Annotated in this window: 49 protein-coding genes (1 of these 49 cut by a window edge); 37 read left to right on the top strand and 12 right to left on the bottom strand. The window is 40.0% G+C overall.

The window, feature by feature from the left end; translation table 11 throughout:
• Nucleotides 1-89, bottom strand: partial view of a bifunctional 2-polyprenyl-6-hydroxyphenol methylase/3-demethylubiquinol 3-O-methyltransferase UbiG gene (gene ubiG / locus ACERCF_RS06525; protein WP_373625042.1) — the 5' portion only. 625 nt of this gene lie to the left of the window's left edge; only the first 89 of its 714 coding nucleotides appear in the window; its start codon is at nucleotides 87-89; the stop codon falls past the left edge of the window.
• A gap of 64 nt (nucleotides 90-153) precedes the next feature.
• On the opposite strand from ubiG, the gene ACERCF_RS06520 reads away from it, so the two are divergent.
• From ACERCF_RS06520 to ACERCF_RS06475, 10 genes are all read left to right on the top strand, one after another.
• Nucleotides 154-534, top strand: coding sequence for a pyrimidine dimer DNA glycosylase/endonuclease V (locus ACERCF_RS06520; protein ID WP_373625041.1), 381 nt, complete (start codon nucleotides 154-156; stop codon nucleotides 532-534).
• Nucleotides 535-631: 97 nt separating this feature from the next.
• Complete coding sequence (gyrA, locus tag ACERCF_RS06515; RefSeq protein WP_373625040.1) at nucleotides 632-3,328, top strand: DNA topoisomerase (ATP-hydrolyzing) subunit A; 2,697 nt, start codon at nucleotides 632-634, stop codon at nucleotides 3,326-3,328.
• A gap of 189 nt (nucleotides 3,329-3,517) precedes the next feature.
• A complete protein-coding gene (locus tag ACERCF_RS06510; protein ID WP_373611132.1) occupies nucleotides 3,518-3,793 on the top strand; it encodes a type II toxin-antitoxin system HicA family toxin in 276 nt (91 codons plus the stop codon).
• On the top strand, nucleotides 3,786-4,115 hold the full coding sequence (locus tag ACERCF_RS06505; protein ID WP_373625039.1) for a type II toxin-antitoxin system HicB family antitoxin: 330 nt from the start codon (nucleotides 3,786-3,788) through the stop codon (nucleotides 4,113-4,115). Before ACERCF_RS06510 ends, ACERCF_RS06505 begins: the two co-directional genes overlap by 8 nt.
• Before the next feature lie 153 nt (nucleotides 4,116-4,268).
• A complete protein-coding gene (locus ACERCF_RS06500) occupies nucleotides 4,269-6,197 on the top strand; it encodes an ABC transporter ATP-binding protein (protein ID WP_373625038.1) in 1,929 nt (642 codons plus the stop codon).
• A gap of 27 nt (nucleotides 6,198-6,224) precedes the next feature.
• On the top strand, nucleotides 6,225-6,590 hold the full coding sequence (locus ACERCF_RS06495; RefSeq protein ID WP_373625044.1) for a nucleotidyltransferase domain-containing protein: 366 nt from the start codon (nucleotides 6,225-6,227) through the stop codon (nucleotides 6,588-6,590).
• A 23-nt stretch (nucleotides 6,591-6,613) separates the two neighbouring features.
• On the top strand, nucleotides 6,614-7,684 hold the full coding sequence (locus tag ACERCF_RS06490) for a DNA polymerase beta superfamily protein (protein WP_373625037.1): 1,071 nt from the start codon (nucleotides 6,614-6,616) through the stop codon (nucleotides 7,682-7,684).
• Nucleotides 7,685-7,701: 17 nt separating this feature from the next.
• A complete protein-coding gene (gene tcdA / locus ACERCF_RS06485) occupies nucleotides 7,702-8,463 on the top strand; it encodes a tRNA cyclic N6-threonylcarbamoyladenosine(37) synthase TcdA (RefSeq protein WP_373625036.1) in 762 nt (253 codons plus the stop codon).
• A 366-nt stretch (nucleotides 8,464-8,829) separates the two neighbouring features.
• Entirely contained in the window at nucleotides 8,830-10,197 is a 1,368-nt protein-coding gene (gene ppnN / locus ACERCF_RS06480; protein WP_373625035.1) for a nucleotide 5'-monophosphate nucleosidase PpnN, read from the top strand.
• 18 nt (nucleotides 10,198-10,215) lie between these two features.
• Entirely contained in the window at nucleotides 10,216-11,763 is a 1,548-nt protein-coding gene (locus tag ACERCF_RS06475; protein ID WP_373625034.1) for a DUF2813 domain-containing protein, read from the top strand.
• A 73-nt stretch (nucleotides 11,764-11,836) separates the two neighbouring features.
• On the opposite strand, the gene pepA is transcribed toward ACERCF_RS06475, so the two are convergent.
• On the bottom strand, nucleotides 11,837-13,333 hold the full coding sequence (gene pepA, locus ACERCF_RS06470) for a leucyl aminopeptidase (protein ID WP_373625033.1): 1,497 nt from the start codon (nucleotides 13,331-13,333) through the stop codon (nucleotides 11,837-11,839).
• A gap of 209 nt (nucleotides 13,334-13,542) precedes the next feature.
• Between pepA and ACERCF_RS06465 the strand changes: the two genes are divergently transcribed.
• The 4 genes from ACERCF_RS06465 (at nucleotide 13,543) to dnaE (ending at nucleotide 20,295) form a co-directional block, all read left to right on the top strand.
• Nucleotides 13,543-14,340, top strand: a complete 798-nt coding sequence (locus tag ACERCF_RS06465) for a hypothetical protein (protein WP_373625032.1) — start codon at nucleotides 13,543-13,545, stop codon at nucleotides 14,338-14,340.
• A 172-nt stretch (nucleotides 14,341-14,512) separates the two neighbouring features.
• Nucleotides 14,513-15,622 carry an LPS export ABC transporter permease LptF gene (lptF, locus tag ACERCF_RS06460; protein WP_373625031.1) on the top strand — a complete coding sequence of 370 codons (1,110 nt, stop codon included), beginning with the start codon at nucleotides 14,513-14,515 and terminating at the stop codon, nucleotides 15,620-15,622.
• Complete coding sequence (lptG, locus tag ACERCF_RS06455; protein ID WP_373611125.1) at nucleotides 15,622-16,719, top strand: LPS export ABC transporter permease LptG; 1,098 nt, start codon at nucleotides 15,622-15,624, stop codon at nucleotides 16,717-16,719. The genes lptF and lptG overlap by 1 nt, the downstream gene beginning before the upstream one ends.
• A gap of 99 nt (nucleotides 16,720-16,818) precedes the next feature.
• Nucleotides 16,819-20,295: a DNA polymerase III subunit alpha gene (gene dnaE / locus ACERCF_RS06450; RefSeq protein ID WP_373625030.1), complete on the top strand. Its 3,477-nt coding sequence runs from the start codon at nucleotides 16,819-16,821 to the stop codon at nucleotides 20,293-20,295.
• A gap of 75 nt (nucleotides 20,296-20,370) precedes the next feature.
• Here dnaE and ACERCF_RS06445 read toward each other — a convergent pair whose 3' ends face one another.
• Nucleotides 20,371-20,742, bottom strand: coding sequence for a cytochrome b562 (locus ACERCF_RS06445; RefSeq protein ID WP_373611123.1), 372 nt, complete (start codon nucleotides 20,740-20,742; stop codon nucleotides 20,371-20,373).
• 133 nt (nucleotides 20,743-20,875) lie between these two features.
• Here ACERCF_RS06445 and trhP point away from each other — a divergent pair, with 133 nt between their 5' ends.
• The 6 genes from trhP to ACERCF_RS06415 all read left to right on the top strand — a co-directional run bounded on the left by trhP (nucleotide 20,876) and on the right by ACERCF_RS06415 (nucleotide 26,333).
• A complete protein-coding gene (gene trhP, locus ACERCF_RS06440; RefSeq protein ID WP_373625029.1) occupies nucleotides 20,876-22,255 on the top strand; it encodes a prephenate-dependent tRNA uridine(34) hydroxylase TrhP in 1,380 nt (459 codons plus the stop codon).
• Between the two features lie 115 nt (nucleotides 22,256-22,370).
• Nucleotides 22,371-23,651, top strand: coding sequence for a lipid IV(A) 3-deoxy-D-manno-octulosonic acid transferase (gene waaA, locus ACERCF_RS06435; RefSeq protein WP_373625028.1), 1,281 nt, complete (start codon nucleotides 22,371-22,373; stop codon nucleotides 23,649-23,651).
• Nucleotide 23,652: 1 nt separating this feature from the next.
• Nucleotides 23,653-24,129 (top strand): pantetheine-phosphate adenylyltransferase, encoded by a 477-nt coding sequence (gene coaD, locus ACERCF_RS06430; RefSeq protein ID WP_373625027.1) that lies wholly within the window; start codon nucleotides 23,653-23,655, stop codon nucleotides 24,127-24,129.
• Nucleotides 24,130-24,152: 23 nt separating this feature from the next.
• On the top strand, nucleotides 24,153-24,707 hold the full coding sequence (gene orn / locus ACERCF_RS06425; RefSeq protein ID WP_373611119.1) for an oligoribonuclease: 555 nt from the start codon (nucleotides 24,153-24,155) through the stop codon (nucleotides 24,705-24,707).
• Nucleotides 24,707-25,198: a tRNA (adenosine(37)-N6)-threonylcarbamoyltransferase complex ATPase subunit type 1 TsaE gene (gene tsaE / locus ACERCF_RS06420; RefSeq protein ID WP_373611118.1), complete on the top strand. Its 492-nt coding sequence runs from the start codon at nucleotides 24,707-24,709 to the stop codon at nucleotides 25,196-25,198. Before orn ends, tsaE begins: the two co-directional genes overlap by 1 nt.
• 19 nt (nucleotides 25,199-25,217) lie before the next feature.
• Entirely contained in the window at nucleotides 25,218-26,333 is a 1,116-nt protein-coding gene (locus tag ACERCF_RS06415) for an N-acetylmuramoyl-L-alanine amidase (RefSeq protein WP_373611117.1), read from the top strand.
• A gap of 42 nt (nucleotides 26,334-26,375) precedes the next feature.
• Here ACERCF_RS06415 and ACERCF_RS06410 read toward each other — a convergent pair whose 3' ends face one another.
• From ACERCF_RS06410 to ACERCF_RS06400, 3 genes are all read right to left on the bottom strand, one after another.
• Nucleotides 26,376-27,599, bottom strand: coding sequence for a DUF711 family protein (locus tag ACERCF_RS06410; protein WP_373611116.1), 1,224 nt, complete (start codon nucleotides 27,597-27,599; stop codon nucleotides 26,376-26,378).
• Between the two features lie 101 nt (nucleotides 27,600-27,700).
• Nucleotides 27,701-29,113 carry a basic amino acid/polyamine antiporter gene (locus tag ACERCF_RS06405; protein ID WP_373611115.1) on the bottom strand — a complete coding sequence of 471 codons (1,413 nt, stop codon included), beginning with the start codon at nucleotides 29,111-29,113 and terminating at the stop codon, nucleotides 27,701-27,703.
• A gap of 9 nt (nucleotides 29,114-29,122) precedes the next feature.
• Entirely contained in the window at nucleotides 29,123-30,019 is an 897-nt protein-coding gene (locus ACERCF_RS06400; RefSeq protein ID WP_373611114.1) for a homocysteine S-methyltransferase family protein, read from the bottom strand.
• Between the two features lie 243 nt (nucleotides 30,020-30,262).
• Here ACERCF_RS06400 and ACERCF_RS06395 point away from each other — a divergent pair, with 243 nt between their 5' ends.
• The 4 genes from ACERCF_RS06395 to ACERCF_RS06380 are packed head-to-tail and all read left to right on the top strand — an operon-like array spanning nucleotide 30,263 to nucleotide 36,586.
• Nucleotides 30,263-31,324, top strand: coding sequence for an HlyD family secretion protein (locus tag ACERCF_RS06395; protein ID WP_373625026.1), 1,062 nt, complete (start codon nucleotides 30,263-30,265; stop codon nucleotides 31,322-31,324).
• Nucleotides 31,325-31,327: 3 nt separating this feature from the next.
• Nucleotides 31,328-34,063, top strand: a complete 2,736-nt coding sequence (rbbA, locus tag ACERCF_RS06390; protein WP_373625043.1) for a ribosome-associated ATPase/putative transporter RbbA — start codon at nucleotides 31,328-31,330, stop codon at nucleotides 34,061-34,063.
• Nucleotides 34,064-35,188: an ABC transporter permease gene (locus tag ACERCF_RS06385; RefSeq protein ID WP_373625025.1), complete on the top strand. Its 1,125-nt coding sequence runs from the start codon at nucleotides 34,064-34,066 to the stop codon at nucleotides 35,186-35,188. It begins immediately after the preceding gene.
• 3 nt (nucleotides 35,189-35,191) lie between these two features.
• The gene (locus tag ACERCF_RS06380) at nucleotides 35,192-36,586 is read left to right on the top strand and encodes an efflux transporter outer membrane subunit (RefSeq protein ID WP_373625024.1); all 1,395 of its coding nucleotides are present in this window, start codon (nucleotides 35,192-35,194) and stop codon (nucleotides 36,584-36,586) included.
• 112 nt (nucleotides 36,587-36,698) lie between these two features.
• Here the strand turns inward: ACERCF_RS06380 and adhE are convergent, their stop codons facing one another.
• Nucleotides 36,699-39,311 carry a bifunctional acetaldehyde-CoA/alcohol dehydrogenase gene (gene adhE / locus ACERCF_RS06375; RefSeq protein ID WP_373625023.1) on the bottom strand — a complete coding sequence of 871 codons (2,613 nt, stop codon included), beginning with the start codon at nucleotides 39,309-39,311 and terminating at the stop codon, nucleotides 36,699-36,701.
• A 296-nt stretch (nucleotides 39,312-39,607) separates the two neighbouring features.
• Here adhE and hemC point away from each other — a divergent pair, with 296 nt between their 5' ends.
• From hemC to grxB, 5 genes are read left to right on the top strand one after another with little or no spacing between them, the layout of a single operon-like run.
• Nucleotides 39,608-40,546 (top strand): hydroxymethylbilane synthase, encoded by a 939-nt coding sequence (hemC, locus tag ACERCF_RS06370; RefSeq protein ID WP_373625022.1) that lies wholly within the window; start codon nucleotides 39,608-39,610, stop codon nucleotides 40,544-40,546.
• Between the two features lies 1 nt (nucleotide 40,547).
• Nucleotides 40,548-41,312, top strand: coding sequence for a uroporphyrinogen-III synthase (locus tag ACERCF_RS06365; protein WP_373625021.1), 765 nt, complete (start codon nucleotides 40,548-40,550; stop codon nucleotides 41,310-41,312).
• 11 nt (nucleotides 41,313-41,323) lie between these two features.
• Nucleotides 41,324-42,754: a uroporphyrinogen-III C-methyltransferase gene (locus tag ACERCF_RS06360; protein WP_373625020.1), complete on the top strand. Its 1,431-nt coding sequence runs from the start codon at nucleotides 41,324-41,326 to the stop codon at nucleotides 42,752-42,754.
• 22 nt (nucleotides 42,755-42,776) lie between these two features.
• Entirely contained in the window at nucleotides 42,777-44,042 is a 1,266-nt protein-coding gene (locus ACERCF_RS06355) for a heme biosynthesis protein HemY (protein ID WP_373625019.1), read from the top strand.
• A gap of 59 nt (nucleotides 44,043-44,101) precedes the next feature.
• Nucleotides 44,102-44,749 (top strand): glutaredoxin 2, encoded by a 648-nt coding sequence (grxB, locus tag ACERCF_RS06350; protein ID WP_373625018.1) that lies wholly within the window; start codon nucleotides 44,102-44,104, stop codon nucleotides 44,747-44,749.
• A gap of 40 nt (nucleotides 44,750-44,789) precedes the next feature.
• Here grxB and ACERCF_RS06345 read toward each other — a convergent pair whose 3' ends face one another.
• Together ACERCF_RS06345 and rpsO are read right to left on the bottom strand one after the other, a co-directional pair.
• Nucleotides 44,790-45,653: a DUF808 domain-containing protein gene (locus ACERCF_RS06345; RefSeq protein ID WP_373625017.1), complete on the bottom strand. Its 864-nt coding sequence runs from the start codon at nucleotides 45,651-45,653 to the stop codon at nucleotides 44,790-44,792.
• 71 nt (nucleotides 45,654-45,724) lie between these two features.
• Nucleotides 45,725-45,994, bottom strand: a complete 270-nt coding sequence (gene rpsO, locus ACERCF_RS06340; RefSeq protein WP_005597777.1) for a 30S ribosomal protein S15 — start codon at nucleotides 45,992-45,994, stop codon at nucleotides 45,725-45,727.
• 226 nt (nucleotides 45,995-46,220) lie between these two features.
• Between rpsO and ACERCF_RS06335 the strand changes: the two genes are divergently transcribed.
• The 4 genes from ACERCF_RS06335 to apbC all read left to right on the top strand — a co-directional run bounded on the left by ACERCF_RS06335 (nucleotide 46,221) and on the right by apbC (nucleotide 51,520).
• A complete protein-coding gene (locus ACERCF_RS06335) occupies nucleotides 46,221-48,092 on the top strand; it encodes a SurA N-terminal domain-containing protein (protein WP_373625016.1) in 1,872 nt (623 codons plus the stop codon).
• Between the two features lie 108 nt (nucleotides 48,093-48,200).
• The gene (locus ACERCF_RS06330) at nucleotides 48,201-48,851 is read left to right on the top strand and encodes a YchE family NAAT transporter (RefSeq protein ID WP_373625015.1); all 651 of its coding nucleotides are present in this window, start codon (nucleotides 48,201-48,203) and stop codon (nucleotides 48,849-48,851) included.
• A gap of 20 nt (nucleotides 48,852-48,871) precedes the next feature.
• Entirely contained in the window at nucleotides 48,872-50,419 is a 1,548-nt protein-coding gene (locus ACERCF_RS06325; protein WP_373625014.1) for a peptide ABC transporter substrate-binding protein, read from the top strand.
• 3 nt (nucleotides 50,420-50,422) lie between these two features.
• Complete coding sequence (apbC, locus tag ACERCF_RS06320) at nucleotides 50,423-51,520, top strand: iron-sulfur cluster carrier protein ApbC (protein ID WP_159629427.1); 1,098 nt, start codon at nucleotides 50,423-50,425, stop codon at nucleotides 51,518-51,520.
• 107 nt (nucleotides 51,521-51,627) lie between these two features.
• Here the strand turns inward: apbC and ACERCF_RS06315 are convergent, their stop codons facing one another.
• Nucleotides 51,628-52,335 carry a 3-deoxy-D-manno-octulosonic acid kinase gene (locus ACERCF_RS06315; RefSeq protein ID WP_373625013.1) on the bottom strand — a complete coding sequence of 236 codons (708 nt, stop codon included), beginning with the start codon at nucleotides 52,333-52,335 and terminating at the stop codon, nucleotides 51,628-51,630.
• 99 nt (nucleotides 52,336-52,434) lie between these two features.
• Here ACERCF_RS06315 and folE point away from each other — a divergent pair, with 99 nt between their 5' ends.
• Both folE and truA read left to right on the top strand, forming a co-directional pair.
• On the top strand, nucleotides 52,435-53,124 hold the full coding sequence (folE, locus tag ACERCF_RS06310) for a GTP cyclohydrolase I FolE (protein WP_373625012.1): 690 nt from the start codon (nucleotides 52,435-52,437) through the stop codon (nucleotides 53,122-53,124).
• A 44-nt stretch (nucleotides 53,125-53,168) separates the two neighbouring features.
• Nucleotides 53,169-53,954 (top strand): tRNA pseudouridine(38-40) synthase TruA, encoded by a 786-nt coding sequence (gene truA, locus ACERCF_RS06305; protein WP_373611054.1) that lies wholly within the window; start codon nucleotides 53,169-53,171, stop codon nucleotides 53,952-53,954.
• A 52-nt stretch (nucleotides 53,955-54,006) separates the two neighbouring features.
• On the opposite strand, the gene ACERCF_RS06300 is transcribed toward truA, so the two are convergent.
• Together ACERCF_RS06300 and ACERCF_RS06295 are read right to left on the bottom strand one after the other, a co-directional pair.
• Nucleotides 54,007-56,151 carry a heavy metal translocating P-type ATPase gene (locus ACERCF_RS06300; protein WP_373625011.1) on the bottom strand — a complete coding sequence of 715 codons (2,145 nt, stop codon included), beginning with the start codon at nucleotides 56,149-56,151 and terminating at the stop codon, nucleotides 54,007-54,009.
• Entirely contained in the window at nucleotides 56,151-56,351 is a 201-nt protein-coding gene (locus ACERCF_RS06295) for a heavy-metal-associated domain-containing protein (protein WP_373625010.1), read from the bottom strand. Before ACERCF_RS06295 ends, ACERCF_RS06300 begins: the two co-directional genes overlap by 1 nt.
• Before the next feature lie 73 nt (nucleotides 56,352-56,424).
• Here ACERCF_RS06295 and ACERCF_RS06290 point away from each other — a divergent pair, with 73 nt between their 5' ends.
• Together ACERCF_RS06290 and ACERCF_RS06285 are read left to right on the top strand one after the other, a co-directional pair.
• Nucleotides 56,425-56,814, top strand: coding sequence for a Cu(I)-responsive transcriptional regulator (locus ACERCF_RS06290; RefSeq protein WP_373611052.1), 390 nt, complete (start codon nucleotides 56,425-56,427; stop codon nucleotides 56,812-56,814).
• Between the two features lie 48 nt (nucleotides 56,815-56,862).
• Nucleotides 56,863-57,525 (top strand): Fic family protein, encoded by a 663-nt coding sequence (locus ACERCF_RS06285; protein WP_373625009.1) that lies wholly within the window; start codon nucleotides 56,863-56,865, stop codon nucleotides 57,523-57,525.
• Nucleotides 57,526-57,671 lie beyond the last annotated feature (146 nt).

Genomic DNA, 57,671 nt, shown 5'->3' with positions numbered 1-57,671 from the left:
TGAATTGGTTTGAAACTGCCGTTTGGATCCCACCAAGTTTGAGCCATTTTTTCAAATTTTGTGATTTCTTGCTGATCGACATTTTGCATAAGTTATTCCTATGGTAAATTTAAGGCGTTACTATAACGTATTTAACCTAAAAGGAAAATTAAAATGACAAGAATCAATCTTGTTCCGCCTACGGAATTGTGTGATCAACATTTACTTGCCGAACACCGTGAATTAACCCGTATTCCTAATGCAGTGGCTAAGGGTAAATTTAGCTTAAAAGGTCAGCCAGAAGATTATAAATTGGGCGAAGGGCACGTGCGTTTTTTCTTCAATAAACTCAGTTTTTTGAAAAAGCGTTACGATGCTTTGCACGAGGAGTGCTTGGCAAGAGGCTTTAATGTACAATATTTTTGGTCTGAAAATTTACCTCAAGATCCAAGTTTGTGGCTTGATTATCAACCAACAGACGTTGCTCTGGCAGTTAATCGAGAGAGAATTGCATTAAGAATGCCAGCAAATCCACGATTTACTGCAAGAAAATAACCGCTTGTACGCCCTTTTTATCACTTTTTATGCTATAATCTCGCTAATTTTTCGCCTGCATTTAGGCAATTCTTTACTATCAAATTAGGAAATTTCAATGAGCGAATTAGCCAAAGATATTATTCCCGTAAGTATTGAGGACGAGTTAAAAACCTCTTACCTTGATTATGCGATGTCGGTTATCGTAGGGCGTGCATTACCTGATGTGCGTGACGGTTTAAAGCCAGTACACCGCCGTGTACTTTTTTCAATGGAGCAAAACAGCAACACCTATAACAAACCGCACGTTAAATCAGCCCGTGTGGTGGGGGATGTAATCGGTAAATACCACCCGCACGGCGACTCTGCGGTGTATGACACCATTGTGCGTATGGCTCAGCCGTTCTCGCTTCGTTATATGTTAGTGAACGGTCAAGGTAACTTCGGTTCTATTGATGGCGATGCTCCAGCGGCAATGCGTTATACCGAAGTGCGTATGCAGAAAATCACGCAGGAATTATTAACCGATTTAGATAAAGAAACAGTAGATTTCTCGCCAAACTATGATGGCAAGGAGATGATTCCTGATGTGTTGCCAACCAAAATTCCAGCCTTGTTAGTAAACGGCTCATCGGGGATTGCAGTCGGTATGGCAACCAATATTCCGCCACATAACTTAGGCGAAGTGTTAGACGGCTGCTTGGCGTATATTGAAAATGAAGAGATTAGCGTTGAAGAGCTAATGCGTTATATTCCCGGCCCAGATTTCCCAACAGGGGCGATTATCAACGGCCATAAGGGGATTGATGATGCTTACCGCACAGGGCGTGGTAAGGTTTATGTGCGTGCAAAAGCGAGCGTTGAAACCACAGACAAAGGGCGTGAGCAAATTGTCGTTACCGAGCTGCCTTACCAAGTCAATAAAGCAAAATTAATCGAAAAAATTGCGGAATTGGTTAAAGAGAAGAAAATTGAGGGCATTAGCAAAATTGATGACTATTCCGACAAAAAAGGGATTTCGATTGTTATTGAAGTAAAACGTGATGCAGTGGGCGAGGTGGTACTAAATCACTTATATTCACTCACTCAAATGCAGGTTACTTTCGGTATCAATATGGTGGCGTTAGATAACGGTCAGCCAAAAGTGTTGAACCTCCGCCAAATCATCGAAGCCTTCGTGAAACACCGCCGTGAAGTGGTAACACGTCGTACCATTTTTGAATTACGCAAAGCCCGTGAGCGAGCCCATATTTTAGAAGGCTTGGCGATTGCATTAGCAAATATCGACCCTGTTATCGAATTAATCCGTGCCTCAAAAACGGCAGAAGAAGCTCGTGAAGGCTTACTCGCTCGCCCGTGGGCATTAGGCAATGTTGCCCCAATGCTAGAAGCAGCAGGTGTGGGAGCCTCTCGCCCAGAAGATTTACCTGAACACTTAGGCGTGCGTGATGGCGAATACTACCTATCTGAAGCACAGGCTCGTGCAATCTTAGAATTACGCTTACACCGTTTAACAGGCTTAGAGCACGAGAAAATTGTTGAAGAGTATAAAGAACTCCTAACGGAGATTGGCGAATTAATCCACATTTTAACCAGCCCAGAACGCTTGATGGAAGTGATTCGTGAAGAGTTAGAACGTGTGAAAGCTGATTTCAACGATGAACGCCGTACTGAAATTACTGCAGCCTCTGGCGACATCAACATTGAAGATTTAATTGCACAAGAAGATGTTGTGGTAACCCTTTCACACGCAGGCTATGTGAAATATCAACCGCTTTCAGACTACGAAGCACAGCGTCGTGGCGGTAAAGGTAAGTCTGCTACTAAGATGAAAGAAGATGACTTCATTGAAAAACTGTTAGTGGCGAACACGCACGATACGATCCTTTGTTTCTCAAGTCGTGGGCGTTTATATCAATTAAAAGTGTACCAATTACCACAAGCCAGCCGAGGAGCAAGAGGCACGCCGATTGTCAATATTCTACCGCTTGTGAAAGAAGAAAACGAGCGTATTACTGCAATTCTCCCAATTCCAAATGGCGAATTTAGTGCCGATAAATTTATCTTTATGGCAACTGCAAGCGGTGTGGTGAAAAAAGTCTCTCTTGATGCCTTTAGCAACGTGCGTGCAAGCGGTCGGATTGCGTTAAAACTTCGCGAAGGCGATGAGTTAATCGGTGTAGATATTACCGATGGCGAGAGCGAAATTATGCTCTTCTCGGCACAAGGAAGAGTGGTTCGCTTTGCTGAAACAGCGGTTCGTGCGATGGGACGTACCGCCACCGGCGTACGAGGCATTAAACTTTCTACCACCGAAATTTCAAGCGAAGAAATTGAAGAAGCCGAAATTATTGAGATTGAAAACGAAGATGCGGAAGAGACCTCAAGCGTTAGCCTTGATACCGATCGCGTGGTTTCACTTGTGATTCCTCATACCGCAGGTGACATTCTTACTGTAACCCAAAACGGCTATGGTAAACGAACGGTGATTAGCGAATATCCGGTGAAATCCCGTGCAACCAAAGGGGTGGTTTCAATCAAAGTGAACGAGCGAAACGGTAAAGTAGTAGCGGCTGTTCAAGTTGAGGAAACCGACCAAATTATGTTGATTACCGATGCCGGCACGCTTGTTCGGACAAGGGTTGCAGAAGTCAGCCTAGTCGGACGAAACACGCAAGGCGTTCGCATTATCCGCACCGCAGAAGACGAACACGTCGTCAGCCTAGAGCGAGTGTGCGAACCTGAAGAAGATGAAAACGAAAACATTGAGGCAATAGAAAATGCCGAAAATGTAGAAACATCAACCGAAGAATAATCTTAACAACACAAGCGGTCGAATTTTCAGAGAATTTTGCAATTATGCAAAAAATTAGGGAAATTCGACCGCTTGCTATTTTCAACACCTATTTTTGCGATCTGTGTCGAAAAATCCAGTTTTACTTTCCCCGCTTTCTTTCAAATTTAGTACAGTATCAGAGGTTTTACTTTTAAATGGTACTAAATTATGGTATTAATTCATCTAAAACGAAAATCTCAGAAAACGTTACGTCAAATTTATATACAGCCCATTTCAGCCAATATTAAGTGGAGAGATATTGAAGCTCTATTTCTTGAATTAGGAGCTGAGATTGAAGAACGAGAAGGCAGCCGAATTGCAGTTGTATTATTTGAACAAATCAGAGTTTTTCACAGACCGCACCCAAACCCCGATACCAATAAAGGTGCGATAGCAAGTATCAAAAAATGGTTATCTGAAAACGGAGTCATTCCTTATGCGTAATATTATGGAAATTAATGGCTATAAAGCTGTGATTGCATACGATCCTGAAACCGAATTATTTAGAGGCGAATTTATTGGCTTAAATGGTGGAGTAGATTTCTATGCAGATAATGTTGCCCAACTTAAGAAAGAAGGCGAAATCAGCCTAAACGTTTTTCTCGAAATGTGTGAAAAGAAAAATATTGAGCCATTTAAACAGTATTCTGGCAAGTTTAACATTCGCCTATCGCCAGAACTACATAAAGCAGCCGTTATGGCAGCAACGGCAGAAAATTTAAGTTTGAACGAATGGATTAGCCAAACATTAGCAAAAAGCGTGTGAAGCTATTGAAAATACAAGCGGTTGTTTTTTCATAATATTTTGCAAGTTGCAAAAGAACGGAGAAAAATGACCGCTTGTTTTACTATTTTTTTATATCAAATTTTTGCTTGGAATCTGTTAGAATCAACTTCATTTTTTCTAGCTGAGAAGATTATGGCATTACTCAACTTATCCAACGCCTATTTAGGCTTTGGCGATCACCCTTTATTAGATCATACTGAATTACACATTGAGCCAAACGAGCGAGTTTGTTTGGTGGGGAGAAATGGGGCAGGCAAATCAACCTTGATGAAGGTGCTTGCGGGCGAAATTCAGCTTGATGATGGCAAGCTAATTTTTGAAAAAGATATTGTCGTTACTCGTTTAGAGCAAGATCCACCTCGTCATATTCAAGAAACGGTGTTTGATTATGTAGCGGAAGGGATCGCGAATTTAAGCGATCTTTTAAAGCAATATCACCACATTTCACAACAAATGCTGACAGATTATAGCGATGAATTGTTAGTGAAATTATCGGCAGTTCAGGCTCAACTTGAACACAATAATGGTTGGCAGTTTGAAAATCGTATTCAAGATACGTTGAAATTGTTGGAACTAGATCCTGAAAAGCGTTTATGTGAACTCTCGGGCGGTTGGGTTCGCCGTGCGGCACTGGCTCGTGCGTTGGTGGCAGATCCTGATATTTTGTTGTTAGATGAGCCAACCAACCATTTAGACGTGGAAGCAATCACTTGGCTTGAGAATTTATTGCTTGATTTCAAAGGCTCAATCATTTTTATTTCTCACGACCGTTCGTTTATCCGCAAAATGGCGACTCGTATTGTCGATTTAGATCGTGGAAAACTCGTTTCTTACCCAAGCAATTACGATAAATATTTGGAAGAGAAAGCGGAAGATCTGCGTGTGGAAGCCTTGCAAAATGAGCTGTTTGATAAAAAACTAGCCCAAGAAGAAGTGTGGATTCGTCAAGGCATTAAGGCTCGCCGCACTCGTAACGAAGGGCGTGTGCGTGCGTTAAAAGCGCTGAGAGAAGAACGCCGTAACCGTCGTGAAGTGCAAGGTTCAGCGAAAATTCAGATCGATAACACGGCACGCAGCGGCAAAATTGTGTTTGAGTTAGAAAATGCTGGCTATGAAATTGAGGGTAAAACCTTACTCAAAAACTTCACTGCAACTATTCAGCGTGGCGATAAAATTGCATTGGTTGGCCCGAATGGCTGTGGTAAGACCACATTTATCAAATTATTACTGGGTGAATTGCAACCGACTTCAGGCTCAATCCGTTGCGGCACAAAATTAGAAGTTGCCTATTTCGACCAATATCGTGCCGAATTGGATTTAGAAAAAACAGTAATGGATAACGTGGCAGACGGCAAGCAAGATGTGGAAGTAAACGGGGTAAAACGCCACGTTTTAGGTTATCTGCAAGATTTCTTGTTCCCACCAAAACGAGCGATGACCCCTGTTAAAGCCTTATCGGGTGGGGAGCGTAACCGTTTATTATTGGCAAAACTGTTGCTAAAACCCAATAACTTATTAATTCTGGACGAACCGACCAATGATTTAGATGTGGAAACCTTAGAATTATTGGAAGATATGTTGGCAGATTATCAAGGCACGTTGCTGATTGTGAGCCACGACCGTCAATTTATTGATAATACGGTGGAAGAGTGCTATTTCTTTGAAGGCAATGGCGTATTGAATAAATACATCGGCGGTTATTTTGATGCGAAACAACAGCAGGAAAATTACCACGCAACCTTAGTTGCCAATTCGCAAAAAAATGAGAAAAAACAAACGCTTGTAGAAGAAACTAAGCAAGAAAAGCCAAAAGCAGAAGCGAAAAAGGTTAAGCTCTCTTACAAAGATCAGCGTGAATTGGAAGAGTTACCTGCAAAAATGGAAGCCTTAGAAGCAGAAATCGAAGCTCTACAAGCTGAAGTAAATAGTGCGGATTTCTTCTCAAAAGATCAGGCTTACACCAACGAAAAATTGCAAAAATTAGCGGACACCGAAGCCGCATTAGAACAAGCATTTGAACGTTGGGAAGCGTTGGAGAATATTAAGAATGGAAATGTTTGAATTTCAAATAGATAGTGTGGAAAAACAATTCAACAGAAATTAGCCCAAATAAGTCAGCAATCCGATATAAATTTTCTTTTAGCGGTTGAAAGTGGAAGTCGAGCTTGGGGATTTCCTTCGCCAGATAGTGATTATGATGTTAGAGCGATTTTTATTCGTCCAATATCAAGCTATCTTAGCATTGATATGCCAAAAGAAACTTTTGAATATATTGAAAATGAATGGTTTGATGTAGGTGGTTGGGATCTTCGTAAGGCATTGAGCTTGTTGCGTAAATCAAATCCTGTATTATTGGAGTGGCTAAATTCTCCTATTATTTATCAGCAATCTCCTCAATTTGTTCAGAGAATTCAGCCACTTTTAAATGATTATTTTCAACCAATTGTTTATTGATATATTAGAATTTAATAGAGAATATGCTTACGATTAATGATCTTAAACAACAAAATCTGATTTTATTTGAAGCTATTTCAGGTAGTAGAGCTTACGGTTTAGCGTTGCCTCATTCAGATGTTGATATTCGAGGTGTTTATTATTTACCAGAACAATATTTTTATGGTTTGAACTACATTCCCCAAATCAGTAATGAAACTAATGATGAAGTATATTTTGAGATTGGACGATTTGTGGAGTTATTACTACAAAATAACCCAAATGTTTTAGAATTATTAGCTTCGCCTGAGCATTGTATTCAAATCAAAAAGCCAATAATGAATTTGCTTAAGCGTGAGTATTTTTTATCGAAGCAATGTCAGCAAAGTTTTGCGGGATACGCTTTTGGACAGATTAAAAAAGCAAGAGGATTAAATAAGAAAATTGTTAATCCTTTACCTAAAGAGAAGAAAAGCCTATTAGAGTTTTGCTTTATTATCGAAAATGCACAATCTATACCATTAACGAAGTGGCTTGAAAAACAACAGCTAAGTCAAACTCAACTTGGATTGGTCAGTATAGACCATACAAAACATCTTTATGCAGTATTCGTTGATGAAAGACAAGAATTGGGTTATCAAGGGATTATAAAACAAGCAGAAGATTCGGTTATTTTAAGAAGTCGTGTTGCAATAGATATTTTCCCTGTTGCTTATTTATTTTTTAATCAGGACGGTTTTACAAGTTATTGTCGAGATTACCAATCTTATTGGCAATGGGTTTCAGAACGGAATGAAGAACGTTATAGCAATAATCAAGCTCACGGTCAGAATTATGATTCTAAAAATATGATGCATACTTTTCGCCTACTTGAAACTGCCAGAGATATTGCACTTTATCGGGAAATTATCGTTGAACGCCCAAATAGAGAAGCACTACTTGCAATTAGACGGGGAGAATTTAGCTACAAAGAATTAATTTCTCGAGCAGAAAAACTAATGGAAGAAGTAGAGATTTTATTCGCTAACAGTGATCTCCCTGAAACTGCTGATAGAAAAAAGGCATTGCAAGCATTAGTAGAAATTAGGCAGCAGCTATATAGTGGCACTATTTAAGTTTTATAGAGAGAGAAATGGAAAGACTAGACAATTACGAACAACGTTTTGGTGGAATTGGGCGGCTTTATACGCCTGAGGGCTTGGAGAAACTTCGCCACTCGCATATTTGTGTAATTGGGATTGGTGGTGTTGGCTCTTGGGCGGTAGAGGCGTTGGCTCGTTCGGGCATAGGCAAGATTACGATGATTGATATGGACGATATTTGTGTAACCAATATCAATCGTCAGATCCACGCAATGAGCGGCACGGTGGCTCAGCTCAAAACAGAGGCGATGAAAGAGCGTGTTGAGCGAATTAACCCCGAATGTGTGGTGGAGATTGTTGATGATTTCATCACGACCGAGAATATTCCTGATTATCTTAATCGTGGTTATGATTATGTGATTGATGCGATAGATTCGGTTAAAACCAAAGCGGCTTTAATTGCGTATTGCAAGCGTAATAAAATTAAGCTGATTACTACAGGTGGAGCAGGTGGGCAGACCGATCCTACCCAAATTCAAATTACCGATTTGAGTAAAACCATTCAAGATCCGCTTGCTTCAAAAGTCCGTTCGCTACTGCGTAAGGAGTACAATTTTAGCCAAAATCCAAAACGCAAGTTTGGTATAGATTGTGTGTTTTCTACTCAACCATTAATTTTTCCGAAAATGGGAGAGGGCTGCGAAGTTTCTGCCACAATGAACTGTGCGAATGGTTTTGGGGCGGTTACAATGGTAACGGCAACCTTTGGTTTTTTTGCGGTAAGCCGAGTGATTGATAAACTATTGAAGTAACAAGCGGTCAAAAAAAGCAAAGCTTTTTAAACGTTGGCTTGCCAACGGCGGCGAAGCCGTGAACAATCCTTAAAAGGATTGTGAANAGTGATTGATAAACTATTGAAGTAACAAGCGGTCAAAAAAAGCAAAGCTTTTTAAACGTTGGCTTGCCAACGGCGGCGAAGCCGTGAACAATCCTTAAAAGGATTGTGAATAAAAAAAGAGAATTTTTTTCAAATGATCAAGATTATGTAGCCAGTACAAAAATTATTCGTAGGGGCGGGTCCTGTGCCCGCCCGAATATTACGATTGGTTACGGGCGGGCATAGGACCCGCCCCTACAACGGTTTTATGGAATTTCTTACAAATAAAAAAGGAGAGAGTATGGCAGTACACAGAATTAACCCAAAAGGCAGTATGGAGCAGCTTTCCCATTTGGAAATGCAGCTATTAGCCCAAAATGCACAAGGGAATTTATATCAAATTTATCGTAACTGTTCGTTGGCGGTGCTTAATTCTGGTGTGCATACCGATGATAGCCGTGCGTTGTTAAATCAATATCCTGATTTTGAAATCCGATTATTAACCCGAGAGAAAGGCGTATCGCTTGAGCTTCATAATCCTCCGCCGACAGCTTTTGTTGATGGTAAGATGATTTTAAATATCCAGTACCATCTGTTTGCGGTATTAAGGGATATTGTGTTTGTAAATGCACTAAAAAATGCAATACCACCGCTTGAAAATACGTCCGTAGAAACGCTTACCACAAATATTGTGTTTTCGATTCTGCGTAATGCGAAAGCAATAGAGATGAACACTGATCCGAATTTAGTGGTCTGTTGGGGCGGTCATTCGATTAATGACATTGAATACCAATATTGCCGAGCGGTTGGGCAAGAGTTTGGCTTGCGTGAGTTGAATATTGTAACAGGTTGTGGAGCGGGTGTAATGGAAGCTCCAATGAAAGGAGTTACGATTGGGCACGCCAATCAGCGTTATAAAAATGGGCGTTTTATTGGCATTACTGAGCCATCAATTATTGCTTCTGAACCGCCAAATCCAATTGTGAATGAATTGGTCATTATGCCAGATATTGAAAAACGCTTAGAAGCCTTTGTTCGCTTAGGACACGCCATTGTTGTGTTTCCGGGCGGGCCGGGTACATTAGAAGAGCTGCTTTATATTATCGGTATTAAATTAAACCCAGCCAATAATGCTCAAAAATTACCGTTAATTTTAACTGCTCCAAAAGAGTCGGCTGATTATTTCTACGCTATTGATAAATTTATTGGCGATACTTTAGGCGAAGAAGCTCGCAGCCTGTATGAAATTATTATTGATGATCCAGTGCTGGTAGCTCGTAAGGTCAAGCAAGCGATGGTTGAGGTAAAAAACAGCCGTTATGAAAGTGGCGATGCTTATAACTTCAACTGGTCATTAAAAATTGAGGAAGATTTTATTACGCCATTTATTCCAACCCACGAAAGTATGGCAAATCTGAATTTAAGCCTAGAGCAGCCAAAAGAACAGTTAGCTGCGAATTTAAGACGAGCATTTTCAGGCATTGTGGCAGGTAATATTAAGCCTGAAACCTCAGATTTGATCGAACAATACGGTGTGTTTAAGTTACGAGGCGACCGCAAATTAATGGATCATATGGATAGATTGCTCGAAAGTTTTGTGGTTCAGCACCGTATGAAAATCCCAATGGGAGAAGCGTATCAACCTTGCTATGAAATTGTAAAAAAGTAATAGCAATAAGGGGGAGGTATGTATCTAAAGCATATTGAAATCAGTGGTTTTCGAGGCATTAATCATTTATCGCTACAATTACGCCCAAATATGGTGCTAATTGGTGAAAATGCGTGGGGGAAATCTAGCCTGATTGATGCCTTAAGCCTTATCTTTAACTTAGAACATAAGTTGTATCAGTTCCAGTTTAAAGATTTCCATATTCAATATACCGATATGCCAAGCCAAGTGCGAGACATCACGCTTATTTTTACTTTTTGTGAAGAAACTGCTGATGATGGCTCGCTGCTCCAACTTCCCTCAGCGTTGTTGCTCTGCTCATTTTATGTGGAGAACAAGCGGTGCATTTCCTTAAAAGTAACAGGAAAATTGTTAGACGAGCAGATTAGCACCGAATATCAGTTTGTCTCTCAAGACTTAACGCCCATTCAAATTGAGCAATCAGAAAAATGGATTGAGCAGTTTATTTATCATCACCCTGTTTACCGCTTGCGTGATGCACGGCTAAACAAGCGAGTGCATAATGAGCTATTACTCAATGGCTATAACCAGCCCGACACCGATTTTCAGCGTGAATTAAATGCCCTTTCTTCCCTGCTGAAATACTATTTCCTAACCAGCCAAAGTCGCCACCTAATGAAAAATAGTATGCAAGATACTACATTATGGTGGGAAAAAGTGAAATCGCTCTGTCTGCGTTTAAAGCAAAATGAAGAGTTGGTAGAGCAAGTTCAACAACATGTTTCGGATCTTTTCCTGTTTAATCCCAAAGCAGCAGTGATTGAAAAACCGATCATCTTATTTGAAGATTTTAATGCTTTTTTACATCCTAGAATGGTGGCAATTTTCTGGGAACTGCTCAGTTTTCTACCAAGCCAATGCATTACTACAACTAATTCCATTGAATTGCTTTCACAAGTGCCGTTACGAGAAATTTGCCGTTTAGTGCGTTATGAGGATCACACTCAAGCCTACTGGTTAGAGCGGCACAGTGTCGGTAAAGAAGATCTGCGTAAATTGACCTTCCATATCCATCACAACAGAGGATTAGCCCTATTTGCGAAAGCTTGGATCTTAGTAGAAGGGGAAACCGAAGTCTGGATTTTAGAAGAGTTGGCAAAAGTGTTAGAGATCAATTTAGAAATGGAAGGAATCAAAATTGTTGAATTTGCTCAATGCGGTTTACGCCCTCTTATCAAATATGCCAGAGCAATGGGGATTGAATGGTATGTGCTAACTGATGGCGATGATGCAGGCAAACGCTATGCCGAAACCGTTAAAAGTTTAGATGAAGATTTCGCTCAACGCTTAGCGGTATTACCGCAAAAAGACATTGAACATTTCTTCTATAAGGCAGGTTTACGAAATGTATTTGTTCGCCTTGCAAATTGGCGTTCTCAAGAAAAATACCCTGTTTCATATATTATCAAACGAGCCATTCAAAAAAGCTCCAAGCCCGATCTAGCCATCGCACTAGCCAATGAGATGAGAAATAGAGGCGTACATAGTGTGCCGCCGCTATTTAAAAAGCTATTCGATAATGTGTTAGCTTTAGTGAGAAAATAAGCGTAACAAGCGGTTAAATTTTTCAAATTTTTTGCAATTGCAAAGTTTTGATGAAAATTAACCGCTTGTGTTATTAGCTTTCTGCTTTGTTAATTAAGAATTGGGTTAAAAGATTAACCGGGCGACCTGTTGCCCCTTTCGCCGCACCTGATTTCCAGGCTGTGCCGGCAATATCTAAATGTGCCCAAGTGTATTTTTTAGTGAAGTTTGATAAGAACTGCCCTGCAGTAATAGCTCCACCTAAACGCCCGCCGATATTGGCAAGATCGGCAAAGTTCGATTTAAGTTGTTCTTGATATTCTTCCCCTAACGGTAAACGCCACGCTTTGTCGTCTGCTTGCTCTGCTGCCGTTAATAGCTCGTTAGCTAAACTGTTAGATGGCGACATCAATCCGCTGTTATGATTACCTAAGGCAATCATACAAGCCCCTGTGAGGGTAGCAATATCAATCACTAACTCCGGATTAAAGCGTTCAACATAAGTAAGTGTATCGCACAGCACTAAACGCCCTTCCGCATCGGTATTTAAAACCTCAACGGTTAAGCCCGACATTGTAGTAAGAATATCGCCCGGGCGGTAAGATTTGCCATCAACCGCATTTTCACAGCCTGCTAAAACGCCGATAACATTAAGCGGTAATTTCATTTCAGCAACAGCTTTCATTGTGCCGTAAACGCTCGCCGCTCCGCACATATCGTATTTCATTTCATCCATTGCTTCTGCTGGTTTGATGGATAAACCACCTGAGTCAAAGGTTAAGCCTTTGCCCACTAACACAATAGGTTTAGCGTCAGGATTTGGGCTGCCTTTATATTCAATCACGGAAAGGAAGGCTTCGTTTTCAGAACCGCGAGAAACGGCTAAATAAGCATTCATACCTAGCTCTGCCATCTGTTTTTCATCAACAATGGTGGTTGAAATCGACTCGTAATGTTCCGCTAATTTTTGTGCTAATTCGGATAAATAGGCTGGATTACACACATTCGGTGGGCAATTCGCCACATTTTTCGCACAACTTACGCCAAAGGAAATCGCTTTTCCGTGCTCTAATGCACGTTCAGCTTCCGCTAAATCTTTGCGGTTTGCAACATTAAACACAACACGGCGTAATTCACGGCGAACTTCAGGTTTAATGCTTTTGAAATCGGTATAAGCATATTGATTCTCTTGAATTGCTTCTACTGCAAAACGAACATTCCAATAAGCGGATCTGCCTTTAACGTGTAATTCAGTTAAGAAACAGACAATTTCCATTGAGCCTGTGTCATTAATCGTTTGTACAGTTTTTTGGATAATCTGTTTGTATTGACGCTCGGTTAATTCACGCTCTTTGCCGCAGCCAACCAGCAAGACACGATCAGCAGGCACATTGGGTACATTGTGTAATAATAAAGTTTGCCCTGCTTTACCTTCTAAATCACCACGTCTGAGGAGCGAGCTAATATAACCATTACTTAATTTATCTAATTGTTCTGCAGCAGTACAAAGTCTGCGAGGTTCATAAACCCCCACCACCAAACAAGCAGTTCTTTGTTTCTCAACACTGCCGTTTTTAACGCTAAATTCCATTATCTTCCCCCATTTATTGTTTAAGTTTCGCTAGAGTGTTCAATAATAAATAAATGCGTAGTATAAATAAAATTTTCAAAAATTTACGCTTTATATTGAAATATCAGCCAATTTTTTGGTCAAATAGATAATTTTACTGGTTTTTCTTTTAGTTTGCTTACTTTATACTAGAAAGAAATATTGAGATTTAGAGATTATTGGAGATAAAAATGCGGTTATTAAGTAAAGCATTGATTGCAGCTATGGCTGGATTATTTATTCATACATCTACATTAGCCAACGATGATGCTCAAATTAGCCGCTATGAGCAAGCTAAATTACGCCTTTCTTATGAAGGAGATGTGGGAAATTTACTTCAACAACTTTCGCAACGCTTGAAAGTGGGCTTTATTGCTTATGATGTGGATACAACCCGCAAAGTCTCAATTCAAAATAATACTGAAACTTCCATTAAAAATATTAATGAACAAATTGGCAAACAGCTCTCTGATACTGATGTTCGTTTTGAAAAAATAGGCGAACGTTTATTTATGGTGATTTCTGCGAAAGGTGTTGAGCCATTATTAAAAGATCTCCCACAAAAAGAGCAATTTGTTGGAGATGTTATTTTTGATGGCGAACAAACAACAGCTCAATCTACGGTAAATACAGGATCTCAATCAGACTCAGCAGCTAAGGTGCAAAATATTTTTAGTATTGCGACAAATAAAGAGAGTATTGCTGCAGCAAAGAATAAAAAATCTCCTCAATATAAAACTATTACTAAAGAAGACTTAGGCTTGAAAAACATTAGAGTAACACCATTAGGAACTTTCTTGATTTTTGATAGCCAAGTAGAAACAGAAAAATTAACGGTAAAAGGGAATTTTGAAGCGTTAGCACAAGGGGAGAATATTATTGCAATTCTCCACCAAAAAACAGAAGCTCCATCTAAGATCGAGGTAGTAAATGAGCAGGGGAAAAAATTAATTCTTGATGCGTATAAAGCAAGTTTATCTAAAAAATAAATAATGAACTTTATGCACGATTAAACAGTGTGTGATTTTTCCATAGATGATTTTTGGGATTAAAAAAGGTATCATTACGCATTCGTATTCAAGTTAAGCATTTGTAAAAGATTTCAGAAAAATAACCGCTTGAATGTGGTTTTTTAGTTTTAGATGTTATAGAGAAAAATTTGTGATTTTAGGTCGATATTTAACCAAAGAGATATTTAAAAGCCAACTAGCCATATTATTTATATTATTGTTGATTTTCTTCTGTCAGCAATTAGTCCGTGTATTAAGTTCGGCGGTAAGTGGGAAAGTGCCTGCTGATTTAGTGGTGAGTTTATTGGGTTTAGGTATGCCGATGATGGCACAGCTTATGCTGCCGTTATCCCTTTTTATTGCGCTATTATTAACATTAGGGCGTTTTTATGCGGAAAGTGAAATTACCGTAATGCGTGCTTGTGGAATCGGGCAGGGTTTACTGGTAAAAGCGGCAATGTTTCTCTCTATTTTTACTACTGCATTAGCTGTATATAACGTATTTTGGCTTACGCCTTGGTCGATTAATAAACAGAGTGAAATGTTAGCGGAAGCGAAAGCTAACCCACGTTTTGCGGCACTTTCTGCCGGGCAATTTATGTCAGCAGGGGGCTATGTGCTGTTTATTGATAATATCGAAAACAACAGCTTAAACGATATTTATGTATTCCAGCCTGAGCAACAGAAGAAAAATAAGCCCTCTGTGGTTGTAGCTGAATCCGGCACATTACAAGGCTTACCGAATGGTGATCAGGTCTTAACACTCGCTGAAAGTAAACGTTTTGAGGGAACGCCACAAAGCCCCGATTTCCGTATTTCTCATTTTGAAAATTATTCTGCTTATTTAGGCTATCAAGATGTAGAATCAAGCGAAAAATTAGTTCAACGTGCAGACTTTAAAACCTTAATGGAAAGTGATTCCCCAGAAGCTAAGGCCGAATTACATTGGCGTTTAGCGCTAATTTTAGCTGTGCCGTTAATGGCATTATTGGCAGTGCCGATGAGTAGCGTAAACCCTCGTCAAGGACGTTTTGCAAAATTACTGCCTGCGTTACTGCTTTATTTAATCTATTTCTTACTGCAAAGCTCGTTAAAATCATCGGGTGGTTCGGGCAAGCTCAATGCAGAAATTTTAATGCCGTTGGTGTCAGTTGCCTTTTTAATTCTAGGTATCGTATTAAATATGTGGAATGGCAAATTGATGTCGAAATTACGCTATCAGTTCGGCGCTAAAAAAATCACTAATAAGGCGGTAGCATAATGAAATTTCTCTCAATGAATATTTTAGAACGCTACATCGGCAAAACGATTTTATCAGCTATTTTCCTCACCCTGTTTTTGTTGGTCGGATTAGGGGCAATCATCAAGTTTGTCGAAGAGTTTCGTGATGTCGGGCGTGGTTCTTATGATGGTTTAAAAGCCGCTTACTATACCTTTTTAACCATTCCCAGAGATATTGAAACTTTTTTCCCAATAGCAGCACTATTAGGTTCACTTTTAGGTTTGGGTAATCTTGCTAGCCGAAGTGAATTAGTGGTAATGCAATCTTCAGGGTTTTCTCGTTTTCGTATTGGCTTAGCCGTGATGAAAACCGCATTGCCATTGGTGATTTTTACGATGATTATTGGCGAATGGGGCGTGCCACAAACCGAACAATTTGCCCGTAATATGCGTTCTGTTGCACAAAGTGGCGGTTCAATGCTTGCCACAAAAGATGGTTTTTGGGCGAAAGATGGTAGCTCTTTTATCTATATTAACCGCATCAATAATGAAAAAAGCCTGAGTAACGTCTTAATTTACGAATTTGGCGAAGGCGACAATAAACGTGAATTGAAATCGGTGTTACGAGCAGGTTCAGCCAAATATAATGCTGAAAAAGGTTGGATACTCTCTAAAGTAGAAAAATCAGAAGTGGGTGAAAACCAAATCCAACAAGGTAAACAGCCGGATCAAGTATGGCAAACCAGCTTAACACCAAGCAAATTAGGCATTGTTTCACTTAAGCCGGAATCTCTTTCGATTTCAGGTTTGGCAGATTATGTCGGCTTCCTAAAAGATACAGGGCAAGATCCGAAACGCTTTGAAATTACCTTCTGGCGTAAGGTCTTCCAGCCTATCTCAATGGCGGTGATGATGCTGCTTGCGATCTCCTTTATTTTTGGCCCGCTTAGAAGCAGCACAATGGGGGCGAAGATCGTAATTGGTATTGTGGCTGGCTTTATGTTCTATGTTGCAAATATTGTATTTGGGAATTTAAGCCTCATTGCCACTTGGCTACCTGTGCCTGTTGGAGCATTAATTCCGAGTTTGCTCTGTCTAGTAATCGTTTGGTGGTTACTCAGTAAAAAGCGTGATTAATTCGTAGGGGCAGGTCCTGTGCCTGCCCTAACATTTTAATGGTAATCGGGCGGGTACAGGACCCGCCCCTACGATATATTCTGTTTATTCCGATTTCTTATGTCTGATTGTCGTTTCGTTCATTTAAAAGTACACAGTGATTTCTCTATGATTAATGGTTTAGCGAAGGTTAAATCATTAGTCAAAACTGCCGTTGCCAATAATATGGTGGCAATGGGCTTAACTGATTTCACCAATTTTTGTGGCTTAGTAAAATTTTATGGCGAAGCGTTAGGAGCAGGCATTAAGCCGATTATCGGGACAGATGTTTATGTCAAATCTGAGACGGGCAATGATGATTATTTTGAGCTAACACTACTCGCCAAAAACAATAAAGGCTATCACAATATTACCCAAATTTTGTCTAAAGCCTATCAACAAGGTTATGTTGAACTACCAATGGTAGAAAAAGAGTGGCTGGCTGAACTGAATGAAGGCATTATTATTCTCTCGGGCGGGAGAATGGGCGATGTGGGCAAAGCCTTACTAAAAGAAAATCTAACAGAAGCCGTAGAAAAACTTGCTTTTTATCAACAATACTACCCAAATCATTTCTATATGTCGGTTTGCCGTACTGGGCGGGCAGATGAAGAACGCTACATTAAACAAGCGGTCGAATTTTCACAAAAAAATGCAATTCCATTAGTGGCAGTGAACGATGTTGTTTTCCTAAAAGAAGATGACTTTGATGCTCACGAAATCCGTGTGGCAATTCATGACAGCTACACCTTAGACGATCCGAAACGCCCGAAAAAATATTCGCCGAAGCAATATTTCCGTACAGAAGAAGAAATGTGCAAGCTATTTGCGGATTTACCAAGTGCCTTAGCCAATACGGTAGAAATTGCGAAACGTTGTTCGGTTACGGTTCGTTTAGGTGAATATTTTCTACCTAATTTCCCAACTGGCGATCTTTCAACCGAAGATTTTTTAGTGAAAAAATCCAAAGAAGGATTAGAAGAGCGTTTGGAATTTTTATTCCCTGATCCTGAAGAAAGAGCTAACAAGCGGTCAGTTTATGACGAAAGATTGCAAGTTGAGCTAGACGTAATCAACCAGATGGGCTTTCCGGGCTACTTCCTGATCGTGATGGAGTTTATTCAATGGTCGAAAGATAATGATATTCCTGTGGGGCCGGGTCGTGGTTCGGGTGCTGGATCGCTCGTAGCGTATGCGTTGAAGATTACCGATCTTGACCCATTAGAATTTGATTTGCTTTTTGAGCGTTTCCTCAACCCTGAACGTGTTTCAATGCCTGACTTTGACGTCGATTTCTGTATGGACGGGCGAGATCGTGTGATTGAGCACGTTGCGGAAACCTATGGGCGACAAGCGGTATCCCAAATTATCACCTTTGGTACGATGGCGGCGAAAGCGGTAATTCGAGATGTAGGGCGTGTGTTAGGACATCCTTATAGCTTTGTGGATCGTATATCTAAACTGATTCCGCCTGATCCGGGAATGACGCTCGAAAAAGCCTTTGCCGCAGAACCAAAATTGCCAGAACTCTATGAAGCCGATGAGGAAGTGAAAGATCTTATCGATATGGCTCGTAAGCTAGAGGGCGTAACTCGAAATGCAGGTAAACACGCAGGGGGAGTGGTAATTGCTCCGACGGCAATTACCGATTTTTCACCGCTTTATTGTGATAGTGAAGGTTTGCACCCTGTTACCCATTTTGACAAAAACGATGTGGAATATGCAGGCTTAGTGAAATTTGACTTCTTGGGGCTGCGTACGCTCACCATTATTAAATGGGCGTTAGAGATGATTAACGAGCGTTTAGCTCGTGAAGGCAAAGAGCCGATTCGGATTGAAACCATTCCACTCGATGATAAAAAATCCTTTGATTTATTACTGGCGGCAAAAACAACGGCGGTGTTCCAGCTAGAATCGAGAGGTATGAAAGACTTAATTTCACGCCTGAAGCCTGACTGTTTTGAAGATATTATCGCTCTAGTAGCACTGTTCCGCCCCGGCCCTCTTGAGTCGGGAATGGTGCAGAACTTTATTGACCGTAAACACGGTAAAGAAGAGGTGTCTTACCCTGATCCGCAATATCAGCACGAATGTCTAAAGCCGATTTTAGAGCCAACTTACGGCGTTATTGTTTACCAAGAGCAAGTAATGCAGATTGCCCAAGAGCTTGCAGGCTATACGTTGGGCGGAGCGGACTTACTCCGCCGTGCAATGGGTAAGAAGAAACCGGAGGAAATGGCTGCACAGCGTGAAGTGTTTGAAAAAGGGGCGGAAGCCAAAGGGATTGACGGTAAACTTGCCGGTCAAATTTTTGACTTGGTGGAAAAATTTGCAGGCTACGGCTTTAATAAATCGCACTCTGCGGCGTATGCATTAGTTTCCTATCAAACACTTTGGCTAAAAGCCCATTATCCTGCGGAGTTTATGGCGGCGGTAATGACTTCTGAGATGGATAATACCGATAAAATTGTTGGTTTCTACGATGAATGTATGAATATGGGGCTAACTGTTGTGCCCCCTGATGTAAATAGCGGCAAACATCGCTTTAGTGTGAATGAAAAAGGCGAAATTGTGTACGGTTTAGGGGCAATTAAAGGCGTTGGAGAAGGCCCTATCGAGGCGATTTTAACTGCTCGTAACAAAGATGGTAAATTCAAAGATCTGTTTGATTTAACTGCCCGTGTCGATCTGAAAAAAATTAACCGCCGAACTTTTGAAGGTCTGATTATGTCAGGGGCTTTCGATAAGCTCGGTCCACACCGTGCGGCGTTAATGAAAAATTTAGAAGATGCACTCAAAGCCTCGGATCAACACGCTAAAATGGAAGAGTTAGGGCAGAGCGATATGTTCGGTGTGCTAACTGAAACCCCTGAAGAAGTGCAAAATGCCTATGCCAATACGCCAAAATGGTCTGAACAAACCATTTTAGATGGCGAACGTGCCACATTAGGGCTTTATTTAAGTGGACACCCAATCGGCAGATTCTTAAAAGAGTTATCACATTATGCACCAAATAGACTGAACGAACTTCAGCCAACGTTTAGAGGGCAGATGACAACAGTTTCTGGCATTGTAATGGCATCACGAGTGGCGGTAACAAAACGTGGTAGCCGTATCGGCATTGCCACAATTGAAGATCGTTCGGGCAAGCTCGATATTACCCTTTTCTCTGAAGCATTGGAAAACTTTGGGCATTTAATGCAGCAAGATCAAATTATTGTGGCAACAGGCTCGGTGCAGTTTGATGATTTCAGCGGGGGATTAAAAATGTCGGCAAGAGAAGTATTATCCCTTGATGAAGCTCGTAGCCGATTTGCGAAAAGTTTGGCGTTGGCTATCAGCCAAGATCAATTATCTGTAAATTTTGTAAGAAAAATGACCGCTATTATTGAGCCTCACAAGGAAGGCACAATGCCTTTACATTTCTACTATCAAAGCCCAGAAGGGAGAGCGTTGTTAAAAGGAGGTGTGGAATGGCGGGTCACGCCGAATGAGCAAATGTTCTCGGAGCTAAAAGAGCTACTGGGGGAAAATTCGGTGGAATTAGAGTTTGAATAGTAGTAGGGACAGACTCTGTGCCTGTCCACATTAGATACTTTATTTATGGGCAGGCACAGGGCCGCCCCTACATAATTATTTGTATTTTTTGTGATATTCACGTTTAATGAATTCAAGCTCTGAAACCATCATTTTGGCTTCTTGTAACTCGCCTGCTTGTGCTTTTTCATCGGCTTTTTTCACCACGTCAATTAGTTTTTGCATACCTGCTTGGTAATCAGCTTCGTCAGTTTTATCTCCTTCAACTTTATTTGGAAAAATTGCTTTGGTTTTTTCCGTAATTTCGATGAAGTTTTTTGCAGCTTGTTGAAACTCTTCTGAAGAATTAGCTCGCAATAATTTATTTGCGTTCATATTCATCTGCATCATTTCCATTTTAATGCTTTGAGCATTGCTTAAGGTCGAGAAGGCAAGCAATGTTGCTGCGAAAAAGAGTCTAAGTTTCATCGTATTTCCCCCACATAAAAAATGTGATTTTACTGGATTGACTTGCCAATATGCAAGATTTCTTAGAAAATAGACCGCTTACGTTTTCCTTGAGTGGAAAACCCTGACTTGTTATCAGAAAAAGAGATTACCTATGACTTTAAAATATGCCAAACCTGAGCTGCTTTCACCTGCAGGTTCTTTAAAAAATATGCGTTATGCTTTTGCTTACGGTGCAGATGCAATTTACGCAGGTCAGCCACGCTACAGCTTGCGTGTGCGTAATAACGAATTTAACCACGAGAATTTAAAAATTGCCATTGATGAGGCCCATTCATTAGGCAAAAAATTCTATGTGGTAGTGAACATTGCCCCTCACAGCTCAAAATTAAAAACCTTTATTAAAGACTTAAAAGTAGTTGTGGATATGAAACCGGACGCATTGATTATGTCTGACCCTGGCTTAATTATGCTTGTACGTGAAAACTTCCCTGAAATGGATATCCACCTTTCTGTTCAAGCCAATGCGGTGAACTGGGCAACGGTAAAATTCTGGCATCAAATGGGTTTAACCCGAGTGATTTTATCGCGTGAATTATCGCTTGAAGAGATCGAAGAAATTCGTAAGCAAGTGCCGGAAATGGAATTAGAAATCTTTGTTCACGGCGCATTATGTATGGCGTATTCTGGTCGTTGCTTACTTTCGGGCTATATCAATAAGCGTGATCCAAACCAAGGCACTTGTACTAATGCGTGCCGTTGGGAATACAAAATGGAAGAAGGTAAGGTGGACGAAGTAGGGCAAATCGTGCCGAAATACCAGCCTGAAATTGAGGTAAAAAATGTCGCTCCAACCTTAGGAGCAGGGGAGGTAACAGATAAAGTGTTTCTCTATACCGAATCACAGCGTCCAGACGAGCAAATGACAGCCTTTGAAGACGAACACGGCACCTATTTTATGAACTCAAAAGACTTGCGTGCGGTGCAACACGTTGAACGTTTAACTCAAATGGGCGTACATTCCCTTAAAATTGAAGGACGTACAAAATCGTTCTATTACTGTGCGAGAACCGCCCAAGTTTATCGTAAAGCGATTGATGATGCCGCGGCAGGTAAACCGTTTGATGAGAGTTTGATGGATACGCTAGAAAGCCTTGCGCATCGTGGCTATACCGAAGGCTTCTTACGCCGTCATACCCACGATGAATACCAAAACTATGAATACGGCTATTCAATTTCAGAACGCCAACAATTTGTGGGCGAATTTACGGGTAAGCGTAATGCTGAAGGTATGGCGGAAGTCGCTGTTAAGAACAAATTCTTAGTGGGTGATTCAGTTGAAATGATGACACCAAAAGGTAACATCGTATTTAAAATTGAGCGTATGCTGAACCGCAAAAATGAAAGTGTCGATGCGGCACTTGGTGATGGACATTTTGTCTTCTTAGAGGTACCACAAGACGTTGAGTTGGATTTCGCTCTTTTAATGCGTAACCTAGTGAATGCGAATACTCGCAATCCACACCAGGCCTAATTAGGTTAAAAGAATGTAAACCACGAAATCCAAACTATTTCGTGGTTTATTTTTAGGTATAATGAGGGGTAATTGCAAAAAAATGAGAAAAAAAGACCGCTTGTAAGGAAAATAAATGCTCCGTTTACTCTATATCTGTTTAAGTTATTTATTACAACCCGTTGTGCTTTTTCTAATGTGGTACAAAGGGCGTAAACAACCCGCTTATCGCAAGCGTTTATGGGAGCGTTATGGTGTTTATGACGAAGCCGAAAAACCAAATGCTAAAGGGGTAGTGATTCACGCCGCCTCTGTAGGCGAAGTGATTGCGGCAACACCACTGATTAAAGAGATTGGAAAACTATATCCGAGTTTGCCACTAATTGTTACCACCGTTACACCAACAGGTTCAGATCGAGTAATGGCTGCTTTTGGTGAGTCGGTTTCACATTTTTATTTACCTTATGATTTACCCGATGCGATAGAGCGTTTTCTGAATTTTGCGGATCCCAAATTAATGATTGTGATCGAAACCGAGCTTTGGCCAAATTTAATCCGTAAAGTAAATAGGAGAAATATTCCGTTTGTGATTGCGAATGCCAGACTTTCGCCTCGTTCCGCCAAACGATATGGTTGGATTAAAGGTAGTATGAAGGATATGCTCAATCAAATTTCACTGATTATGGCACAAGATGAAGTGAGTAAAGATCGCTATTTGGCATTAGGCTATAACCCTGCCAAAATGGTGAATACCGGCAATCTTAAATTTGACTTGGAAATTACGCCGGAGCTACATCAAACCGTGCAAGAAACAAAATCAGCTCTGAATTTACAGTCAAGACCGATTTGGATTGCGGGCAGTACACACGAAGGTGAAGAGAAACTGATTTTAGAAGCCCATCAAATTTTGTTGAACAAGTACCCTGATTTAGTATTGATTTTAGTGCCGAGACACCCTGAACGCTTCACGTTAGTTGAGCTTTTAGTTAAAAAATCAGGTTTGGAGTATGTAAAACGTTCGGAAGGTGAGCCATTAAATCAAGAAACAAAAGTATTGCTAGGCGATACAATGGGCGAAATGATGTTACTCTATGGGCTGTCTGATATCGCATTCGTTGGGGGGAGCTTAGTTAAGCACGGCGGACATAATCCGCTTGAGCCAATAGCTTTTAACATACCGGTTATTTCAGGGTTGTTTACCTATAATTTTCCGAAAATATTTGAAAAATTGAGGGAAGTTAGAGGTGTAATTGAGGTTGAAAGTTCTACTGAAGCCTTAGCCGACAGTATTCAAGTATTATTAACGCAGCCCCAAATCGGGCAAGAAATAGCAGCTTCAGGATTTAGTGTATTACAAGAAAACCAAGGGGCATTAAAACGGCATTTAGATTTACTTGCTCCTTATTTAGAGAAATAAAATGAGCTATAACGTTATTTATGCAGGGACTTTTGACCCTATTACAAATGGGCATTTAGATATTATTCGCAAGGCTTCAAATCTTTTTGGAAAAGTGATTGTGGCGGTGGCGAAAAACCCAAGTAAGCAACCACTTTTTGAGTTGGAAGAGCGTGTTGAATTAGTCAAACAAAGCTGTCTTGGGCTTGATAATATTGAGGTGATTGGCTTTAGCGGTTTACTTGCCGATTTTGCGAAAGAACAAAATGCAAAAGCCTTAATTCGTGGTATTCGTGGAGCGGATGATATTGACTACGAAATTCAACTGGCTCAACTAAATTACAAATTATCAGGCGATTTAGAAACGATTTTCTTACCGCCTTCGATAGAGTGGCGTTATCTTTCTTCTACAATGGTAAGAGAGATTTATCGACACAATGGCGATATTAACCAATTTGTACCACAAGCGGTTAAAAATGCCCTAAAATTTACAAAATAATTGAATTAAAAGTAGGAAATAAAATGAGGCAAGATGCACAAAATTTAATTTGGATCGATCTTGAAATGACAGGGTTAGATCCGGAAAAAGAGCGTATTATTGAAATTGCAACAATCGTAACGGATAAAGATCTGAATATTTTAGCGGAAGGTCCTGTTTTGGCGGTTCATCAATCTGATGAGCTATTAGGCAAAATGAGTGATTGGTGTGTGAAAACGCATACTGCGAATGGCTTAATTGAGCGTGTAAAAGCGAGTAAACTGACTGAGCGTGCAGCAGAATTGCAAACCCTTGATTTCTTAAAGTGTTGGGTACCAAAAGGAAGTTCGCCCATTTGTGGAAACAGTATTGCACAGGATAAGCGTTTCCTTTATAAATATATGCCTGATTTAGCGGATTATTTCCACTATCGCCATTTAGATGTGAGTACCTTAAAAGAGCTGGCTCGCCGCTGGAAGCCTGAGATTTTGGATAAATTCAGTAAAGGGAACACCCATTTAGCGTTGGACGATATTCGTGAATCCATCAACGAATTAAAATTTTATCGGGAACATTTTATTAATTTAGACGAAAAATAATGACAAATTCTCTCTCTTTTTACTGCGAAGATGAAACTAAATTACTAGAATTTGGTCAATCATTCGCGTTAGAACTTAAAAACTATTTGTTGCAAGAGAGTAAGCACTCTCTGGTTATTTATCTCAATGGCGAGTTAGGGGCAGGTAAAACCACCTTAACTCGTGCTATTGTGAGAGCGTTTGGGCATCAAGGCAATGTGAAAAGCCCCACTTATACGTTAGTGGAAGAGTACCATCTCGCCCCTTTTAATATTTACCATTTTGACTTATATCGCTTAGCTGATCCAGAAGAACTAGAATTTATGGGCATTCGTGATTATTTCAAACCACAAACATTATGTTTGCTTGAATGGGCAAGCAAAGGCGAGGGAATGATTCCAGAGGCTGATTTTATCATTCAAATCGATTATATGAATGAAGGGCGACAAATTACGGTTGTGCCACAAAATCAGTTCGCAACAGATATTTTAGTAAATTTTAATCAAAAATAGACCGCTTGTAGGGAAGGTGATGAAGAAGGTTATCCAATATATTGTTTTTAGTGCATTAAGTGTATTAAGTTTTTCGAGTTTTGCTAAAACCATTGTGGCTATTGATGCTGGACACGGTGGGAAAGATCCCGGAGCTATTGGCAAAAACTTAGGCATTTTAGAAAAAAATGTAACACTTGCTATCTCCAAAGAGCTAAAAGCCTTATTAGATGCTGACCCAAACTTTAAAGCGGTAATGACACGCTCAGGCGACTATTTTATTCAACTACCACAGCGTACGGAAATTGCCCGTAAGCATCGTGCGGATCTCTTAGTTTCTATTCACGCAGATTCTTCGCCCAGAGGGGATTCCTTAAAAGGGGCTTCTGTTTGGGTGCTTTCAAACAGCCGTGCCAGCGATGAAATGGGGAAATGGCTTGAAGATCACGAAAAACAATCGGAATTGCTTGGTGGAGCAGGAGCCGTACTTGCCAGCAATAAAGAGCGTTACTTAAACCAAACAGTGTTGGATTTACAGTTTTCACATTCTCAGCGTACAGGTTATGAGTTAGGGAAGAGCATTTTAGGGAAGATGTCTAATATTATGTCGTTAGCAAAATCGACCCCGCAACACGCAAGTTTAAGTGTATTGCGTTCGCCTGATATTCCGTCTGTCTTAGTTGAAACGGGGTTTTTATCTAACTCAACCGAAGAAGCAAAATTAGCAAGTACGAATTATCGCAAACAAGTTGCCAGAGCGATTTATCAAGGATTAGTGGCGTATCGAGCTAAAAATGGGCTTTCAACTTCATCAAATGTAAGTAAAAAATCAGAACAGAAAGAAAAGGCTAAAGCAGAAGAGAAGTCTTCTAAAACTAATTCTAAAAAAGTGAAGGGAGAGGCTCAAAGAGAACAGAAGAAAGAGCAAAATACCAAATCTGATAATAAGCCGGATAAAAAGAAAGAAAATCTAAAAGAAAAATCCTCTTCCAAAAAAGAGATTAAAATCTCAAATAATGGCTACCACATTGTTCAACAAGACGAAACGGTTTACTCCATTGCGAGAGCTTACGGTACAACCCCACAAAAAATTAGTGAGCTGAATAATTTGAAAAACTATCAGATTACGGTGGGGAAAAAGTTAAAAGTGAAGTAAAGCGAAAGGCTGATGAATTATGTTCATCAGCCTTTCTGGCTGTTAAGGTACGGCTAAAATTTTACAGTTACATAAATCATCGCTTTCAAATTCGGTAATATCTCCTGCTTTTTTATTCGGAATTGGGAATAAACGCACTGTGAGCGGTTTATTGAGCCTAAATGCCATTGTTCCCGTATCTCGCATTAATGAGGCAATTTGTTCAACAGTAGCATCGCTCGGAATAGGAACGGTGTCTAAGCCAATTCCACATACGGCACTGTATGTGAGCAATGCTCTAATATCAAATTGCCCTTTTTGCGTGCCTTCGGCAAGCCCTAAATCTTCTGTAACCGCAAGCATTAAGCCAGAAAAGCCTACAAGCGGTACATTTTTGATAGATTTAAACACTTTCGTTAATAAAGAGGAGGCTTCCACCGTGCCTGCTGCACCGAAGAAAGGCACGCCCATTAGTTCATATACTTCCGTCATTGAGGCACAGTTTTTTGACGGAGCAGCGGAGCTGTCAATCCCTGCAAATTCAAATTTTAGTGAGCTTTGTACAGATTTTACTGCTGCTAATACTTCATCAACGTGATATTGAAGAGCCTCTGACATCACCTCATAGCATTGGTGATAGAAATCATTATGTTGGGTTTTATTCAGCTCTTTTAACACCGAGACTAATAAATCAGGCGTTTCCAATCCAATAACGAAACTATTTGGCAACTCGCTTGAATGATAGCTGGCAGGAAAATAAGGAATAAACGGCTTACAATTAAAATTAACGGTAAAATTAAAGTTGCCTTCACCTCTCGGCGTAATGTCCGCAATTTGTTTCACAATTTGAGCAGAGTGTAAAATTTTATCATTATCTAAAATGCCAAATTCATCGAGTTCAACATTGACACAAGCATTAGACAAATCGCCATAATTCAAAATAAGCTCAGGCAATAATGCTAATTCTTGAGCTGTTTTTGCCTCGCCAATCGCAAAGCGAATACGTAAACCGCTATCACTTAATTGATTTAATAGATGCTTTAAGTAGGCTAAATCTTGCTTAGCAGTTTGAATATCGGTTAAATCCAAATATTCCCCAAAACTGTTGGTTACAATGCGGATAGATTGAATGGTATAGCCTTGTTTTTGAATGGCAGGAACGAGAAGGTTAAATTCTGCTTTGGCTGAATTTAATGCTTGCTGCCATTGAGATTTATCTTTGGTTAAACTAAGAAATAATGTGATGGTGCGTACACGGCAAAGTGCTTTATTTTGGTAGGTTTGCATATTTCCTCCTTGTTTTAGTTGTTGTGAGAATTAGCAATTATAACGAAGTTTTTGCAAAAAATCCGAAAAAATGACCGCTTGTAAAAGCGGTCTTTTCACATTTAACCTTCTGCTAATAGTGTTGGTAATTCAATCACAGCGTAGCCAAAAATCACGAGTAAGATAATTAAAATCACCTTTTCTGCGTTTGAAAGCGTTAATCTGCCGTTGAATTTATAGTTAGAGTAGAGATATAGCAAGATACCCGGCACATAAAGCACAACCGAGAGCAGTAAATATTCTAACCCTGCGGCATAGACAATCCATAAACCATAAATTGCAGCCATAAACCCTGTGAGTTTAATGTACCAAGCGGCATTAGTTTGGATTGATAACTTGAATAAATAAGCCCCGATTAAGAAGTAAGGGATTAAAATCATTGAGGTCGAAATCAACAATAGAGTGTTATAGCTCTGCTCAAACACAAAAACTAACACAAGGCAGAGTTGCACCACAAAGCCGGTAAACCAAAGAGAGTTAATTGGTGTCCCGTTTTCGTTCAATTTATCTAAAATTTTCGGGAATGCCCCGTTTTTTGAACCACGATAAGGCACTTCAGCGGAGTACATTGTCCAGCTAATATAAGAAGCAAGCACGGAAACAATCAAACAGGCGGTAATAATTACTTTACCTGTTGGCCCCATCATGGCATCAAGTAATGGACCCATTGATGGGTTTGCCATATTCGCAATGGTTTCACGAGGTAAAATACCGAGAGAAAGAATCGTAATTGCTACATAAAGTGCGAGGGCAATAATTATCCCTAACACCGTTGCTAAGCCAACATCAGAACGTTTTTTTGCGTGTGCAGAAAGTACAGAAGCTCCTTCCACCCCAGTAAATACCCATAAGGTAATCAGCATTGTGCTTTTTACTTGATCGCTTACGCTGTTATTCAAGGCAGTGGCTTTCACATCTGAATTGAATAAATCGACATCAAAATACCAAACGCCTAGCCCGATAAAGAGAATAAGCGGAGCAACTTTTACAAAGGTCGCAATCAGGTTTACGAAAGCCGCCTCTTTAATTCCGCCAGCAATTAAAGCGTGCACTAGCCACACAATAATTGATGAACCGATGAACGCAGCAAGAGTATTGCCTTGCCCGAAAATCACAGTATTTTCGCTATCGGTAAATACGCCTAAACCTTCAAAAGCGACGGTAAGATAGCCCACAATACCGATGGTGGCACATAACCAATAGCCCCAAGCAGACATAAAGCCCATTAACTCGCCGAAACCTTCTCGTGCGTAGGTGTAAATACCGCCGTCTAAATCAGGACGAAGACGAGAAATAAAGAAAAACGATAAACCTAAAAAGATGATACCAACACCCGTAATTAACCAACCAATGGTAATGGCTTCTGCACCCGCAACTTCCGCCATATTTTGCGGTAAGCTGAAAATGCCCGAGCCAATCATTGAGCTTAATACAAGCGCAGTAAGGGAAATTAATCCGATTTTTTTATTTGACATTGCTATTCCTTACTTTAAATTTTTTGCCAGCATTTCGATATATTCTACGCCGATGCCGCAGCAGCCACCGATAATTGTTGCACCTTGTTCAGTCCATTTTTTTGCCCACGCTAAATAGGCGTTTGGATCTAAATCTTTGCGAACTTCGTCTAAGCCATCGTTTGCGGTTGCATCTTTAGGCTGTGGAGCAAAGGCATTAGCATAAGCCCCTGTGCGGATATGCGTTGCATTGCGTTCAGCTAAGATTTTTTGTGTAACATCTAAGGCTTCACCAATTACTTCAGGTTGGCAGCAGTTAAATAAAATCGCTTGTACGCCTAGTTCAACCATTTCTTCAACGGCTTGTTTTACTGTTTCGCCTGAGCGTAATTTAGGCTCTGTGGTTGGCTCATCATCAATGAGGGTGAACGAAACCCATAATGGTCGATTATCTTTCGGCAATAAGGCTTTGATTGAAACAGGCTCAATAATCGCACTTTGGGTTTCGCATAACCAAATATCGACATAAGGCGAAAGCCCATCAATTAACGGTTGAGCAATTTCTGCAAAACGTTCCATTTGAATCAGATCCGCTCGGTAAGAACCAAACATTGGCGGGAGAGAACCTGCAATTTGAGTTGCAAAATTTCCCGAATTTTTGACCGCTTGCTTAGCAAGGCGACCTGCTAAATCAGCCAAAGTTTTACCATCAGCGGCAAAACGTTTCTCGCCAATGTGAAAAGGTACAACGGCGTAGCTATCAGTGGTAATTACTTCCGCTCCGTGAGCAATAAAATCTTCGTGTACAGCTTGTACAAAATGTGGGCCTTCATACAACGCAGCAGCAGACCATTCGGGCTGGTGGAACGGAGCATTACGACGCATTAATTCACGGCTCATTCCGCCGTCTAATATCGTGATTGACATAAGTTTTCCTAATTGAAAGGTAAGAACAAAAATAAATGCGAGCAGTTTACTGGCTTTTTGAATTATAGCTATAATTAAATCGTATAACTTATAACTTTTTGTAAAAATTATGCCTTATTGATTTTTAGATAAAGTAAGAAATGACTGACGTTTAGAGATTGTTTATGTTGTCATCAGAATGATTGGGTTATAGAATGCCATTTATGACAGTTTAGACCAGTTGATAGATTTTAAGGATAAAAGATGAAGAAATTACTCATTACCACTTTGATTGTGTTTGCTGCAGGTGGGGCTTATTTGTGGCATCAAATACAGAATGAGCGTACGGAATTGTCTGGTGTTGTGGCTGTGAACGGGCGTTTAGAATTAGAACGCTTAGATGTGGCAACCCTTTATGCAGGGAAAGTAGAAGAAATTTTAGTTAAAGAAGGGCAAAATGTTGAGAAAAATCAACCGCTTGTACGTTTTTCTTCAACCCAATCGCAAAGTCAGGTAACTTCTGCTGAAGCTCAAATTTCCGCAGCGAAAGCCCAAGTAGAAAGTGCAAAAGCTCAAAAATTACGGGCAGAAGAAGCGGTTGCACGTGCTTCGGCAGAAATGGCAGCCCAGCAACAGCAAGCTTCTGTTGCTAAATTAGAAGTAGATAATGCACGAAAATTACGCCGTGATAATTTAGTTTCTGCAAGTGAATTAGAGCGTCGCCAAGCCGCTCATAAAGCTGCCTTAGCCGCAGTAGAAACCGCAAAAGCAGCGAGAGCGGAAGCTCAAGCGGCAGTTAATCAAGCACAAGCGGTTATTTCTCAAGCAGAGGCAAATGTTAGTCAAGCAGAGGCGGCAGCCAATCAAGCCACTTCACAAAATGATGATATGATGATTAAATCGCCAATTGCAGGTAGGGTAGAGTACCGCATTGTTGATGTGGGTAATGTGGTTGGTATGGGGGCAAAAGTTATCAGTTTACTGGATACCAAAGATGTTTACTTAAATGTATTTTTACCTGCCCATCAATCAAATAATGTCAAAATAGGCGAAGAAGCTCGCATTAAAATTGATGGTACAGACTATGTTTTCCCAGCACATATCGGCTATGTAGCGAGTGAAGCCCAATTTACGCCAAAATCGGTGGAAACATTGGAAGAACGCACAAAATTAATGTTTAAAGTGAAGCTCCAAATTCCAGAAGACATCGCCCAACAATATGTTGGCTTTTTCAAGGGTGGAATGACCGCAATGGGCTATGTGAAATATGACCACAGCGTCGATTGGCCTGAAACATTATCTGCAAAACTGCCAGAGAGCCGATAAATGATGACTGAACTTGCGGTTAAAATTAGCAATCTTCGCCATACTTATAAAAACACGGTGGCGGTTGATAATGTTTCGCTTGAAATTCCGAAAGGCAGAACAGTTGGGCTGATTGGTCCTGATGGTGTGGGTAAATCTACGCTACTGTCGCTGATTGCTGGGGTTAAAATTCTCCAGCAGGGAGAAATTTCGGTATTTGGTTTAGATGTATCGAAAGCAAAAGACCGAGATATCTTAACCCATAAAGTAGCTTTTATGCCGCAAGGGTTAGGGAAAAACCTCTACCTTACACTTTCTATTTATGAAAATATTGATTTTCACGCTCGAATGTTCGGGTTATCGCCAAGCCAGCGAAAAGCACGCATTCATCGCCTGCTAAAAGCAACGGGGCTTTTGCCCTTTGCCGATAGAGCCGCAGGTAAACTCTCAGGCGGAATGAAGCAAAAGCTCAGTCTTTGCTGTGCGTTAGTGCATAGCCCCGAATTACTGATTTTAGACGAGCCAACAACAGGGGTTGATCCACTTTCACGCCGTCAATTTTGGGAATTAGTTGAAGAATTGCGTGCTGAAACACCAGATATGACGGTTATCATCGCCACTGCCTATATTGACGAAGCAGAAGGTTTTGAATATGTAATGGCAATGGACGATGGCAAGTTAATTGTTGATAAGCCCACCCAAGCGGTTATTGCTGAAACAAACAGTCAAAATTTAGAACAAGCCTATATCAAATTATTACCACCTGAAAAACGAGGGGCAGTAGATGGCTTGATTATCCCGCCTTTTGAGCCATTAAAAGATGAGCCACCTGTTATTGTGGCAGAAGGATTAACCAAAAAATTCGGCGATTTTGTTTCGGTAGATAATGTGAGTTTCGTGATTCCTAAAGGCGAAATTTTTGGCTTTTTAGGCTCTAATGGCTGCGGAAAATCCACCACAATGAAAATGCTAACTGGCTTGCTTGAGCCAACTGAAGGCTCAGCATTACTGCTTGGTCAGCCGATTGATGCGAGCAATATCGACACCCGAAAACGGGTGGGATATATGTCGCAGGCATTTTCACTTTATGAAGAGCTAACTGTGCGTGAAAACCTTGAATTGCACGCCAAATTGTATCAAATTCCCCGTAGCGAATGGTCGTATTACGTTAATAATGTAATGCACCAATTCGATCTTGCTGATTTAGCAAACGAAAAACCGTTATCCTTGCCGCTTGGTATTCGCCAACGCTTACAACTTGCAGCAGCCTGTTTGCATAAACCTGAAGTGTTGATCTTAGATGAGCCGACTTCTGGGGTTGATCCTGCAGCTCGGGATATGTTTTGGGAATATTTAATCAAACTTTCCAGAGAAGATCGCATTACCATTTTCGTTACTACCCACTTTATGAATGAAGCGGCTCGTTGCGATCGTATTTCTTTTATGCACAGAGGAAAAGTGCTGGGAGTGGGGACGCCTGAAGAATTAAGATTAGGCAAAAAGGCGAGAACACTCGAAGAAGCCTTCATTATCTATTTAGAAGAACAAAATGATGAAGTAGCCGCCTCGAAAGAAACGGTTGATAATGAAGAGCAAGAAAATAGCTCGTTACAAGCGGTCAAAAATCCGCAATTTTTTGCAAATGGGTTAAATGTTATCTGGACTTTTGCCGTGCGTGAAGGAAAAGAACTATTAAGAGACAATATACGCTTATTATTTGCATTGCTTGGGCCTCTGATAATGCTGTTGGCGATGGGGTCGAGCATTTCTTTTGATATTAGACCCCTAAATTTTACCGTGCTTGATAACGATAACAGCTCGGAAAGCCGTAAATTGATTGAAGCCTTTGCTGGCTCGCCTTATTTTATTCGCCAAGACAATATTTATTCGATAGATGATATAAACCTTAGCCTACAAACGGGTAAAGCAAAATTAGTGTTAGAAATTCCCTCTGATTTTGGGCGAGATCTATTAGCTCAACGAATGCCTGAGGTAGGAATATTTATTGATGGAGCATTTCCAAGTACTGCAGAGAATTTGCAAGGCTCTGCACAGGGTGTTATTGGGCAATATATGCAGCAAATGTTAAGACAAAATGGCATTAGTGCGAATATACCTTCTGTAACAGAGCCTCGAATGATCTATAACCAAGATTTTAAAAGCGTGTTTGCGATGACACCGGGCATTATTATGCTTGCAATGATGCTTGTGCCACCGATGATGACCGCACTTAGCGTAGTAAGAGAAAAAGAGATGGGAACGATTATGAACCTCTACGGCTCACCTGCTTCGCAATTTCAGTTCTTGTTGGGCAAACAGCTTCCTTATATCGCTCTTTCATTTATCAGCTATTTGATTATGGTGCTGGCGGCTATTTTTGTGTTTGGCGTGCCGATTAAAGGCTCGATAACCGCAATGTTCTTAGGTGTGTTATTGGCAATTTGTGCTTCAACAGGCTTTGGTTTATTGGTTTCTAGTTTTGTAAAATCGCAAGTAGCGGCAATTTTTGCCGCCGCGATTATTTCTATTGTGCCGACTATTAACTTTTCGGGAATGATGTATCCTGTTTCTCGCTTAGATGAAAATGTGCAGCTGGTTTCAAAGATCTTCCCGGGAGCTTGGTTTCAGCAAATCAGCTTAGGTGGTTTTACTAAAGGGCTTGGCTTTGCCGATTTCCTCCAACCTTATTTGGCATTGGCGGCGATTTACGCCGTTTACCTTGCATTAGCAACTTTTGCGTTGAAAAAACAGGAGAAATAAATGAACCGTTGGTTTAAAAATGTTGGTTTCCTCGCATTGAAAGAGTTGAAAAGTTTATTTAGTGATAAGGTGTTGGTTCTGCTAATTATCTATATGTTTTCCTTTGCCATTATCACTATTGCGAAACAAGGAATGACCGATGTTAAAAATGGCTCGGTGGGGATTATTAACTACGATCATTCAGCATTATCTTACCGTTTGAAAGATGCGTTAATTCCCCCTTATTTTAAAACGGTGGAAGATATAGAGCCTCAAGCGGTCGATCGTGCAATGGACGTAGGGCAATATACCTTTATTGTTGAAATTCCGCCTAATTATCAACGAGATACCTTAGCTGGCAAAGAGCCAAAAGTGCAGTTGTTAGTTGATGCAACAGCAATGACGCAAGCAAATATAGGGGCTCATTACATCAGCCAAATTTTTAACCAAGAAATTCAGCGTTTTGTTGGCTCTACAGAGTTACCTATTCCGTTCAATACAGCAATCAACGTGCTATATAACCCCAATTATGATAGTGCGTGGTTTATGGGAGCAGGGCAGATTGTGGGTAATCTTACCTTATTAACCTTGTTGCTCTCAGGCTCAGCAGTTATTCGAGAAAGAGAACGTGGCACAATAGAACATTTATTAGTAATGCCTGTTCGCTCAAGTGAAATTGCGGTATCCAAAATTCTTGCTAATAGCCTAATACTGTTAATTGTTACTTTATTCTCACTAAAATTTATTGTGTCGGGTTTTCTTGGTGCACCAATAAGTAATCAGCAAATTGCGATTTTCATTTTAGGCGTAGCCATTTTTCTGTTTTCGATTGCTTCACTCGGCATTTTATTGGCGGTATTTGCCCCCACAATGCCACAATTTGGCTTGCTCTGCATTCCCATTTACTTAGTGATGTATATGCTTTCAGGGGCAAATTCCCCACTTGAAAATATGCCACAACTGGCACAGCAATTAACCCAATTTTCGCCTACCACAATTCTAGGGAGCTATGCTCAAGATGTATTATTCCGCAACGCAGGCCTGGATTTGGTGTGGTTGCACTTAGTGAAAATGACATTAATTGGGGCGGTTTTTCTAGGCATCGCCTTAATGCAGTTTAAATCTATGCTCTCTAAACAAGGATAAATAATGAACCTTTATAAATTATCAACAATTGCAATTTTTACCGCTTTTTTGACCGCTTGTAATAGTATTACCGTCGATACCCAATCGTCCGTTGAAGTACCACTTGAGTTTGATAAAACCCAAGCCGCCAAAGGAGCAAGTGAAATCCAACAATGGTGGAAAAACTGGAACGATCCGCAATTAACCACCTTGATTGAACAAGGATTAGCGAACAGCCTTGATATAAAACTTGCCCAAGCTCGCTTAGCAGAAGCCCAAGCCAATAACCAATATACCGAAGCCGATAAAGGCATTAACATTGGAGCAAGTGGCTCTGTGGGAGCTGGTATGATGGATATGGATACGGGGCTGTTTGATCCAAAACGCTCTGATGTAGCAGCGGTACAAGGCGGTATTTCCGCTTCTTGGGAGCCTGATTTTTTTGGCAAAAAACGTAGCGATGCTGATGCCGCAAGAGCAGGGGCATTAGCTCGCCAAGAACAGGTTTATGGTGCTCAGCTTTTAGTTTCCAGCGGCATTGCAGAAAATTATTTGCGAATTTATGCCATTGATCAGCAGCAAGAAATTCTGCGTAAAAATGTTGCCATTTTAAATGAGTTACAACGCTACATTCAAGGGCGCTTTAATGCAGGGCAGGCAACTGCCTATGAAATCAGTGAAATTAAAGCTCAAATCACGGCATTGCAGGCTCAACAATCAACGTTACAATCACAGGCTGATGCTCTTACCCGCAATATTGCGGTATTGATTGGTTCTGTGCCACAAGGTTTTCGCATTATGAAAAGTGGTAATCCGTTAGCGAAAATTCCAGATAGTCCAAGCGGACAAATGCCAAGCACAGTGATTGAACGCCGCCCTGATATCAGAGCAAACGCCCGTCAGGTAGAGACTATGGCGGCTAAGTTAGCCAGTGCGAAAGCAGATCTCTATCCACGTTTTGATATCCAGTTCTTAGGGCAAGGTGGCTACATTAAAATCAATAATGACCTCTCGCCGATTTCGGCTCTAGCGAACTTAGTCAGTGTTGGCGTGAAGCTGCCAATTTTTACTAATGGCAGAATTCAAGCCAATATTGATGCTTCAGATGCTCGCTTACAGGCTGCGATGATTGAGTACGACAATAGCCTCTTAAAAGCACTTGGCGAGGTAGATTCTGCTTATCAACATCAAGCTAGTTTAAGTAAGCAAAGCCAGTTATTGCAAAATGCGGTAAAACAGGCTCAAAAGCAGGCAAACGATGCTCAAAGTCTGTTTAAATATGGCGAAAAAACCTTAGATGTGGCGATTAGAGCAAGAACATCAGTGCTGAATTATCAACAGCAGCTTGTTCAATCTCAGCTTTCACAAGCGTTAAATTTAATTAGTTTGTATAAAGCACTTGGCGGTGGCTGGCGATAGTTTACAAGCGGTTAGATTTTTAATTATTTTTGCACTTTTTGTTTGTTATTTTTGCAAAAAATTCAACAAAAATGACCGCTTGTAAAGCGGTCATTTTTATCATAATGAAAGATTATTTTTCCTTGCCGTAGTAGGCTTTCGTCATAATTTCTTCCATCTCTTCAATCATTGCTAAGCGTGGGTTTGCTGGTGTGCATTGATCTTCAAATGCGTGTAAGGCAAGCTCACGGCGAGCCTTTAAGAAGGCTTGCTCATCAACTCCTTGCTCACGCAATGACATTTTCACACCACAATGTACGGCTAAATCGTGAACCGCTTTAGCGTAAGATTCCACCGCTTGTTCTGGTGTTTCGGCTGGTAAGCCAAGCATTCTTGCGATATCTTGGAAACGAATATCCGCAACGTAATTAGTATATTTCGGCCAAGTTGCCACTTTAGTTGGGCGTGTGCCGTTATAGCGAATAACGTGTGGTAGTAAAATCGCATTGGTTCTGCCGTGAATAGTGTGGAATTTACCACCAATTTTATGTGCCATTGAGTGGCAAATACCCAAGAATGCGTTAGCAAATGCCATACCAGCCATTGTTGAAGCATTGTGCATTTTTTCACGGGCGGTTTCGTCAAACTCTTTGACGGATTTCTCTAAGTTTTCAAACACTAATTTGATGGCTTGTAACGCTAATCCGTCTGTGTAATCGTTGGCTAAAATGGAAGTGTAGGCTTCTGTGGCGTGAGTTAAAACGTCTAAGCCGGTGTCTGCGGCAACGTGCGATGGTACAGACATCACGAGTGCTGGATCAACAATCGCAATCGTTGGTGTTAAAGAGTAGTCGGCTAACGGATATTTAATATCGCCATCAGTAATTACCGCAAATGGCGTTACTTCAGAGCCTGTGCCAGAAGTAGTTGGAATACCAACAAATTTCGCTTTTCTGCCTAATTGTGGGAATTTGAATGCACGTTTGCGAATATCCATAAATTTTTGTACTAAATCACGGAAATCTACTTCAGGTTGTTCATAGAAGAGCCACATAATTTTCGCAGCGTCCATCGGTGAACCACCACCTAATGCGATAATAGTATCTGGTTGGAAGCTACGCATTAATTCTGTACCACGTTGTACTGTTTGTAGGCTTGGGTTTGGTTCAACATCAGTAAAGAGTTGGATCATTACTTGATTACGGCGTTGGCGGAGTTGTTCAGTAATTCTATCCACAAAGCCGAGATCGACCATTGAACGGTCTGTTACGATCATCACTTTATGTACATCGTGCATTGATTTTAAATATTGAATGGAATCACGCTCAAAGTAGATTTTTGATGGCACTTTAAACCACTGCATATTATTTCTCCGTCTGCCCACACGTTTGATGTTGATTAAGTTTACTGCACTGACGTTGTTGCCCACCGAGTTTTTACCGTAAGATCCACAACCTAATGTCAGAGATGGGAGGAAGGAATTATATACATCGCCAATACCACCAAAGGTTGAGGGCGAATTCCAAATAACACGAATTGCTTTCACACGTTCGCCAAATGTTTTGGCAAGTTGTTTATTTTCGGTATGGATAGCCGCACTGTGTCCTAAACCGTGAAAGTTCACCATTGCTTCAGAAAGCTCTAAGCCGTGTTCTGTTGAGTTTGATTTGAGCAGTGCTAATACTGGAGAAAGTTTTTCACGGGTAAGTGGTTCGCCTTCGCCGACAAAAGCACATTCTGCTAATAGAATATTGGTTTTTTCTGGCACGTTAAAGCCTGCTTGTTCGGCAATCCACGCTGCAGGTTTACCTACAACTGCAGAGTTGAGTTTGGCACCTGAGCAGTTTTCATCTTTAGCTTTATCCACACCGAAGATATATTTTTCAAGTAAGGCTTTTTCTTTTTTATTTACTAAATAAACACCGTAAGATTGCATTTCTTTCACGAAATCAGCGTAGATTTCTTTATCTACAATGGCTGCCTGTTCAGAGGCACAGATCATACCGTTGTCGAAAGATTTAGACATTACAATGTCATACACCGCTTGTTTTAATTTTGCGGTTTTTTCCACATAAGCTGGTACGTTACCAGCCCCTACGCCTAACGCTGGTTTACCGCAAGAATAAGCTGCTTCAACCATTGCATTCCCGCCTGTTGCTAAGATGGTTGCAATGCCTGAATGTTTCATTAAAGCAGATGTGCCTTCCATTGAAGGTTGAGTAATCCATTGTACGCAATGTTCTGGAGCACCTGCGGCAACGGCAGCATCACGCACAATTTGAGCAGCGTGAGCAGAGCATTGTTGAGCTGATGGGTGGAAAGCAAAAACGATTGGATTACGAGTTTTGAGGGCGATTAAGGCTTTAAAAATAGTAGTGGAGGTTGGGTTAGTGGTGGGGGTAATACCGCAGACAACACCGACAGGGTCGGCTATTTCAGTAATGCCTGTTACATCATCTTCACTGATTATCCCCGCTGTTTTTAAATGTCGCATATTATTGACAACATACTCACAGGCGAACAGGTTTTTAGTTGCTTTGTCTTCAAAGACTCCACGTCTTGTTTCTTCATAAGCGTGCATTGCTAAAATACCGTGCTTATCAAGGGCAGCAACAGAGGCTTTGGCAACAATAAAATCGACCTGCTCTTGATTGAGCTTTCTAAACTCATCAAGTGCTTTTAAGCCTTTTTCGACAAGTGAATTAACTTCTGCTTGGGCATCAAATGGTTGAGTGCTTTTTGCCATAGTGTGTTTCCTCATAAATTTAAAATTTGATAATTTTTTTAACTGATGAAATTATTACCCAAAAGAGTTATTTTGTCGTTAAAAATTCGCAATGTTTTACCTTTAATTTGATTTGTGTCAAACTTTTAAAAAGTGATATATATGCTATAAAAATATAAAAATTGGAATGTAAGAAATTTTGAAGAAAAAGCTGGCTTTTTGATTAAACTCAAACAGAAAACAGCGATTATTTTTGGCAGTTAAGCCAAAAAGTGGTAGGATAAATCATTTATTATGCTGTTTTAGTTTTAGAATTTATGAAAGATATTTTACGCATTGCAACTCGCCAAAGCCCACTCGCTTTATGGCAAGCTAATTTTGTAAAAGATGAGTTAGAAAAACATTTCCCTCAATTATCTGTCGAACTGGTTACTATGGTAACAAAAGGCGATGTGATTTTAGATACACCGCTGGCAAAAATCGGCGGAAAAGGCTTATTTGTTAAAGAGTTAGAATTAGCTTTATTGGAAAACAGAGCTGATATTGCCGTGCATTCAATGAAAGATGTACCGATGAGCTTTCCTGAAGGGTTAGGCTTGACTGTTATTTGCGAGCGTGAAGATCCGCGTGATGCTTTTGTTTCCAACCAATATGATAGCTTAGATGATTTACCCGAAGGGGCAATTATCGGCACATCAAGTTTACGCCGTCAGTGTCAGTTAATGGCAAAATATCCACATTTAGAGGTGAAATCACTGCGCGGGAACGTGGGAACACGTTTAAGTAAATTAGACAACGGCGAATACGATGCGATTATTTTAGCTTCTGCAGGGTTAATTCGTTTAGGATTGCAAGAGAGAATTCTTAGCTATATTTCAGTTGAACAATCGTTACCAGCAGCAGGTCAAGGTGCGGTTGGGGTTGAAACTCGAATTAATGATGAGCGTGTGATTAATTATGTTGCAAAATTAAATCATAATTCGACCGCTTGTTGTGTAATAGCAGAGCGTGCAATGAATGCCCGATTACAAGGTGGTTGCCAAGTGCCGATTGGTGGTTATGCGACCTTAGATGGTGATGAAATTACCCTAAATGCGTTAGTGGGCGCATTAGATGGCTCTCAGATTATTCGTGCCTCTGCAAAAGGGCATAAAGATGATGCCGAGCAGCTAGGTATTTCAGTTGCAGAACAGCTACTTGTACAAGGTGCAGATAAAATCTTAGCGGAAGTTTATAGCGAAAATCCTATCAAATAAAATGAATGTACTTGTAACACGCCCCGATAATCGGGGGCAAGAATTAGTCGATATGCTCAATGAGCGACAAATTTTTGCCGTACATCAGCCGTTATTTACGATTGAGGCAGGGAGCGAATTGCCATTATTGCCTTCTGTGTTATCTCTCCTTAAATCAGGCGATTATGTTTTTGTAGTTTCGCCAAATGCGGTAGATTATGCGGTGAAAACATTAACAGATACAGGATTTCACTTTCGTTCGGATTTAAAATATTTTGCGGTAGGACAACGAACGGCGAAATATTTTACTGAAAAAGCTGAACAAGCGGTGATTTATCCGCTAGAATCAGAAAATAGTGAAGGCGTGTTAGCGTTGCCTGATATGCAAGATTTAACCAATAAAACGATTTTAATTTTGCGGGCAAATTCTGGGCGTGAGTTGTTGGCTGAAACGGCAATGTTGCGTGGGGCAAGCATTCAATATTTGGAGTGCTACCGTAGAGAGCCTGTTACGGTGGATATTCCAGAAAAAATCAGCGTTTGTAAGCGTTTAGGCGTAGATACTATTATAATTACCAGTAGTGAAATTTTAAAAAGCCTTTATGAACAAACAGCTGAAAATTGCCGAGAATGGCTATTTGAGTGTAATATTGTGGTAGTAAGCCAGCGTATTGGCAAAATTGCCAAGCAGATGGGGTGGCAATCAGATAAAATTTTTATATCGGATAAAGCCGATAATATAACGTTGATTAATACATTATTATTTAAAATTGACAAATCTAACTAAGGTGGGCGAGTATGTCAAAGTCAAGAAAAGTACCTGAAAAAGTAGAAAATACAACCGAGGAGGTTGTAGTAGAAAACCAACAAGCGGTCGATTCTACACAATCTTTTGCAAAAAATGAGATTGAGGAAGATATTTTGAACGAGCCTATTATTGAAGAAAAACCAATTATTGAGAAAGAAGTACCACTAAGAGAGAAAATCCCGACAGAGGAAAAAGTTGTGACTGAAGAAAAAGTGATTGTTCAGAAGTCAGGCGGAAAAGGCTTAGCATTATTAGCCTTGTTAGTAGCACTTGCAGTGGGCGGTGCAGGTCATTTTATGGCGAATAAAAAATTTAATGAGGTGGAAGCTCAAATTCAAGCCTTATCTGCTAAAGCAAATCAGCAAGCACCTGATCAAACCGCTGTTGAAATGCCAAACTTTGATAATGAAAAGGCACAAATTGCAGAACTTTCAACTAATTATCAAAAAGCATTAGACCGCATTAAAGAGCTTGAAAACGCACAAAGCAGTTACACTCAGCAAATTAATGGTTTACAGTTACAACTGCAAAAATTAAATAATACATCAGATTCGGATAATACCTTTTGGTTATTATCAGAAGCTGATTTTTTGTTAAACAATGCTGCTCGTAAAGTGGTATTGGATAATGATATTAATACAGCAAAAAATCTGTTGTTAGAAGCTGATCAAGTTTTAGCTCAAGTACCAAGTGCAACAAATGTGCGTGAAGCAATTAAGGCTGATTTAAATACGTTAAATAGTATCAACAACATTGATCAAAATGCGCTAATGCAGCGTGTAGCGAATTTAACTAACCGATTAGATGATTTACCGATTTTAGAAAGCGAACAATCGCAAGCTGCAATTGCAGAGGGTCAAGTAAGTGATTCAATTGCAGATTGGGAGAAAAACCTAGAGAAAAGTGCAAGTTCGTTCTTAGATCATTTTATTCGTGTATCTAAACGTAACGTTGCTGATGAAAAAGCCTTTGTTGCACCTAACCAAGAGATTTACTTGCGTGAGAATATTCGTTTACGCTTACAAGTTGCAATTTTAGCAATTCCTCGCCAGCAAAGTGAATTCTATAAAAAATCACTGCAAACAGTGGGGTCTTGGGTAAGAAGTTATTTCGATACTTCAAATGAAAATGTACAAAATTTCTTAAAAGAAGTTGATGATTTAGCAGAACAAACAATCTATGTTGATGCTCCAGATTCATTACAAAGTTTGAAAGTGCTATCTCAGCAAATTAATAAAGCACCTCAGCAGATTGAGAAAGTCGAAATTCAAGCTGAGAAAGAATTGGAGCAAACAGAACCTGTAAAAACGGAAGAAGCAGAACCTGTGAAGCAAGAGCAGACAGCTCCTGTGAAACCGGCAGAAACAGAAGAGGCTAAACCAGAAGCAGTGTCTGAACAGCCTACTTCTTCTGCACAATAATAAGTAAAAGGGGAATTAAATTATGTTTAGAACGCTCTTTTTAATGCTTTTATTATTGGCAGGCTTAATTGCAGGGCCTTATATTTCAGGTAATCAAGGTTACGTCAGAATTGAAACGGCAACTACAGTTATCGAGATGAGTATTGTAATGCTTGTGGTGTTCTTTGTTGTTGCGATGGCGGTGGTGTATCTACTTGAATGGATTTTCACTAAAATTTGCCGTATGAGTAGCGGTGCTTATAACTGGTTCTCAACACGCAAGCATAAAAAAGCTCAACAAGAAACCCTTGAAGGCTTAATGCGTATGAGTGAGGGTAACTACTCTAAAGCAGAAAAATTATTTAGTAAAAATGCAAAACACGCCGATGAACCTGTACTGAACCTGATTAAAGCGGCTGAAGCGGCTCAACAAAATGGTGATGATTTAGCGGCAAATAAATACTTAATTAAAGCGACTGAAATTGCAGGGCCAAATAATGTTGCGGTTGAGCTAGCTCGCACCAAAATCTTATTACAGCAAGGTAAATTACCTGCTGCTCGAACAGCGATTGATAGCTTATTAGAGCTAGCTCCGCACAATGATGAAGTATTGCGCTTAGCCATTCAAATCTATAGAGAGTCGAGAGCTTATATTGCGTTAGATAGATTATTATCAGAAGTAGGGCAACGTAATTTCTTAACGCCTGTAGAGTATGCGGAATTAGAACAGTTTGTTGATGATGGTTTACAAGATGAACGCTTACAAGAGGAAGGTCAAGAAGGCTTACTCACTTGGTGGGAAAATCAGCCAAACCGCCGCCGTAAATCTGTTTATAGCCGTGTTGGTGTGATTAAACGCTTAATTGATAGCGATGATCATCAATCTGCAGAAGACATTGCGTTAGAAACCTTGAAAAAATTTGAAAATGAGCAATTACACGGATTATTCCTACAATTAACTCGTCTGCAAGTGGCTTCTGATAGCAAGTTAGTGAAAGTATTAACTAAACGTGCAGATAAAGCCGATGTTAAATATACCGATGATTATGCAAGAGCTTTAGGCTATATTTACACTCGTAATAGTGAATATGCAAAAGCTAAAATGCAGTTTGAGTTATTATTAGCCCACGATGAATGCCAGCCTGATGACCGCATTATGGCATTACACGTTGCAGAGCAAACCAATGACCATATACTTGCAAACCGTATTCGTGAAGAGAACCTCAAGCAAGTCAATATGGACGTTCTACCTAAACCAGATGAAGTTCTCGCATTGCATGAAAATGTAGATAATGTGAAACCGTTATAATGTAAAGAAATAGCAGGTTTTTCCTGCTATTTTTGTATTTTCACTTCAAAGGAGTTGTTATGAAATTATACGTTTACGATCACTGCCCATATTGTGTAAGAGCTAGAATGGTGTTTGGATTAAAAGATTTACCCGTAGAGCTAATAATGGTGGCAAATGATGACGAAGCCACGCCTGTTAGCTTAGTAGGCAAAAAAGTTGTGCCAATTTTAGTGAAAGAAGATGATACTGCAATGCCTGAAAGTTTAGATATCGTACGTTATGTTGATACACATTACGGAAATCCGATTATTGCAGAGAGCATTCGCTCTGAAATTGAAGAGTGGGTAAGTAAATTATCAAAAGTTTACAATCATTTATTGCTCCCTCGTTTCGTGAAATTAGACTTAGCTGAATTTGAAAAACAAAGTGCAATTGATTATTTTGTGAAGAAAAAAACAGAAAGTATAGGTGATTTTGCACAAAATTTAGCAGAAACGGACAAATACCTTGCTGCTGTTCAGTCATTAATTAATGAGTTATCCGATCTGATTAAATCAGAAAAAGCATTGAATGGCGAATTATCTCTCGAAGATATTATCGTCTTCCCAATGCTTAGAAATTTAACCTGTGTGAAAGGCATTCAATTCCCGCCAAAAGTGTTAGATTACGTTAATAAAATGGCAGAATTGAGTAAAATTGATTTATATTTTGCAAAAGCAATTTAAAAATAAAGCGTTGGTTTTGAGAAACCAACGCTTTTATGTTTTAGTGTACTTTCTTTTTAGAAAATACTTTTATAAGGGGTAAGATAATTACACAAGCAATAGCACCTACAATGATACCAACCACTAAATCAACCAAAAATGAAAGGTTTGGGTTAATATTCAATGTTTCAACAAAATGATGAATCACTGGCAAATTATGGGTAAAAATACCGCCACCAACTAAAAACATTGCGATAGTACCAATCACAGAAAGCCCTTTCATAAACCAAGGCATTGTAAATAATAAGCCTTTTCCGACCGCTTGTGAGAATGCACTTTTCTTTTGAATCAGCCATAAACCGATATCATCTAATTTTACGATTAATGCCACTAAACCATACACAAATACGGTAATGCCAATACCGATGACAGAAAGCGATAAAATCTTAGTTAATGTGGAAGATTCTTGTAATACGCCTAAAGCAATGATGATAATTTCGGCGGATAAAATAAAATCGGTACGAATAGCCCCTCTGATTTTATCTTTTTCGGACAGTTCTTCTTTAGGATTGTCTTCACCTTTATGGAAGAAGTGATGAAGTAATTTCTCCACCCCCTCAAAGCACAAATAAGCTCCACCAATCATTAATAATGGAATAATTAATTGTGGCAGAAAAAATGATAAGAGTAATGCCAATGGAATTAAGATCACTTTGTTAATAAATGACCCTTTCGCTACTTGCCAAACAATTGGCAGCTCACGCTCCGGAAGTACATTTTTTCCGCTTACTTGATTGGCGTTTAAGGCGAGATCATCGCCAATGACACCGGCGGTCTTCTTCGCTGCCATTTTAGTCATAATAGACACATCATCAAGCACAGCAGCAATATCATCTAATAAAGTAAATAATGACGCAAAAGCCATAATTTTTCCTCGAATAAAATTTATAAAAAAGCCGAACTTTTCAGCTCGGCTCTCATATCTAATATTTGAAATTAGCGACGTAAACCTAAACGTGCGATAGTTTCTGAATATTTAGCAAGATCAGTACGTTTTAAGTAGTCTAATAATTTACGACGGCGTGAAACCATACGTAATAAACCACGACGACCGTGGTGATCTTTTTTATGCTCAGCAAAGTGTGCTTGTAAGTGGTTGATTTGTGCAGTTAATAATGCAATTTGAACTTCAGAAGAACCTGTATCTTTTGCATCACGACCAAATTCAGCAACGATTTTTGCTTTTGCTTCTACGCTTAGAGACATTTTAATTTCCTTTTTGTTAAGGGTTGATAATACATCAATAGCCGATCTCTAACTCAGCTATGACATGAACTGCGGATTTTAAAGAGAAAGCGGTCAAATTTCAATAAAAATTTGCAATTTATTTCAATAAAAATTTGCAATTTATTTCAATAAAAATTTGCAATTTATTTCTAATGTTAGAAAGAGTATAATCTACGGCAATTTTTTAGTTGTTAGGAATTTTTAAATGATTGAATCGATGCACGAGCGGTCAAAAGGACCGGTGTTTAAAATTGTTTTTGCATTAATCACACTTTCATTTGTTATTGGTGGAGTGGGTACAGGCTTTATGATGGCAGATCATTCTGTTGCGAAAGTAAATGGCGAAGAAATTAGCCAACAGCTTTTTAATAATGCAGTTAATCGCCAACAAAATATTTTAAATACCGAGATGGGTAGCCGTTTTTGGGATTTAATGGATAACCCTGAATATGCAAAACAATTTCATCAATCGGTACTTGATAGCTTGATTGATGAAGAATTGTTACGTCAATATGCGAAAGATCTAAAATTAGGAATAAGTGCGGAACAGATCAAATCTGAAATTGTAAATAGCCAAATGTTCCAGCAAGACGGCAAATTTAGTAACGAATTATATCAACAAACCTTACGCCACAATAATTTAAGCCCTGATGCTTATGCGGCAATCGTAAACGAAGGTATGTTGCAATCTCAAATTCAAGAAGGGATTGTAAGTAGTGATTTTACTGTGCCGGCACAGCAAGAAACATTAGCTAAATTATTGTTACAGCAACGTGAAATGCGTGTGGCTGAGTTTTCAATTGCAAAAGAAATGGAAAATCAGACCGCTTCACAAGAAGAATTACAAGCATATTATGATGCGAATAAAGCTAAGTTATTAGCTCCTGAGAAATTAACGGTTGAATATGCAACCCTTTCGCCAAAAGATGTCGAAAGCAAAGTAGAGATTACTGATGAGCAAATTCAAACCTATTATGATCGTAATAAAGGCGGTTATGTGACTAAAGGCGAAGCTCATTTAGCACATATTCAAGTTGCAACGGAAGCAGAAGCTCAAGCCGTTGAGCAAGAGCTGAAAAGTGGGGCAAATTTTGCCGCTGTTGCAAAAGCAAAATCAGCAGATACACTATCAGCGAATAATGGCGGTGATTTAGGTTGGGCAAAAGCAGGTACTTTCCCGAAAGCATTTGAAGATGCAGTAGTGAATTTAGAAGCCGGGCAAGTAAGTAATCCTGTTAAAGTAGATAATGCCTACCACATTATCAAAGTGTTAGAACGTAAGCCTGAGCAAGCGATTGAGTTAGCTCAAGTGAAAGACAATATTGCTCAAACTATTCGTCAAGAATTAGTATTAACCGAATATTCAACTATTGCTCGTGAAATGGCAAACAGAGCGTTTGAAAATAATTCTTCACTGGAAGAAGTAGCAAAAGCGGGTAACGTAAAGGTGCAAAAAACTGAGCAATTTACTCGTGCGAATGTGCCTGCTGCGTTACAGAATGAGAAAGTATTAAAAGCGTTATTTGAAGGCGAGTTACGCCAAAATAAACAAAATTCAGATGCTTTAGATGTTGGTACCGATACAAATCCGCAAACCTTATTTGTGCGTGTAAGTGAATATGAAGCAGAACGACCACAAACATTCGCTGAAGCGAAATCAGCGGTTGAAAACTTTGTGAAAGCAGAGAAAGCGGAGAAGGCGTTATTATTTAAAGCAGAAGAGAGCGTAAAAGCATTAAATGAAGGTAAAACAGCCGATGTGAAATTTAATGCTCCACAAACATTAGTTTATATGCAGTCAGAAGTGGAAAATCCTACCTTAGCTCAAACCGTATTTGCAATGAAGAAAGAGCAAAATAAACCGGCTTACCAAATTGCCCGTAACCAAAAAGGTGATGTTGTGATTGTAGCATTAGATAAAATTGTAGAGGGGGACACTGAACAATTTAAAGCTATTGCCCCACAATTTGAGCAAGCTAACCGATTAATGCTGCGTAATGGGTTATTGAAAGCTCTTCGAGCAAAAGCCTCTATTGACGTGAATGAAGATAACTTTTCGTCAGGTTCATCACACTAATTAAATAATCAAGCAAAAGCACCCGTTTTCACAGTGGGTGCTTTTGGTTTGTATCAGCCCTAATTAACCGATATAATAACGCAGAAATATTGTTTTTGAGAAAGTTCTGTGGATATCGTTGTTAATTTCGCCATCTACCTCCAATTCTTCATTGGGTTGTTTGCTATTGTTAATCCATTTGGTTCTTTACCTATTTTCTTCAGTATGACAGCCCATCAATACGAAGGGGAGAGAAACCGAACTAGTCTTATTACCGCTGTTTCTATTGGTGTGATTTTATTAGTCAGCCTTTACTTTGGAAACCTAATTTTAAATGCCTTTAGTATTTCATTAAGTTCTTTTAGAGTGGCAGGTGGTATTTTGATTGTCAGCATAGCAATGACGATGATTAGTGGTAAGCTCGGCGAACACAAGCAAAATAAAGAAGAGAAAAACGAAGATGTTACCGAATATGAAAATATCGGTGTTGTGCCACTTGCAATGCCAATTATGGCAGGACCGGGAGCAATAGGCTCAACTATTGTGTGGGGAACACGCTATCATACTTGGGAAGACTACCTCGGCTTTAGCATTGCCATCATTATTTTTGCGTTAATATGTTATATTTTATTCCGTTATTCCGCTCCGTTAGTGAAAAAATTAGGCAAGACAGGATCAAATGTGGTTACCCGTATTATGGGGTTAATTCTAATGGCTCTCGGTATTGAAATTATTGTGGCAGGTTTAACAACATTGTTCCCTGCACTTCTTGTTAAATAACTGATTTTTGTGGGGTGTTTATGTTGAAAGTTTTACAAGCGGTTAAAATTGCAAAAAAATTTGCAAAAATGACCGCTTGTGTTTTGCTAATTACCTCTTGTGATAAATTAAATAGCTCTAAACCGGTTTCACAACTACCTGTTGAGAGCCAACCAAGTAGTACGGAACTCAAGCGAGCTATCTATTCTGCGGTTTTCCAGCTTGATCCGCATAAAGTAAAGGTTTCTGTCGATGCTGCACCGCTACGAGATTTATTAGTGGGTTTAATGGCATACAACGCAAAGGGCGATGTTGTGCCGGCCATTGCACAAAATTGGTTTACAGAAGATGAAAAATCGTGGTTATTTATTTTAGACGATAAAGCCACTTGGTCGAATGGTAAAGCGGTTACTGCACAAGATTTTGTGGCAAGCTGGCAACGTTTAATTGATCCTGTAAATCATTCGCCATTGGCAAAATATCTCATCTATATGGGGGTTGAAAATGCTAAAGCGATTGCAGAACACCAAAAACCAGCTTCGGAATTGGGTGTTGCTGCATTAAATGATCATACGCTAGAAATTCGCCTTAGCCAGCCAAATCGTCAACTACCTGAAATGTTGGCACACGTTGCATTGCTACCGACTTATCAAGGCGAAGATCCTAATGCTGTTGGCTTTATCAGTAATGCGGCTTACCAAATCAAACAAATAGCAGAGAAAAGATTGGTGCTGCAAGCACGTTCTGAAAATGTGCCGTTTCAAACCGTCGAGTACAATCTAATTACCACAATTCAAAATTATTCGCCGTTTGATATTGTAGAAAACCCACTGCTAAGTCAGAAAACGAATATCACCAAGTTTCCACGTTTATGCTCATATTATTATGAATTTAACTTTAACGATGAACAGCTTGGTAAGAAAGAAGTTCGTGAGGCATTAAGAGCGATGGTGGCTTCGGCAAATATTGGGGTAGATTACGGTATTCCGAGCCAGTCAGTTATTCCACATAATTTAGTAAAAGATAGGGAAAAACAGTGGCAGCCAATTATTGTCGAGCAACTGTTAATGAAAGCAGGCGTGAGTTTACACGAGCCTTTAAAACTTACCTTGCTGTACGATGATAGTGAGATGAATAGCGATATTGCAAACCAGATTAATCGTACCTTATCGCAATCAGATCTATTTCATATTACACCGAAAGTGGTGGATTGGCAGACGGCTAATCAATTACGTAAGCAGAAAGATTATCAACTAATCCGCTCTGGCTGGTGTGCAGATTACCCTGAGCCGCTTATCTTTTTGCAGAAATTTCATTCATCAAGCCCGGATAATCACTCTGGCTATAAAAATGAGCTTGTTGATGAAAAGTTAAATCAATTACAAACAGAAACGCTAACCCAAGAACAACGCTCACTCTTGATTACAGAGATTAACGAGCAGCTTTATAGTGATGTTGCGGTATTGCCATTATTTCAGTATCAACACCGAGTGGGCATAGTTTCCTCCCTTTTGGGTATTGATTTAAGCAACGATAGCGAAGTAATTTATAGCAAGGATTTAAAACGTATTTCGGAACAAAAGGATTAACCAATGAACCAACTAAACGAACAGCAACTTGTTGAAATTAAAAGTATTTTACAACAATTTGCTCACCCAACATTGCAAAAAGATCTGATTGCCCTTAATGCTTTCAAAAAAGCAGAACTAGGTGGTGGCATTTTACGCATTGAAATTACAATGCCATTTGCGTGGAACACGGCTTTTGCTGCATTAAAAGCAGAAACGGAAGAAAAACTGAAGCAAGCAACTGCTGCAAGCGGTGTAAAATGGGTGTTAAATTACCAAATTGCCACCTTAAAACGTGCAAACAAGCACCCAGCAGTAAATGGGGTAAAAAATATTATTGCCGTCACCTCAGGTAAAGGCGGGGTAGGTAAATCAACCACTTCGGTAAACCTAGCGCTTGCATTACAAGCACAAGGGGCAAAAGTCGGGATTTTAGATGCGGATATTTACGGCCCGTCTATTCCACATATGCTTGGGGCAAAAGACCAACGCCCAACCTCTCCTGATAACAAACATATCACGCCAATTACCGCTCACGGTTTGCAATCAAATTCTATTGGTTATTTAATGGACGAAGACAATGCGACCATTTGGCGTGGGCCGATGGCAAGTAGTGCATTAAGCCAACTGCTAAATGAAACCTGGTGGAATGAATTGGATTACTTGGTTATTGATATGCCACCGGGTACAGGCGATATACAACTTACCCTTTCACAACAAATTCCTGTAACAGGGGCAGTAGTGGTTACCACACCACAAGATATTGCATTATTAGATGCAATCAAAGGCATTTCAATGTTTGAGAAAGTGTCTGTGCCAGTGTTGGGGGTGATTGAAAATATGTCAATGCACATTTGCTCAAACTGCGGACATCACGAGGCAATTTTCGGTACAGGTGGGGCAGATAAAATCGCACAAAAATATGGCACGCAAGTATTAGCACAACTGCCACTACATATTCGCCTGCGTGAAGATTTAGACAGCGGCGTGCCGACGGTTGTCGCAGCCCCAGAACACGAAATCAGCCAAGCCTATTTAGCCTTAGCCGAAAAAGTGGCTGCTGAGCTTTACTGGCAAGGAAGTGTAATTCCATCTGAAATTATGATCCGTGAAGTGAAGTAATTAATCATCTTTTTATTTGGGATTTGATGGCGCAAGCGTCCACGCTTGTGCCATTAACTTAACTCTAAAAGCACAAGCGTGGACGCTTACGCTATCATTTGGTTATTTTAGCGAGAATATCCCCTCAAAACCGCCTGCCAATGTTCCTCATTAAACAGGATATTCAACCGACTTTGTTCTTTTTTAAACGAACGTAGCAGCCTATCTAAATTACTTTGTTTCCAGCTTTCGCCTTGTTCAATGCCGCATTTGTCAAAATCAATCAGCCAAAATTTACCGTCATTGCCTAATAAAATATTATGAATATTCAAATCAGAATGATGAACTTGATGATTATGCAAACGGCGAATTAATGCTCCGATTTGCTCATATTGTTCATTTGATAAAGGTTGAGATTGCAAAATCTTGCTTAAATCCTGCGTATTCTCTAATTTTTCCAGCAAAATATCAGCACGATAGCAACACAACGATTTTTCTACTTTAATCGCAACAGGACGAGGCACAGGTAGTCCCCACGCCAACATTTGCTGTAACAAGAAAAATTCTTTATAGGCTCTTGTGTTTTCAAAACGGGTAAAAACATAGCTATCTTTAACGAATTTGCCAAACAAACCACCTCGATAATAATGGCGTAGCACCACATTAATGCCGAGTTCTGGCACTGTATTTAAAAACCACGTCGTACCTCGCCCTTTAGAGAAGCCTAGTAAGCGGTCAGAATTTTCAAATATTTTGCAATTTAGTAAAGATTGCACAAATTCTGCCTGCTCCTCAGGAATGAGATCGGCATTAAAAAGATACTGAATATTTCGCATAGTTTAAAGAATAGTGATGGCTGAAATAGTCCATTTTAGAGCTATTTTTTTTGATGTCAATTTGTTAGAATCTTTCGCTTGTATTTGAGAGGAAAACCAATGACAACGATCTCGCCCGAATTAAATAGTGTAGAAAATCAACTTTCGCCTGAAGCCCAAAAAGTTCGCCAAGCCTTATTGGCAAAAGGCATTGAAACGCCAACAGTCGCTCATAAAAAAGATAAAGACAGCCGCCGTGCGGAAATTCAACAGCATATGCAAGCCGTAATGGAGTTGCTCGGCTTAGATTTAACCGATGACAGCTTAGAAGAAACACCGCATCGCTTAGCTAAAATGTATGTGGACGAGATTTTTAGCGGCTTAGATTATGCGACTTTCCCGAAAATTACCAATATTGAAAACCGAATGAAAGTCAGCGAGATGGTGTTAGTTGATGATATTACCCTTACTTCAACGTGTGAACATCATTTTGTAACCATTGATGGCAAAGTGGCAGTGGCATATTACCCCAAAAAATGGGTGATTGGGCTCTCAAAAATTAATCGTGTTGTACAGTTTTTTGCACAACGACCACAGGTGCAAGAGCGTTTTACTGAGCAGATTTTAACGGCATTTCAAACGATTTTAGAAACCGATGATGTTGCCGTTTATGTAAAAGCAACGCACTTTTGCGTAAAATGTCGTGGGGTCAAAGATACCAACAGCTATACGGTTACCTCAGCCTTCGGTGGTGTATTCTTAGAAGATAGAGAAACCCGCAAAGAGTTTTTAGGCTTATTAAATAAGTAATTGCTAGGGCGAAAAATCTTTCGCCCTCTTTTTTAGGATTAAAAATGAAAATCGCATTAGGCATTGAGTATGACGGCAGCCGCTATTTTGGTTGGCAGAAGCAAGAATCAGTTGAAAGCGTACAGCAAAAATTAGAACAAGCCCTTTCTGTTGTTGCCAATTCGCCTGTGGAGGTGTTCTGTGCTGGCAGAACCGATGCTGGCGTGCACGGCACAGGGCAAGTGGTACATTTTGAAACGAACGCTAATCGACCTCTGCAAAGCTGGTGCTTCGGCACTAACGCTCATTTGCCCGAGGATATTGCGGTGAAATGGGCGGTGGAAGTGAGTGAGGATTTTCACGCTCGCTTTAGTGCAACAGCTCGCCGCTATCGTTATATTATTTTTAACAGCAAACTGCGTTCAGCCATTTTGCCAAAAGGCGTTACCCATTTTCATTTCCCACTTGATGAACAGAAAATGCACCAAGCTGGGCAATATTTGCTTGGCGAGAATGATTTCTCCTCTTTCCGTGCGGCAAAATGCCAATCAAACACACCGTGGCGGAATATCCACCATTTAAATGTTTCTCGACAAGGCAATTATGTGATTGTGGATATCCAAGCGAATGCGTTTGTGCATCATATGGTGAGAAACATTGTCGGCACCTTGCTTGAAATTGGGCAGGGCAGACAGCCTGTAGAATGGGCAAAGTGGGTGTTAGAACAACGCAATCGAGAAATCGCAGCACCCACAGCGAAAGCAGAAGGCTTGTATTTAGTCGAAGTGCATTATCCAGAACATTTTGGTATTCCGAAAACGGCGTTAGGGCCGTTGTTTTTAGCGGATTAATTAAGACAAGCGGTTGAATTTGTAAATTTTTTTGCAAATCCAACCGCTTGAATTATTTCAACAGTCTTTGGCTATTTAGCACCACTGTAATGGAGGACAATGTCATCGCAATAGCAGCAATCATTGGATTGAGCAGCCAACCAGTAAAAGGATATAACACACCTGCTGCCACAGGAATCGCAACCACATTGTAGATGAATGCACCTAGCAGGCTCTGTTTCATATTTTTTAGCACTCGTTTTGAGAAGGGTAAAATTTGGCTTACAGGTGCTAATCCGCTTTTCATCAGAGAAAGATCGGCAGTTTCTACCGCAATATCTGATCCATTATGCATTGCAATTCCCACATTCGCTTGAGCAAGGGCTGGGGCATCATTAATGCCATCGCCAATCATCGCCACTTTTTTTCCTTCTGCTTGCAACGCTCGAATTTTCTCCGCTTTTTGTTCGGGTAAGACTTCAGCAATCACGCCATTTAAGCCCAGCTCTTTGGCAAAATAATCAGCGGTTTCTTGGCGATCGCCTGTAAGCATTAGGCATTGATAACCTTCAGCTTGGAACCGTTGAATTGTTTCTTTCGCTTCAGGACGAAGTTGGTCTTGCACTGAAATTCTGCCAATTATTTCATCATTAACTGCAATATAGATAAGTGTGGCAGTACAAGCGGTTGTTTTTTCCGAAAAATTTACAAATGAGGCATTGCCGATTTTAACTCTATCTTCTCCCACTTTACCCCGAATGCCCAATCCTTTCTCCACTTGAATTTCATTGACATCAAGAGAGGGATAATTTTCCGCAAATTTTACAATCGCTTTCGCAATGGGGTGAGAGGCGTGCTGCTCTAAACTTTTGGCAAGAGTAATTAAATCATTTCTATCAAAATTATTGAAGGTAATAACTTCCGTAACCTCCATTTGCCCTGTGGTGAGCGTGCCTGTTTTATCGAAAACTAGAGTATCAATTTCACTCCCTGCTTGTAAGGCTTGAATATTTCTCACTAATACACCGAATTCAGCCGCACGAGCTACCCCTGCAATGGTTGAAAGTGGAATGGCTAACCCTAAGGCACAAGGGCAAGCAATAATCAGCACGGTGGTAAAAATGGAAAGTGCAAAGGCGAAATCTTTCCCGACAAGAAGCCAAATTAAAGCAGCAAATAATGCAATAGAAATAACTACAGGCACAAATACAGCGGCGACTTTATCAACAAATTGAGCAAGTGGTGGTTTGCTACTTTGGGCATGGCGAACGGCATGAATCACACGAGCTAAAGCAGTTTGAGAACCAACTTGCTCGGCAATATAAACCCCTGAACCATCTTGCACCAGCGTGCCAGCTCGGACTTTATCGCCTACTTTTTTCTCAATCGGCAAGGCTTCGCCTGTCAGCATTGATTCATCAACCCAAATTGAGCCACTTTCTAAAATGCCATCAACCGCTAGGCGATCACCCGTTAAGGCTTGCACTCGCATTTCAGGTTTAATGCCTTTGGCTGGAATAGTTTTTGCAATATTTTCTTCAAAAATGACCGCTTGTTTCGGGGCGAGATCGAGCAGTTTTTCCAATGCAAGGGAAGAGCGTTGCTTGGCTTTAAGTTCAAGGTATTTGCCTAAATTGATAAAGCCGATAATCATCACACTCGCTTCAAAATAGACGTGAGCATTTGGCTGTGGGAACAGCGTAAGCCAAAATGAATAAAGCCAAGCCGTGCCTGTACTTATGGCGACTAACACGTCCATATTGGCAGATTTATTTTTAAGGGCGTTATAAGCCCCCGAAAAAAATTCTCTGCCCGAAAAATACATTGTAGCAAGCGTGATGAGAGACCAAACAAGCCAAAGCGAGCGATTGTTTTCGGTAATCTGCATACCCTTATAAAAGCCAAACACCATCAACGCAAAGCCTGCAACAAGAGCCACGATAAATTGTGTACGCTTATGGCTTAGCACACGTTTAGTTTGAGCTTGCAGCTTGGCTCTACGCTCTTCCTCGCTTTCTAATATCTCTGCCACAAAACCAATTTTAGTAACAGCGGTAATTAATGCTTCTGAATTAGCATTTCCTTGCACAAAAGCGGTTTGATCAGCAAGATTAACAGAGGCAAAACTGACGTTTTCTACTTTAAGCAATGCTTTCTCAACTCGGCGAACACAAGCAGCACAGTGCATTCCATCAATTAAAAGCTGTTGTTCGGTCATTATGCTAATTTCGCTCCAAAACCAATATCTTCAACTGTTGCAATTAAATCTTCAGCCAAAACTTCGCCTTCAATTACCGCTGTTTGATTTTCTAAGGTTACGATAGCTTGCGTTACTCCCGAAACGCCATTTAAAGCCTTTTCGACACTTTTCACGCAGTTACCACAATGCAATCCGTCTAATTGTAATTTGATTGCCATTATTTTCTCCTATGTTGAGTGGTTATTCGAGGATATAATAAGGTTTAACCTTAGGTTAAAGTCAAGAGGGAATATGAACATTAGCCAAGCCGCCGAAAAAACAGGGCTATCTACCAAACAAATTCGAGACTATGAGAAAGCAGGACTGCTCCCGGTTCCAGCTCGCACACAATCGGGTTATCGTTTTTATAATGAAGCGGATTTAGATCGATTGTTTTTTATTGGTAATGCAAGAAAAGTCGGCTTTTCACTTGTGCAAATTGCCGAATTATTGAAACTAAACGACAACCCAAACCGCACCAGTAGAGAGGTAAAAAAGCTTACCGAGCAACATATTGCAGAGCTGGAACAAAAAATAAATGACTTAAACGAAATGCTTAAATTACTCAGAAGCTGGAGCCGCACTTGCTGTGGCAACAACAGCCCTGAGTGTTCAATTTTGAATGGGTTGAGGGATCATTAAGCTAAAAATGCAGTAAAATAGAATGACTTTAGTCTATAGGTAAAAATTATGACAAATAACCAAAAAAAAGCCTTATTTTCATCCACCAGAATGCACTCTGAATTGGTTTACAATATGACTAAATTAGAGGGAAATCCTTACACTTATAGTGAGGTTAAAACTCTCTTAGATGGTATTACTGTTGGCGGAAGGAAATTATCTGATCAAGAACAAGTATTACGAGTTTCAAAGGCTTGGGAAGAGCTCCGTTCACAAATCAAACAAGGTACTTTTACGCTAACTAAAGCGAATTTTATTCATTTTAATCAAATTGTGGCTGAAAATGAGGCATTAATTGTTGGATGTTTTAGAACGGGGCAAGTTTATATTGCAGGTGTTGAAAAATATATCCCCCCTAAAGCAGAAGAATTAGATACTGTTTTTGAGCAAATGATGAAAGTATTTCAGCAACTAGAGGCTGATGTTCATACCAAAGCGTTTTGGCTATTTTTACAATGTGCTAGACATCAATTTTTTTACGATGGTAATAAACGCACAGCTCAATTAATGATGAATGGTTTTCTCTTAAGTCACGGTTTGCCTGTAGTAAGTATTCCAGCACGATTAAAACGTAGTTACGACAGTAAAATGACACGCTTTTACGACACCAATAAAATGCAGCCTATGATGAAATTTCTGCAAAAATTGGCGGATATGAGGAGGTATGAGTAATGTTACTAGCTGTATTTATCAACTTTAAAAATAAGTTGAAATAGAAATTCCAAATGCTAATATTTTTGATACATTATATATTTTAAGAGGTTATTATGACAATCAATCAATCAATCAATCAATCAATCAATCAATCAATCAATCAA

This window comes from Mannheimia kashgarensis (assembly GCF_041807705.1).
GTDB lineage: Bacteria > Pseudomonadota > Gammaproteobacteria > Enterobacterales > Pasteurellaceae > Mannheimia.
This window is presented reverse-complemented; position numbering and strand designations above follow the sequence as displayed.

What these genes read in the sequence shown, in the direction of transcription:
- ACERCF_RS06410 (WP_373611116.1), bottom strand. Translation starts at nt 27,599, where the DNA reads ATGCAAACCTACCAAAATAAAGCACTTTGCCGTGTACGCACCATCACA.
- trhP (WP_373625029.1), top strand. Translation starts at nt 20,876, where the DNA reads ATGACTTTAAAATATGCCAAACCTGAGCTGCTTTCACCTGCAGGTTCT.
- dnaE (WP_373625030.1), top strand. Translation starts at nt 16,819, where the DNA reads ATGTCTGATTGTCGTTTCGTTCATTTAAAAGTACACAGTGATTTCTCT.
- ACERCF_RS06405 (WP_373611115.1), bottom strand. Translation starts at nt 29,113, where the DNA reads ATGTCAAATAAAAAAATCGGATTAATTTCCCTTACTGCGCTTGTATTA.
- ACERCF_RS06285 (WP_373625009.1), top strand. Translation starts at nt 56,863, where the DNA reads ATGACAAATAACCAAAAAAAAGCCTTATTTTCATCCACCAGAATGCAC.
- tsaE (WP_373611118.1), top strand. Translation starts at nt 24,707, where the DNA reads ATGACAAATTCTCTCTCTTTTTACTGCGAAGATGAAACTAAATTACTA.
- ACERCF_RS06510 (WP_373611132.1), top strand. Translation starts at nt 3,518, where the DNA reads ATGGTATTAATTCATCTAAAACGAAAATCTCAGAAAACGTTACGTCAA.
- ACERCF_RS06400 (WP_373611114.1), bottom strand. Translation starts at nt 30,019, where the DNA reads ATGTCAATCACGATATTAGACGGCGGAATGAGCCGTGAATTAATGCGT.
- ACERCF_RS06325 (WP_373625014.1), top strand. Translation starts at nt 48,872, where the DNA reads ATGTTGAAAGTTTTACAAGCGGTTAAAATTGCAAAAAAATTTGCAAAA.
- ACERCF_RS06465 (WP_373625032.1), top strand. Translation starts at nt 13,543, where the DNA reads ATGCGGTTATTAAGTAAAGCATTGATTGCAGCTATGGCTGGATTATTT.
- ACERCF_RS06385 (WP_373625025.1), top strand. Translation starts at nt 34,064, where the DNA reads ATGAACCGTTGGTTTAAAAATGTTGGTTTCCTCGCATTGAAAGAGTTG.
- ACERCF_RS06295 (WP_373625010.1), bottom strand. Translation starts at nt 56,351, where the DNA reads ATGGCAATCAAATTACAATTAGACGGATTGCATTGTGGTAACTGCGTG.
- grxB (WP_373625018.1), top strand. Translation starts at nt 44,102, where the DNA reads ATGAAATTATACGTTTACGATCACTGCCCATATTGTGTAAGAGCTAGA.
- tcdA (WP_373625036.1), top strand. Translation starts at nt 7,702, where the DNA reads ATGGAAAGACTAGACAATTACGAACAACGTTTTGGTGGAATTGGGCGG.
- ACERCF_RS06415 (WP_373611117.1), top strand. Translation starts at nt 25,218, where the DNA reads ATGAAGAAGGTTATCCAATATATTGTTTTTAGTGCATTAAGTGTATTA.
- apbC (WP_159629427.1), top strand. Translation starts at nt 50,423, where the DNA reads ATGAACCAACTAAACGAACAGCAACTTGTTGAAATTAAAAGTATTTTA.
- ACERCF_RS06360 (WP_373625020.1), top strand. Translation starts at nt 41,324, where the DNA reads ATGTCAAAGTCAAGAAAAGTACCTGAAAAAGTAGAAAATACAACCGAG.
- truA (WP_373611054.1), top strand. Translation starts at nt 53,169, where the DNA reads ATGAAAATCGCATTAGGCATTGAGTATGACGGCAGCCGCTATTTTGGT.
- gyrA (WP_373625040.1), top strand. Translation starts at nt 632, where the DNA reads ATGAGCGAATTAGCCAAAGATATTATTCCCGTAAGTATTGAGGACGAG.
- ACERCF_RS06490 (WP_373625037.1), top strand. Translation starts at nt 6,614, where the DNA reads ATGCTTACGATTAATGATCTTAAACAACAAAATCTGATTTTATTTGAA.
- folE (WP_373625012.1), top strand. Translation starts at nt 52,435, where the DNA reads ATGACAACGATCTCGCCCGAATTAAATAGTGTAGAAAATCAACTTTCG.
- pepA (WP_373625033.1), bottom strand. Translation starts at nt 13,333, where the DNA reads ATGGAATTTAGCGTTAAAAACGGCAGTGTTGAGAAACAAAGAACTGCT.
- hemC (WP_373625022.1), top strand. Translation starts at nt 39,608, where the DNA reads ATGAAAGATATTTTACGCATTGCAACTCGCCAAAGCCCACTCGCTTTA.
- ACERCF_RS06335 (WP_373625016.1), top strand. Translation starts at nt 46,221, where the DNA reads ATGATTGAATCGATGCACGAGCGGTCAAAAGGACCGGTGTTTAAAATT.
- ACERCF_RS06300 (WP_373625011.1), bottom strand. Translation starts at nt 56,151, where the DNA reads ATGACCGAACAACAGCTTTTAATTGATGGAATGCACTGTGCTGCTTGT.
- ACERCF_RS06445 (WP_373611123.1), bottom strand. Translation starts at nt 20,742, where the DNA reads ATGAAACTTAGACTCTTTTTCGCAGCAACATTGCTTGCCTTCTCGACC.
- ACERCF_RS06395 (WP_373625026.1), top strand. Translation starts at nt 30,263, where the DNA reads ATGAAGAAATTACTCATTACCACTTTGATTGTGTTTGCTGCAGGTGGG.
- adhE (WP_373625023.1), bottom strand. Translation starts at nt 39,311, where the DNA reads ATGGCAAAAAGCACTCAACCATTTGATGCCCAAGCAGAAGTTAATTCA.
- rpsO (WP_005597777.1), bottom strand. Translation starts at nt 45,994, where the DNA reads ATGTCTCTAAGCGTAGAAGCAAAAGCAAAAATCGTTGCTGAATTTGGT.
- waaA (WP_373625028.1), top strand. Translation starts at nt 22,371, where the DNA reads ATGCTCCGTTTACTCTATATCTGTTTAAGTTATTTATTACAACCCGTT.
- ACERCF_RS06365 (WP_373625021.1), top strand. Translation starts at nt 40,548, where the DNA reads ATGAATGTACTTGTAACACGCCCCGATAATCGGGGGCAAGAATTAGTC.
- ACERCF_RS06520 (WP_373625041.1), top strand. Translation starts at nt 154, where the DNA reads ATGACAAGAATCAATCTTGTTCCGCCTACGGAATTGTGTGATCAACAT.
- ACERCF_RS06355 (WP_373625019.1), top strand. Translation starts at nt 42,777, where the DNA reads ATGTTTAGAACGCTCTTTTTAATGCTTTTATTATTGGCAGGCTTAATT.
- ppnN (WP_373625035.1), top strand. Translation starts at nt 8,830, where the DNA reads ATGGCAGTACACAGAATTAACCCAAAAGGCAGTATGGAGCAGCTTTCC.
- ACERCF_RS06315 (WP_373625013.1), bottom strand. Translation starts at nt 52,335, where the DNA reads ATGCGAAATATTCAGTATCTTTTTAATGCCGATCTCATTCCTGAGGAG.
- ACERCF_RS06475 (WP_373625034.1), top strand. Translation starts at nt 10,216, where the DNA reads ATGTATCTAAAGCATATTGAAATCAGTGGTTTTCGAGGCATTAATCAT.
- lptG (WP_373611125.1), top strand. Translation starts at nt 15,622, where the DNA reads ATGAAATTTCTCTCAATGAATATTTTAGAACGCTACATCGGCAAAACG.
- ACERCF_RS06290 (WP_373611052.1), top strand. Translation starts at nt 56,425, where the DNA reads ATGAACATTAGCCAAGCCGCCGAAAAAACAGGGCTATCTACCAAACAA.
- ACERCF_RS06345 (WP_373625017.1), bottom strand. Translation starts at nt 45,653, where the DNA reads ATGGCTTTTGCGTCATTATTTACTTTATTAGATGATATTGCTGCTGTG.
- ACERCF_RS06380 (WP_373625024.1), top strand. Translation starts at nt 35,192, where the DNA reads ATGAACCTTTATAAATTATCAACAATTGCAATTTTTACCGCTTTTTTG.
- orn (WP_373611119.1), top strand. Translation starts at nt 24,153, where the DNA reads ATGAGGCAAGATGCACAAAATTTAATTTGGATCGATCTTGAAATGACA.
- rbbA (WP_373625043.1), top strand. Translation starts at nt 31,328, where the DNA reads ATGACTGAACTTGCGGTTAAAATTAGCAATCTTCGCCATACTTATAAA.
- coaD (WP_373625027.1), top strand. Translation starts at nt 23,653, where the DNA reads ATGAGCTATAACGTTATTTATGCAGGGACTTTTGACCCTATTACAAAT.
- ACERCF_RS06500 (WP_373625038.1), top strand. Translation starts at nt 4,269, where the DNA reads ATGGCATTACTCAACTTATCCAACGCCTATTTAGGCTTTGGCGATCAC.
- ACERCF_RS06505 (WP_373625039.1), top strand. Translation starts at nt 3,786, where the DNA reads ATGCGTAATATTATGGAAATTAATGGCTATAAAGCTGTGATTGCATAC.